The sequence below is a fragment of the Streptomyces coffeae genome, assembly GCF_016741875.1.
GTDB lineage: Bacteria > Actinomycetota > Actinomycetes > Streptomycetales > Streptomycetaceae > Streptomyces > Streptomyces coffeae.
In genome coordinates this window covers 228,938-286,608 of sequence record NZ_JAERRF010000008.1, presented here as the reverse complement: position 1 = coordinate 286,608, position 57,671 = coordinate 228,938, and the positions used below count along the sequence as shown (strand labels likewise).

The following is a 57,671-nucleotide window of genomic DNA, read 5'->3' as shown; positions in this document are numbered from 1 at the left end:
GATCCGCGAGCGCCGCCGCCCGCTCCCCCGCCGCCAGATGCTGCACCGCGATGTCCACGGAGCTCTGTCCGGCCCGCTCCACCACCAGCTCCTCCAGCCGGGCGATGGCCTTCGAGGCGGTGCGCACCTTCTCCCGGAGTGAGATCCGCCCGTCGTCGAGCTGGAGCAGCGGTTTGACCGCCAGCGCGGAGCCGAGGAGGGCCTGCGCCGTGCCGATGCGGCCGCCGCGCCGCAGATAGTCGAGGGTGTCCACGTAGAAGTAGGCCGCGGTGCCGTCGGCCCGCTTCTGGGCCGCCGCCACGATCTCGTCCAGCGTGCCCCCGCCGTCCGCCGTCTCGGCCGCGGCCAGCGCGCAGAAGCCCAGCGCCATCGCGACCATGCCGCTGTCCATCACCCGCACCGGCACCGGGGCGTCCTGGGCGGCGAGCACCGCCGCGTCGTAGGTACCGGAGATCTCGGCGGACAGATGGAGGGAGACGATGCCCGTAGCCCCCTCCGCGGCGGCGGCGCGGTAGGCCGCGGCGAACATCTCGGGGCTGGGCCGGGAAGTTGTCACCGGCCTGCGCTTCTGGAGGGCCTGTGCGAGGGAACGCGCCGAGATCTCGGTGCCCTCCTCCAGGGCCCGGTCTCCGAGCACCACCGTCAGCGGAACGGCGGTGATGCGGTGCCGCTCCATCGCCTCCTGCGGCAGGTACGCCGTTGAATCGGTCACGATCGCGACATGGCGGGACATGACAGGGAGGTTATCGGGGGACGCGCCGGGCCGACAGCTCGACCCCGCCAGATGATCACTGACCGTACCGGTCAGGCCCGTTCCGGCCCGCATCGGCGCCTGTGCGATCCGCGTCAGGCCGTGTTCTCCGGACGGGCGGATTTCTGCCACGGCTTCTGCCAGGAGAAACCCTCCGTCCGGGGCGCCGTACCGATCGAAGGCGGCTCCGGCGGCCGCGTCCGCCCGGAACGCTCAGAACGCTCAGATCGCCCGGAATCCTCGGAACGCTCGGAAGCACCTTGAGAGACCCCCTGCGCCCCCTGCGGCTGCCCCGGCTCCTCCGACGTCCAGTGCCGCAGCGCGCCCGCCTCCATGTCGATCTCGCGGCCCAGTGTCTCCAGATCGTCCCGGGCGAACCGCTGGGCCCGGTCCCGCGCCGCCCATCGCAGCGAGTCCGCGGAGTGGGTGATCCGCTGGGTGCGCTCCCGCAGCTCGGGCAGCAGGGCGGTGACCCTGGCCTTGTCGGGTTCCCGCTCCAGCCGCTTGAGGTCCTCCTCCAGTTCCTGCCCGTGCTCGGTGAGCCGCCGGAACAGCCCCAACGACTCCGACAGCGAGCGGTCTTGCTCCGCCGAGGCGTTCAGCGCCTGCTCGGTGGCCTGCATCGAGGAGCGCAGGGACAGCCGCAGCTCGGCCAGCTCACCGGCGGTGCCCGGCTGGGCGAACTGGCGGGCCCGCAGCCGGGTGTCCTCCACCGTGCGCCGGGCTTGGTGCACGGTGCGGTCGATGCCCCGCTTGGCCGCCTTGACCGCCCGCGCGGTCGCGTAGACCCCCATTCCGGCACAGACCAGGAACAGCACCAACAGGATCCAAACGGCTTCCATGCGCGCTCCTTCGGGCGTCGGTCACGGCGGCGGCACGCGTCAACGGCACTCGTTCCTCCAGCCTAAACGGACCGGGCGGGCCGGGGGTTCCTGAGGAACCCCCGGCCCGCCCGTACGGGGAACCGCCACGCGGGGAACCGCCACGCGGGGAACCGCCACGCGGGGAAACCGCCACGCGGCGACCGTCACCCCGGAACGACAACGATCACGCCGGACCGACAGCGATCACGCCGGGACGATGTTGACCAGCTTCGGCGCCCGCACGATCACCTTGCGGATGCCCGCGCCGTCCAGCGCCGCCACCACCGCCGGGTCTCCCAGGGCCAGCTTCTCCAGCTCGTCCTCCGAGACCGACGGGGACACCTCCAGCCGCGCCTTGACCTTGCCCTTGATCTGCACCACGCACGTCACCGTCTCGTCCACCACATACGCCGGGTCGGCGACCGGCAGGGGCTCGTGGACGACCGAGGTGGTGTGGCCCAGCTTGCGCCACAGCTCCTCGGCGATGTGCGGGGCCAGCGGGGCGATCAGCAGCACCAGGCCCTCGGCCACCTGGCGCGGCACCTCACGCACCTTGGTGACGTGGTTGTTCAGCTCGGTGATCTTGGCGATGGCGGTGTTGAAGCGCAGGCCCACCATGTCCTGCCGGACCCCGTCGATCGCCTTGTGCAGGGCGCGCAGCGTCGCCTCGTCGGGCTCGGCGTCGACGACCACCGGCTCGCCGGTGTTCTCGTCCACGACATTGCGCCACAGCCGCTGCAACAGCCGGTACTGGCCGACGACCGCGCGGGTGTCCCAGGGGCGCGAAACGTCCAGCGGGCCCATGGCCAGCTCGTACAGCCGCAGCGTGTCGGCCCCGTACTCGGCGCAGATCTCGTCCGGCGTGACGGCGTTCTTCAGGGACTTGCCCATCTTGCCCAGCACCCGGGTGACCTTCTCGCCCTGGTACCAGTAGGCGCCGTCGCGCTCCTCGACCTCGGCGGCCGGAACGGCGATGCCCCGGCTGTCCCGGTAGACAAACGCCTGGATCATGCCCTGGTTGTACAGCTTGTGGAACGGCTCGGACGAGGAGACATGGCGCAGGTCGAACAGCACCTTGGACCAGAAGCGGGCGTACAGCAGATGCAGTACGGCGTGCTCGGCGCCGCCGATGTACAGGTCGACACCGCCGCCCGGCTGCCCCTCGCGCGGGCCCATCCAGTAGCGCTCGATGTCCGGGTCGACCAGCCGGTCGTCGTTGCGCGGGTCCAGGTAGCGCAGCTCGTACCAGCACGATCCGGCCCAGTTGGGCATGGTGTTGGTCTCGCGGCGGTACCGGCGGGGGCCGCGGCCGTCACCCAGGTCCAGCATCACGTTGACCCAGTCCTCGTTCCGGGACAGCGGGGTCTCCGGGGAGGTGTCGGCATCGTCCGGGTCGAAGGTGCGCGGTGCGTAGTCGTCGACCTCGGGCAGCTCCAGGGGCAGCATCGACTCGGGCAGCGGATGGGCGATGCCGTCCTCGTCGTAGACGATCGGGAAGGGCTCGCCCCAGTAGCGCTGGCGGCTGAACAGCCAGTCACGCAGCCGGAAGTTGACGGTGCCCTCGCCGATCCCGCGGGCCTCCAGCCACTCGGTGATACGCGCCTTGGCCTCGACGACGCCCAGCCCGTCCAGCGAGACGGACTCCCCAGTGGAGTTGACGATCTTCGCGTCATAGGAGGCGAAGGCGTCGTCCCAGGTGGAGGGGTCGGTGCCACGGTCGTCCGAGGGCTTCACCACACAGCGCATGGGCAGTTCGAAGGCGCGGGCGAAGGCGAAGTCACGGGTGTCATGCGCCGGAACGGCCATGATCGCGCCGGTGCCGTAGCCCATCAGCACATAGTCGGCGATGAAGACCGGCACCGGTTCGCCGCTGACCGGGTTGACCGCGAACGCGCCGGTGAAGACACCGGTCTTGTCCTTGGCCTCGGCCTGCCGCTCCACATCGGACTTGGCCGCGGCCTGCTTGCGGTACGCGGCGATGGCCGCGGCCGGGGTGGCGTGCCCGCCGGTCCACACCTCGTGGGTGCCCTCGGGCCAGGCGGCCGGGACGATCTCGTCCACCAGGCCGTGCTCGGGGGCCAGCACCATATAGGTGGCGCCGAACAGGGTGTCCTGGCGGGTGGTGAAGACGGTGATCTTCGCCTCGGGGTGGTCGGCCACCGGGAAGTCCACCCGGGCACCCTCGCTGCGCCCGATCCAGTTGCGCTGTTGCAGCTTGATGGCCTCGGGCCAGTCCAGCGCGTCCAGGTCCGACAGCAGCCGGTCGGCGTAGGCGGTGATGCGCATGTTCCACTGGCGCAGCTTGGCCTTGAAGACGGGGAAGTTGCCGCGCTCGGAGCGGCCCTCCGCGGTGACCTCCTCGTTGGCCAGCACGGTGCCCAGCCCGGGGCACCAGTTGACGGGCGCGTCCGAGGCGTACGCCAGGCGGTAGCCGCCCAGGACGTCCGCGCGCTCGGCCTCGGTCAGCTCGGCCCAGGGGCGGCCGTCGGGGGTCGGGCGCTCACCGGAGGTGAACTGCTCGACCAGGGTGGCGATCGGGCGGGCCTTCCGCGCCTCCGGGTCGTACCAGGAATTGAAGATCTGGAGGAAGATCCACTGGGTCCACCGGTAGTAGTCCGGGTCGATCGTCGCGAAGGAGCGGCGCGGATCGTGGCCCAGGCCCAACCGGCGCAGCTGGCGCCGCATGTTCTCGATGTTGGCCTCGGTGCTCACCCTGGGGTGGGTGCCGGTCTGCACCGCGTACTGCTCGGCGGGCAGGCCGAAGGCGTCGAAGCCCAGGGTGTGCAGGACGTTGTGGCCCGTCATGCGGTGGTAGCGGGCGTAGGCGTCGGTGGCGATGTAGCCCAGCGGATGGCCGACGTGCAGACCCGCACCCGAGGGGTACGGGAACATGTCCATGACGAACTTCTTGGGCCGGGCGACGGCCTCGGCGTCACCGGCCAGGTCACCGCTGGGGTTGGCCGCGTCATACGTGCCGTTCGCGGCCCAGAAGTCCTGCCAGCGGGCTTCGATGTCAGCGGCCAGGGCGGCCGTGTAGCGGTGCGGCGCGGCCACCTCGGCCGCGGCATTGGTCTCGCTCATGATCCTCAAAGCTCCATCGGTCGTCTCTGCCTGCGGTAGGGAACGGCTCCCTCTTGCCTCCGAAACAAAAAGACCCCTCGCACAGGAGGGGACGCCGCGCCGATGCCGACCGGAACTGTTCTCGGTCGGTACGTGATCAGCGCGGCCCGCTAAGCAGAAGGCGTACGGCACGCATGGAGCCAGGTTACCGCAGGGCACCAATGGCCCGCATCGAGGGAGCCGCGGTGGCGGGAAGAAGAAACGACGGGCGGAACGAACCCGTAAAACCCCGAGTGATAAAAGAGACGGACCGCCCATATCGGACAGTCCGTCTCCTGGTAACTGTGGAGCTAAGGAGAATTGAACTCCTGACCTCCTGCATGCCATGCAGGCGCTCTACCAACTGAGCTATAGCCCCAGGTCTTGCTCCGCCCGGCTCGCCGCGGCGGCATCGCCTACATTACACGGACGCCCCGGGCTTCCGCCAAATCGATTGCCGCGAGGCCGGAGCAGGGCCGGGTTACGCCGTCGCGAACGAGTAGAAACGCTTGAGCGTGCAGTGCTCGTCGAGGAGCCGACCGTAGATCGGCTCCCCTTCCAGCTCCCGGTAGGTCTCGATGGGATCGCCCTTGATGATCAGCGCCCGTGCGCACTCCGCGCACCAGTACTGGTAGTCGGAGTTGAGCGGCTCCATGTCGCGGACGATCGGTGTGCCGCTGCCGCACCAGTCACATTTCCGGCTGTGTGCTCCCATGTCACTCAGCTCCAGCTGTGGCCGCAGGCCGTACACACGTAGGAAACACCGCCGTTGTCGCCGAGGACCTGAGCCACTTTGCCGGAGCCGCAGGACGGGCATGCGATGCCCGGCCGATCCGCGTCGGAAAGGTCCTCGATCGCATCGAGGATGCTGGTCGGCATCCCACCTGCCCTCCCCATCGGACTGTCGGCCCCTGCCCCTCCGGCCGTCCGATTCTGCCATGGGACGACGCCCCAGGTCAGCGGAGATGCCTCACCCGCCTCACGAGACTCAGCAGCGTTCCGCATGCTGCCGCCACGGCCAGTGCGACGCAGGTCACCCACAGGGCGTCCGCCGAGGCATGCGCTCCGGGCGCGGCACTGTCCGCCGCGTTCAGGAACACCGTGCCGAAGACCGCGACTCCGCTCAGCAGACCGAGTTGAGCCGCCGTCACCAGAACGCCGCTGGCGTCCGCCGCGTCCTGCGGCCGTACAGTCGCCAACGTCCGCGTCAGGACGGGGCTGTAGGCGAGCGAGAGGCCCGCTCCGGCGCCCACCAGGACGACGTAGAGCCACGGGCCGCCGTCGCCGCCGTGCCGCAGCGCCAGACCGAGCCCGAGGAACGACACGGCCGCCAGCGTGAATCCGGCCGGTACCGCGACCGCCTGCCAACGCACCGGCAGCCGCTGCCAGTTGAGTCCCAGCACGCCGAACGCCGCCGCCGTGGGCACGAAGGTCAGTCCGGCCCGCATCGCGCTGTAGCCCAGCCCGCCCTGCACATGCAGGGTGGTGACGAACAGGAAACCCGCGTTCGTCGCCATCGCCAGCACGATACGGAGCACCGCCACCGCCATTCCGGGCGCCCGCACCACGCGCGGGGAGATCAGCGGCCTGCCGCCGCGCCGGGCCAGCCGCGCCTCGTACGCCGCGAACAGCCCCGCCACGACCACGCTCAGCCCCAGCATGATCCAGCCCCACAGCGGCCAGTCCCACTCCTGGCCGAGCACCATCGGCACCGTGAACAGCAGGACCGCCGCGGCCAGCAGCACCAGACCGGGCAGATCCAGGCCGTCCCGGAGCGCGGTGGCCGGGCCGCGCGGCGCCTCCTCCGGGGAGTGCATCAGCCGCGGTCCGAGAACGAGCAGCAGCAGCCCGATCGGCACGTTGACCAGGAAGACCGGACGCCAGCCCGTGCCCATCAGGTCGGCCTCGACCAGCACCCCGCCCACGATCAGCCCGGCGGCGGCGCCGGAGGCGAGCACCGCGGAGTACGCGCCGAGCGCCCGCGCCCGCGAACTGCCCGTGTACGTCCGCTGGATGAGGCTGAGCACCTGCGGCAGCATCATCGCCGACGCCGCGCCCTGGACGAACCGGAAGGCGATCAGCTGCCCGGTGCTGCCGGCCAGCCCGCAGGCGAGCGAGGCGGCGGTGAAGGCCGCGAGCCCGGACAGGAACATCCGCCGGTGGCCGAGCAGGGCGCCCAGCCGCGCCCCGGTGATCAGCAGGACGGCATAGGAAATCGTGTAACCGGCGATGACGAGCTGGAGTCCGGCGCCGGAAGCGTGCAGATCGGCGCGCATGGTCGGCGCCGCGACATTGACGATGAAGACGTCGAGCACGGCCATGAGCTGGCCGGTGAGGACGATGGCGAGCAGCCAGCCGGGGCGCGCGGTCCGCCGCGCGGCCGGGGCGGCGCCGGCCGGGATGTCAGTGGGGTGGCCTTTACTGGTCGCGGAGTCCTCTGCGGGGAGAGGGGTGGTCGGGGTGGTGTGGGTCATGAACCGAGCCTGCGGGCGCGCCGATACCGGTAACGAGAGCCCGCCGATGCTGGTAGTGGCAGCACCTGGCAGCCTCCGGCCGCCACCGGGAGCATGGAGGACCGGCCCCCCGCGCGGAGGCCGTCACGGGAGTCGCCGTCACGGGGGACGGCGCCGCCACGGGGGACATGGGGAGCGACGATGGCCGTGAACACCGCACAGCACCGGCAGGCCGCCCAACGACGGCGGCCCGAGCTGGCCGCCTTCCTGCGCAGCCGCCGCGCCCGGGTGACCCCCGCGGACGTGGGGATGGCGCCCGGGCTGCGCCGCCGCACCCCCGGGCTGCGCCGGGAGGAGGTCGCCCAGCTCTCCGGCGTCGGCGTCACCTGGTACACCTGGCTGGAGCAGGGCCGCCCGATCAACGCGAGTGTGCAGGTGCTGGACGCGATCGCGCGCACCCTGCGGCTCGACCGCGCCGAGCGCGAGCATCTGTACCACCTGGCCGAGGTGCCGTACGTCCCGGACCGGACGCGGGACACGCATACGGTCAGCCCCGAGGTGCAGGGCATCATCGACGCGCTCGACCCGCTTCCGGCCGTGGTCTACAACGCCCGGTACGACATCCTGGCGTACAACGCCGGTTACCAGCACCTCTTTCCGTCGATGCTGCTCCCCACCGCCCCGTCCGAGAGGAACGTGCTGTGGCAGCTCTTCGTCAATCAGCGCTGCTGCGTCTCGCTGCTCAATCTCGACGAGGAGCTGCCGGTCATCGTGGCGACGCTGCGCGGCGGGTACGGACGGCATGTGGGCGAGCCCGAGTGGGAGGAGTTCCTCGCCCGGCTGCTGGCCGCCAGCGACCACTTCGCCCGGCTCTGGCGCACCGGGGACGTCGCCCCGCCCGGTGCGCGGATCAAGGTGGTGCAGCACGCCTCGGTCGGCGAGATACGGATGCTCTCGACGTCGATGCAGATCAGCGGCGCGCCCGAGACCCGGGTCGTGGTCTACACCCCGGACGACGAGGAGAGCCGGGGCTTCCTGGAGCGGCTGCGGGCCATTCACGACCCGCTGATCGGCTGCTCCGCCCATGCCCGCCCGCTCTCCGCGATGCGGGCCGAGCGTGCTCAGCGCGCCAAGCGGGCCTGACGGGCCGGGAAACGGGCCGGGAAAAGCAGCGATCCCGCCACCCTCGGAGAGGGGACGGGATCGGTGCGGTGCTGTGGAGCTAAGGAGAATTGAACTCCTGACCTCCTGCATGCCATGCAGGCGCTCTACCAACTGAGCTATAGCCCCGCTGTTCTTTGCGCCGGAGCGCTTCGAACGAGAAGGAGCATAGCCGGTGACCTGCCGGAAAAGGAAATCCGCTCAGTCGTCGTCGCCGAGCACCGGCTCGGGCAGCGATCCGGCGTTGTGCTCCAGCAGCCGCCAGCCGCGCACTCCCTCGCCCAGCACCGACCAGCAGCAGTTGGACAGACCGCCCAGCGCCTCCCAGGTCCGGGGCTCCAGACCGAGCAGCCGGCCGATGGTGGTGCGGATGGTGCCGCCGTGGCTGACCACCACCAGCGTGCCACCGTCGGGCAGCTTCTCGGTGCTCTCCAGCACCACCGGGGCGGCCCGGTCGGCGACCTCGGACTCCAGTTCGCCGCCACCGCGTCGCACGGGCTCACCGCGCTTCCACGCGGTGTACTCCTCGCCGAACTGCGCCATGATCTCGTCGTGGGTGAGCCCCTGCCACCGACCGGCGTAGGTCTCGCGGAGCGAGGCGTCGTGGGAGACCGTCAGCCCGGTGACGGCCGCCAGCTCGGCGGCGGTCGCCGCGGCCCGCTTGAGGTCGGAGGCGACGATCGCGTCCGGCTTCAGCGCGGCCAGCAGCCGGGCCGACCGGCGCGCCTGCGCCGTCCCGGTCTCGGTCAACTCGATGTCCAGGGAGCCCTGGAAGCGGCGCTCGATGTTCCAGGCCGTCTGGCCGTGCCGCCACAGGACAACGCGGCGGCCCCGGCCGCCCATGGTGCCGTTCAGCTGAGCTCACCGCCGACCGGGCCGCCGTCGGCCGCCCGCGCCTGCGCGTACTCCTCCGCCTTGCCCCGGGTGGCGACGGCGTCGGCCGGGAGCTCCAGCTGCGGGCAGTCCTTCCACAGCCGCTCCAGGGCGTAGAAGACCCGCTCCTCGCTGTGCTGGACGTGCACCACGACGTCCACGTAGTCCAGCAGCACCCAGCGGGCCTCACGGTCGCCCTCGCGGCGCACCGGCTTGGCGCCGAGCTCCTTGTTCAGCCGCTCCTCGATCTCGTCGACGATCGACTTCACCTGGCGGTCGTTGGGCGCCGAGGCCAGCAGGAAGGCGTCGGTGATCGAGAGCACATCGCTGACGTCGTACGCGATGATGTCGTGCGCGAGCTTGTCGGCGGCTGCCTGGGCGGCGGCGTTGATGAGCTCGATGGAGCGGTCCGTGGCGGTCACAGGCAAGCTTTCGGTCGTTGTCGTACCTCGAAGGTCTGGCACCCCAAGGGTCTCACGCCCCGCCGCCGCCCCGCCGGGCCGATATCCGGCGGTGGCCCGACAGCGCCGCGGCGGCCGCCCGGAGGCGGCCGCCGCAACGGTCCGGTGAAGGGGTCCGGGCGTTCAGCCCTTGCCCGTGTAGTCCTGGCCGAGGACGACCGTGATGTCCGCGTTGGCCGCGCCCTTGCCCTTGCGCACCGCGCTCGAGGGCAGGCCGAGCGTCTTGGCGACCTCCTTGGCCTGGGCCGCCTGGGCGGCCTCGGCGTAGGTGACCCGCGAAGCCGTCTGCGGGGTGCCCTTGCCCTCGGTCGCGGAGACGACCGTAAAGCCGCCGTTGACCAGCGTGACCCGGGCCGAACCGGCCGCGTCCGCGGTGCCGCCCGCGTTGGTCACGCTGACCCGCGGGGTGTCACCGCCGGTGTTCTTGACCGTTCCGCCGAGGATGTCCTTGACCACATGGTCGGTGGCCCGGGTGCTGAGCGTTCCGTCCTGCTGGACCGGCAGCATCGCGGTGTTGTAGTCGCCGCTCTTCGCCTGCCCGGCCAGCCGGGCCAGCGAGGCGCCGAGCTGCTGCTCCGACAGCGACGGATCGGGGATCTGGGCCAGCGACTCCACGGTGTTGGTGGCGCCCTTCTCATCGCTGGAGAGCTTCTTCAGCGCCGCGTGCATGACCTGTCCGAACCGGGCCAGCTGCTTGGTCTGGGGCTCGCCCGGCGCGCGATAGGTGGCGTACGCCACAGCCGCCTGCCCGCCCAGAGGCTGATCCTGGCCCTTCTTCACCAGCGGAGCGGCGTCCTTCTGCCGGTCCGGCACGGTCGCGTCGGTGGTCACGGTGATCCCGCCGACCAGCTCGACCAGGTTCTCCAGATACGGGGTGTCCAGCCGCCAGGTGCCCTGGATCTTCGAGCCCAGCAGGCTGCTCAGGGACTCCCGGGTGGAGTCCGAGCCCTCGTCGGTGACCGACTTGCCGAGCGTGGTGGAGCCGCCCTCCTCGGTGGAGACGGACAGCGCGTTGGGCAGCAGGACGGTGGTGCCCTTCTTGGTGGTCTCGTTGTCCACCAGCAGGGCGGTGGAGCTGCGGCCGCCCTTGGTCTCGCGCAGATGGACCACGATCACATCGCGCTGCTGCGGACCGCCCGCCGCCTGGTCGGCGTTGCCGGCGGACAGACCGGGCAGCTTGCCCACGGCCCAGAGGTAGCCGACCCCGCCGGCGGCCACCAGGACCAGCACCACGATCAGCGCGACCGTGCGGTTGCGGCCCTTGCGCTTGCGCTCGTCGCGCCGCTCGGTGCGGGTCTCGGCGAACTTCAGCCAGTCGATGACATCGTCGGTGTCCTCGTCCTCCTCCTCGATGAAGGAGAACTGCTCGGTGCGGTAGTCCTCGTCGTGCTTCTTCGCCTTCGCCGCCCCCGGCCCGCGGCCGGGCTCCGGTTCGGCGGGGGGCTCGGGGCGCGACTCCCGCAGCGCCTCGGGGCTCAGCTCCTCATAGGGGTTCGACTCGCGCTGCGGCGGCACGGTCGGCGTGTAGCCGTAGCCGTAGCCCTGCTGCTGGGGGTCGTACGCGTACTGCTGCTGCCCCGCGTACGGGTCGTACGGCTGGGCCTGGGGGTGCTGGGCCTGCGGGTGCTGGGACGCCTGGGGATGCCGCGGCTGCTGCGCCTGCGCGTAGGGGTCGTAGCCATAGCCGCCCTGCCCCTGCTGCCCGCCCTGGGGCTGCCCCTGCCCGTACGGGTCGTAACCCGGCTGCGGGTCATAGGTCTGCTGCGGGTCATAGGTCTGCTGCCCCGCCTGCGGCTGGTAGACCGGACGCCCATAGGCGTCATAGCCGTGGATCCGCGGCTCCTGGGCGTACGGATCCTGTGCGTACGGGTCGTACGGGTCCTGTCCGTCATTCACCGGGCATGCCCCTTCAGCAGTCGTGCCGGTACAGCTCGCGCTTGTCGATGTAGCGCACCACACCGTCCGGCACCAGATACCAGACGGGTTCGCCATGGGCGACACGCGAGCGGCAATCCGAGGACGAGATCGCCAGCGCGGGCACCTCGACCAGGGATACCCCGCCCTCCGGCAGACCCGGGTCGGCCAGTATGTGCCCCGGCCGGGTCACGCCGATGAAGTGGGCGAGCGAGAACAGCTCTTCGGCGTCGCGCCAGGTGAGGATCTGGGCGAGCGCGTCCGCGCCGGTGATGAAGAACAGATCCGCGTCACCGTTGGACGCCCTCAGGTCCCGGAGGGTGTCGGTGGTGTACGTCGGTCCGCCGCGGTCGATGTCGATGCGGCTGACCGAGAACTGCGGATTGGAGGCGGTCGCGATGACCGTCATCAGATAGCGGTCCTCGGCCGGGGAAACCTTCTTGTGGCTCTTCTGCCACGGCTGCCCGGTCGGCACGAACACCACCTCGTCGAGATGGAACTGCGACGCCACCTCGCTCGCCGCGACCAGGTGTCCGTGGTGGATCGGGTCGAACGTCCCGCCCATCACACCGAGCCGCCGCTTGCCGGGCACCTTCTGCTCTTCCATGCGTGCAGACCCTACTGGGCCCGGTCCGCCACCGGAGCCCACAGGGTCCACGGCCCCGGTCAGCGGTCCCGGTTGAAGCGGGTGGTGATCCACAGCAGCAGCAGGAGGAGGACGAGCGCGCCGCCACCGGTCATGTACGGGCTGATGCTCGCATGGGTGTCGGTGTGGTGCTCGCCGCCTTCGGAGGCGAGGGTGGCCAGGGCGTGTGCGGTGCTGTTCATCGCAGGCACTACCTATCGGGGTCTAGGCGTCGAGTCACGTCGGCCACATCGTATGCGAGCCGGATTTACGCGCTGCTCTCCGTCCTGCGTTCAGCCACGGCGCCCGGTCCGGTGGCATCAGTCCTGCTTGCCGTATCCGCGCAGCAGGAACCAGGCGAGCAGGACCGCGCCCACCACACCGACGACGATGACCGTGCGCAACAGCGCTCCCGGTCCGGCGTCCTTCGAGGTGGCGGCGAGCACTTCGGTGAGGCCAGTCATATCGGGCATGTCTCCACGCTAACGCCCCGCCGGTCAGGGCCTAGGCTGGGGTCGGCCGGGGGACGCGGCAGTACCGAGACAGTCCGGCGGAACATCGGCAACGAGGGGGCCACATGGGCGACAACGGCAGCTTTGGACAGGGCGGGCAGGAACGGATGCCGAGCCGCAACCGGCGGCGGTTCCCGGGCATCTCCTCACGCGCGTACGAACATCCCGCGGACCGCTCGGCCCTGGTCGCCCTGCGCAAGCTGACCGGTTTCGACACCGCCTTCAAGGCGATGAGCGGACTGCTGCCCGAGCGCAGTCTGCGGCTGCTGTACCTGTCCGATTCGGTACGGGTGAGCGACCGGCAGTTCGCACACCTCAACGACATGCTACGGGACGCCTGTTACATCCTGGACCTCGAGAAGGTCCCGGCCATGTACATCACTCAGAACCCGCAGCCGCAGGCGATGTGCATCGGCATGGACGAGCCGATCATCGTGCTGTCCACCGGGCTGGTGGAGCTGCTCGACGAGGAGGAGATGCGGGCGGTCATCGGCCACGAGGTGGGCCATGCGCTGTCCGGCCACTCCGTCTACCGGACGATACTGCTCTTCCTCACCAGCCTGGCGCTGCGGGTGGCCTGGATCCCGCTGGGCAATGTGGCGGTGCTGGCCCTGGTGACGGCGCTGCGCGAGTGGTTCCGCAAGTCGGAGCTGTCGGCGGACCGGGCGGGGCTGCTGGTGGGCCAGGACCTCCAGGCGTCGATGCGCGGTCTGATGAAGCTCGCGGGCGGCCACCATCTGCATGAGATGAACGTGGACGCGTTTCTGGAGCAGGCGGAGGAGTACGAGTCGAGCGGGGACCTGCGCGACTCCGTGCTCAAGATCCTCAACATGCTGCCGCGTAGCCACCCGTTCACCACGGTCCGCGCGGCCGAGCTGAAGAAGTGGGCCGCCACCCGTGACTACCAGCGGCTCATGGACGGTCACTACCCGCGACGCGACGAGGACAAGGACACCTCGGTCAGCGACTCCCTCCGCGAGTCAGCGAACCACTACGCGGAGTCGGTGCGCTCCAGTAAGGACCCGCTGATGACGTTCGTACGGGACGTGGCGGGCGGGGCCGGGGACCTGGGCAGCAAGCTGCGCGACCGGTTCACCGGCGGCGGCCGGACGGGCGGGGAGACGTCCGAGGGCTCGGGCCCGGAGGACGCCCGGCCCGAGGAGAGGCGCGAGGACGGACCTGAGGGCGGACCTGAGGGCGGCACCGACACCCCGCGCCGGGACTGAGCGCGCCGGAGGCGCCCCGCAGAAGGCCCCGCGCGGCCCTCGCACGGCCCTCGCACGGCCCTCGCACGGCCCTCGCACGGCCCTCGCACGGCCCTCGCACGGCCCTCGCACGGCCCTCGCACGGCCCTCGCACGGCCCTCGCACGGCCCTCACGCGGCCTTACGAGCCGCCACCCATACGGGGCTGGGAGCCGGGCGTCAGGGCGCCGCAGAGCGAAACGGTGGTCCGGCCCGGCGCGTAGGGGTCGGTGCCGCCCGGGGCGTCGCCCTTGGCGCTCTGCCCGGCGAGCAGCGGCCGCAGATAGCCGGAGGCGTTCGCCGCACAGGTCTGCGGACCCGCCAGCACGGCGCTCTGCACCAGCTCCAGATGGTGGTCGCGCAGATCCTCGCGGTCGAATTGGAACCGCGTCTCGCGACGCACGGTGAACAGCGAGGCGTGGTCCGGGCCGCGCTCATGGGCCCGCTGTACCGCGTAGACGAAGATGTGGTCGGCGGTGACCTCCAGGCTGGCCGGGCTGCGCTCGGCGAGGGTGAGCGTGCCCTGCACCCGCACCGGGGTGTCCGCCAGGGCGACCTCGGCCGGGTTGAAGCGGGTGAGCCAGCCGGTGGCGGCATGGCGTCCGTCGTCCACCGGGTGTTCGAAACTCTGATCGAACTGATCCTGCTGGGCCGGGTCCAGCAGCAGCCGCACCGACCGCACCGGGCCACCGGTGAGCACGCCCGGATCGAGGGCCGAGGTGACCACGTACTCCTTGGCGATGGTGAGCGCCGACATCACCTGGCTCTCGGAGAAGCTCTGGGTGCGCCGCGCCCCGGGCAGGGTGACCCCCTCGGCGCCGGTGCGGAACTCGGCGGCCGGGCTGTTGCGGAACAGCTCCGCCGGTGCCCCGCCGGGCACCTCACCGCGCGGCGCCAGCGGCACCACACTGCTGTGCAGCGGCTCGACGGTCTGCGGCGGCGGGGCCTGGTAGGGGTGGCGCACACCCATGTAGACGGCCGCGGCGAAGGCGAGGGCGATCAACAGGATGAGGATGACGGCCTGCCGCGACGCCCCGGCCCGGGCCCAGGCATGGCGGCTGCGCACCGCCTGCGCATGCTCGCCCATGCGCTCCTTGGCGGAGAACTCCTGGAGCCGGGCAGCGCGAACGAACGACTCGTCGAACACGACGGAGCGATACTCGTCCTCACCACCTCCCGGGACGCCGTCGGGTGTCCCCTCGGGAGGGTCTCCACGCCCGGTCATACCTCAAGAGTAGGTCGCGGCGGGCAGCGGTAAACGCGGTGGTACTCCACAACTTCGGACGGCTCCGGGAGGAAACGCCGCATACCGCGCGGCATGCTAGGCCCTGTCCGGTGGGTCTTTGAGGAGTAGCCCGCGGCGTCTGGTGAGGGGGCACCTCCCAGCGTTAGCTGGGGGAGGATCGCAAGGCGGAGGATCGCCCTCGTACTGGGCGTACTCGGGCGACTCCGACAACGCAGCCGGGGGCACCTCCCAGCGTTAGCTGGGGGCGCGGTGCCAGGCGTCGCGGGCCCGATGAGATCCACCGGACAGGGCCTGGGGCCTGTCTGCGCTTGTGTGCAGAAGGGGCCGCCTGCTCCCGACGCCTGGCACGGCACCGCACCAAGGAGCGCTCAGGGCGACCGGGGCGCGGTGGAGGCGGGCGGCGCCTCGGACTCGGCCGTGGAGGACGCCGAGGGCTCCAGGCGCGGCGGCCCGGTGGGGCTGCCGTCGACACCGCTGGTGGCGGGTGGCGGGGCCGGGTCCTGGCGGTTGCTCGAGGCGCCCCGGTAGACGGCGGTGAAGGCCAGCGCGACCACGCCGACGCCCATGAGGACGGCCAGCAGCCAGGCCACCGGGCGCTGCCAGCGGGCATGGCCGCGATAGGGGCGCCCGGCGCTGCCGTACCGCCCGTAGGGGCCATACGGGCCGTAGAGGCCGTCCATGTCCCGGCCGTGGCCGAAGCGGCCGTCAGGGTCGGTGCCCTCGGGGTCATAGCCGAACTCGGCCTCGCCGTCCGCGCCGTAGCCGTCCTCGAACAGCTCGTCCTCGGAGGGCACCCCGGCGGGGCGCCGCCGGGACGCTTCCGCTTCGGCGCGGGCCTCGGCCGCGGCCAGTATCCGTTCCACCGCGGTCGGTTCATGAATCAGGGCCGACCGTACGAAGTCCTCGTCGAAGACCACGGCGGCGAACTCGTCGTTCGCCTCTCCGTGGCTGCGGTCGTCGGGCTCGTCGCCGTTCGGGAACGGCGTGCCCCCCACGTCGTCCGGCACCCATTCAGAGTAGACCGGACGGGTCAATTTGGGCAGGGCAAAATGGTATTCGGGGGAAGATCCACCCCAGCGGGGCATGGAATCGGGTATCCCCCGAACGGGTGAGTCAGCGGGTGTGTCCGTCTCCGGTGACGATGTATTTGGTCGAGGTCAGCTCGGGAAGTCCCATGGGACCGCGGGCGTGCAGCTTCTGGGTGGAGATGCCGATCTCGGCACCGAAGCCGAACTGCCCGCCGTCGGTGAACCGGGTGGAGGCGTTGACGGCGACCGTGGTGGAGTCCACCAGCTGTGTGAAGCGGCGGGCGGCCGCCTGGGAGGTCGTCACGATGGCCTCGGTGTGACCGGAGGACCACAGCCGGATGTGGGACACCGCGGCCTCCAGGGAGTCCACCACCGCCGCCGCGATGTCGTACGACAGGTACTCGGTCTCCCAGTCGTCCATCACCGCCGGGACGACGGTGGCCTTGGCGCCCTCCGCCAGCGCCACCACGCGCTCGTCGCCGTGCACGGTGACCCCGGCCTCGGCCAGCGCGTCCAGGGCGCGCGGCAGGAACTCCCGCGCGATGTCCCGGTGCACCAGCAGCGTCTCGGCCGCGTTGCACACACTCGGCCGCTGGGCCTTGGAGTTCACCAGGATGTCGACCGCCATGTCGAGATCCGCCTGCGCGTCCACGTACACATGGCAGTTGCCGGTGCCGGTCTCGATGACCGGGACGGTGGATTCCTCGACGGTGGTGCGGATCAGGGACGCGCCACCGCGCGGGATCAGCACATCGACCAGACCGCGGGCGCGCATCAGCTCGCGCACCGACTCCCGGCTCTCACCCGGCACCAACTGCACGGCGTCCGCGGGCAGTCCGGCGCCGCCGACGGCATCCCGCAGGACCTTCACCAGCGCGCTGTTGGAGTGGTACGCGGACGAAGAGCCGCGCAGCAGTACGGCGTTGCCCGACTTCAGGCACAACGCGGCCGCGTCCACCGTCACATTGGGCCGGGCCTCGTAGATGATGCCGACGACGCCGAGGGGCACCCGCACCTGGCGCAGGTCGATCCCGTTGGGGAGCGTCGAACCGCGCACCACCTCGCCGACCGGGTCGGGCAGCGCGACCACGTCCCGGACGTCCGAGGCGATGGCCCGCACCCGCTCGGGGGTAAGGGTCAGCCGGTCGACGATGGCGTCGCTGATGCCCGCCGCACGGGCCCGCTCCACATCGACCGCGTTCGCCTCGACGATCTCCTTGGTGCGCACCTCGAGGGCGTCGGCCATGGCGAGCAGCGCGTCGTCCTTGAGGGCGCGCGGCAGCGGGGCGAGATCGGCGGCCGCGGCACGGGCCCGGTAGGCGGCCTGGAGGACCGGTGACTTCGGCCAGGGGTCGGTGAGCGGCGACGTGGGTGCGCTGGTCATGGGGGCAGCCTACTGAGCCGGTGGGCCCGATCTCGCCGCTATTCCGCTCTTCGAGACGGAGTTCTCGTATTCCGGGAGGGCACAGACGTCCTCAGAACGGATGCACACCCACCGGGGAGGCGGGCGGCGGACCGTAGCCCTCCGCGATCCGCTGGTGATACGTATCACGGTCGATGACCTCGAGCCCCACGATCTCCCATGGCGGGAGGTTGGCCGTCGAGCGGTGCTCGCCCCACAGCCGCAGCGCGACCGCCGCCGCGTCGTGCAGATCACGGGCCTCCTCCCAGTAGCGGATCTCGGCATGATCGTTGGCGTAGCGGCTGGTCAGCAGGAAGGGGTGATCATGGGCGAGCTGCTCCAGGGCCCGCCGGACCTCCCGCAGGGGCGCCTCGACGCCCGAGACGCTGAGGGTGATGTGCCACAGCCGGGAGGTCTCGACGCGCCCGGCGGCCCGCTCCGTGGCGGCCCCGGGCCCGGCCTCCGCGGCCGCCGTCCCGGTGTTGCCTGTTCCGACACTGGTCAGGGTGCGCTCCGCCGCCCCTCTGGGCGACGCCCCCGGGCGCCCTCGTCTCACCGGCGGCCTCCTGTAGCTCGCTGCTCCGCTCGTCCGCGGGCGGAGCACTAGTGGCGGTGTGGTTGACGGTCCGCGGCTTCCGCTTCCGCTCCGGGGCCGCCGCGGCCCGCCACGGGCCCGCTGCCCTCGCGGCCCCGTGGAACAAAGTTGACCAGCCCCGGCGGTGCCGCGGGGGCTTTTTGCACAAGGTCTTCAAGGAATGACTCGGACTTGTCGCGAATCCTCCCCCTCGCCCACGCCGCGCGCGGCCCTGGGGAGCCGGTGCGCGGGCGCCGGAAGCCCGGGCGCGCGCCCGCCGGCGCCCCCGGGGGCGCGGCCTCAGCGGCCTCAGCGGTCCAGCACCACCAGGTCGTCGCGGTGCACGACCTCGCGCTCGTAGGCGGGACCGAGCTCGCGGGCCAGCTCGCGGGTGGACCGCCCGAGCAGCCGGGGGATCTCCTTTGCGTCGAAGTTGACCAGCCCGCGGGCGACCGCCCGCCCCTCGGAGTCCCGCAGCTCCACCGGGTCACCGGCGGTGAACTCGCCCTCCACGGACGCGATCCCGGCCGGGAGCAGCGAGGTGCGGCGCTCCACCACGGCACGCACCGCCCCGTCGTCGAGGGTGAGGGCGCCGCGCGGCGTGGAGGCGTGCGCGAGCCACAGCAGCCGGTTGGCGGAGCGGCGGCCGGTGCGGTGGAAGTACGTGCCGGTACGGCGGCCCAGCAGGGCGTCACCGGCCCGGCTGGCGGAGGTGAGCACCACCGGCACCCCGGCCGCCGCCGCGATCCGCGCCGCATCGACCTTGGTGACCATGCCGCCGGTGCCGACCCCGGAGCGCCCCGCGCTGCCGATCGACACCCCGTCCAGGTCCTTCGGGCCCCTGACCTCCTCGATCCGGGAGGTGCCGGGGCTCCTGGGGTCTCCGTCGTAGAGGCCGTCCACATCGGAGAGCAGCACCAGCAGATCGGCCCGCACCAGATGGGCGACCAGGGCCGCCAGCCGGTCGTTGTCGCCGAACCGGATCTCGTCGGTGGCCACCGTGTCGTTCTCGTTGACGATCGGCAGCGCGCCCATGGCCAGCAGCTGGTCCAGGGTGCGGGTGGCATTGCGGTAGTGGGCGCGGCGGCTGGTGTCGTCCGTGGTGAGCAGCACCTGGCCGACCCGCCGCCCGTAGCGGGCGAAGGACGCCGTGTAGCGGGCCACCAGCAGCCCCTGTCCGACGCTGGCGGCCGCCTGCTGGCGGGCCAGGTCACGGGGGCGCCGGTCCAGGCCCAGCGGGGCCAGACCGGCCGCGATGGCGCCCGAGGAGACCAGGACTATCTCCTTGCCGCCCGCGGCCGCCTCCTGGTCCCCCGCCTCGCCCTCGAGAACCTTCGCGAGTACATCGACCAGCGCGTCGACCCGGTCCGCGTCCAGACCCCCCGCCGCGGTGGTGAGGGAGGACGAGCCGACCTTGACCACGATCCTCCGGGCGGCGGCCACCTCGTCCCGTGCCGCCGACCCGCCCTGCTCAGTCACTCCGCTCCCCTGCTCCGTCCCCGGCCTCGTCACGCGCCCGGACGCGGTCGTCACGCACCGTACGCCCCACAGAACGCATGCCTTGCACACTCATCATGACAAGGGGGCAATCTACGCCAGGCGCGCCCTCGCCCGCCTGCGCATTCCGCACCCCGGACGAGCCGCGAAAGCCCTCTCCGGTGATCGTTTGGACCCGGTTCGAGGCGGTTGGCACCCGCGCGGATTGCTACCGGGCCGGGCGGCGGCATACGGTCAGGGGTCCCCCTTTTCGTCCGTGCCCTCCTGCCAGGAGCCCTCCCAGTGCCCTCTGCCGGATTCGCCCCACGCCGGGTCGTACAGCTGACGGCGTTGCTCGCGATGGTGGTGTTCTTCACCACACAGCTCGTCGGCGCCGTGCTTCCGAACGTACCTCTCCTCATCGTCGCTTCGGCGTGCGGTCTCGCGCTCGATCTTTTCCTCCAGCACAAGCAGCCAGGGCTGCTGTCGCTCCTGGGCAAGGTCCGTTTCGACGTCACGGTGCGCCAGCTGTTCCGCGACATGCTCATCATGGTCGGGCTGCTGCGGATCGAGGGCATCAATCCGCTGCACGAGCAGGCGCCGCTCACGGTGGCCCTGCTCGCCTTCTACGTGGTGCACTTCGCGTGCCAGGCGGTGGCCATAATGGTCCGCCGCTCCCGGCAGCTGCCCTTCGTGACCCGCAACATCGACGCGTCCGCGCTGCGGCTGTCCGAGGCCCCGCCGCGGCTGTTCGCCCGCCAGCACGGCCGTCGGCTGCTGCGTCTGGCCACCCCGGTCACCGCCGGTCTGCTGGTCACCGCGGCCACCAAGAACGGCTGGTGGGGCGGTGCCGGTCTGGCGGTCGCGCTGCTGATCGCCCTCAGTGGCACCGTTCACCTCGGCACCTGGCTGCTGCCGCGCAAGCGGGTGGCCAACGAGGCCAAGGCTCTGGAGTGGCTGGACACCTGGCTGGCCGAGTACCGGCCGACCGTGGGCATGTACTTCTCCGGCGGCAACTCCTCCGCCTACCAGGCCAACATGTGGCTCTCCACGCTCGCCGCGCTCGACGGCAACCCGATCATCGTGCTCCGTGAGCGGTTCATGGTGCAGAAGATCGACGCCACCGATGTGCCGATCGTCTGCCTCCCGAAGGTCGCGCATCTGATGCGGCTGGAGCACTCCACGCTCAAGCTGCTGCTGCACCCGGCGAACTCCGGCAAGACCTCGCAGGTGCTGCGCATCCCCTCGATCAAGCACGCGTTCACCAACCACGGCGAGAGCGACAAGCTCTCCAGCTGCAACCCGTACGCCAAGGCGTACGACGAGGTGTGGGTCGCGGGCCCGGCCGCGCGCGATCGCTACCAGCTCGCCGACATCGGCGTCGAGGACAAGGACGTGGTCGAGGTCGGCCGTCCGCAGCTCGCGCCCATCCGCCCCCACGCGGGCGTGCCCACGGGCGAGTTCACCACCGTGCTCTACGCGCCGACCTGGGAGGGCTGGGACGGCAACCCCGGCAACACCTCGGTGGTGCTCGCGGGCGAGAACATCGTCCGCGCGCTGCTCGCCGACCCCAAGGTCCGGCTGCTGTACAAGCCGCACCCGATGACCGGCTCCGTCGACCCCCGCGCGGGAAGCGCCAACGAGCGCATCAAGGCGATGATCGCCGAGGCGAACACCCGGCGCGACGGGACCCGGCCCGGCCCGGAGGCCGCCGCCGAGCTGGCTCAGCGGGCGGATGAGCTCAACCAGCTCACCAGTACTTCCTTCCGCCCCAGCGCGGACGAGATCGAGCGGATGAAGATCCAGGGCGCCCCGGATGACAACCGCGCGGCGGGCGTCGCCGCGGCCACCGCCGCCTGGGAGAGCGCCTACTGGTCCTCGCTGCCGGACTGGGAGCACCAGATCATCACCGGCCCGCGTCCGGCGATCTTCACCTGCTTCAACCAGGCCGATGTGCTGATCAGCGATGTCTCCAGCGTGGTCTCCGACTACCTGACGAGCGAGAAGCCCTACGCCGTGGCGAACACCAGCGGGCTGTCGGAGGAGGAGTTCCGGGCGGGCTTCCCGACGGTGCGCGCCGCCACCATCCTCACCCCCGAAGCCTCGGGTGTCGGGGAGCTGCTGGAGGCCGTCCGGAACCCGGAGAAGGACACCCTCACGGCGGCCCGCGCCGAGCTGAAGGTGCACCTCCTCGGCCCGTCCGACCCGCCCTCGCTGGTGCGCTTCAACCAGGCATCGCTGGATCTGTGCGCCAAGGCCGACGAGCGCCGCGCCCGGATGGCCACCCGGCTGTCGGACGAGATCCCCGCGCAGCGGGAGGCCCGTGACGCGGCCGAGGAGATGGAGCTGGAGCCCGGCTCCCCGGAGCCGGAGGAGACGGCGACGGTCTGATCCCCGCAACGGATGCGCGAAGGGCCCGGGAGATTCCTCCCGGGCCCTTTGTCATGGGCTGCCGTCCCAGGCCCGCACAGCGCCGCACAGCGGCCGTACGGGCCCGGCTGCCAGGCCGCCAGGGTCCGTCTTCGAAGGGGGCGTCCGGCCGCGAGCGGCGTCTGGTGCGGTAACTCGCAAGGCGGAGGATCGCCCTCGTACTGGGCGTACTCGGGCGACTCCGACAACGCAGCCGGGGGCACCTCCCAGCGGTAGCTGGGGGCGCCGTGCCAGGCGTCGGGAGCAGGGCGGCCCCTTTGACGACGGGCCCTAGAACGGCTTGAAGGAGTCGAACTCCTCCTGGGCTTCGTCCCGCTCCGCCTCGCGCTCCCGGCGCCGCTGCGCGGCCGGGCGCGGGGCCTCGAAGCGGTGGTCCTCGCCGCGGCGGCCCAGCATCTCCGCGCCCGCGCTCATGGTCGGCTCCCAGTCGAAGACGACCGCGTTGTCCTCCGGGCCGATGACGACCTCGTCGCCCGCGCGGGCGCCCGCCTTCACCAGCTCCTCCTCGACGCCGAGGCGGTTCAGCCGGTCGGCGAGATAGCCGACGGCCTCGTCGTTGTTGAAGTCGGTCTGACGGACCCAGCGTTCGGGCTTCTCGCCCAGCACCCGGTAGAAGCCGTCCTCGGCCACCACCGTGAAACCCGCGTCGTCCACGGCCTTGGGCCGGATGACGATCCGGGTCGCCTCCTCCTTCGGCTTGGCCGCGCGCGCGTCGGCGACGATCTTCGCCAGGGCGAACGACAGCTCCTTGAGGCCGAGATGGGCCACCGCCGAGATGTCGAAGACCTGGTAGCCGCGGGCCTGAAGATCAGGGCGGATGATGTCGGCGAGGTCCTTGCCGTCGGGCACGTCGACCTTGTTGAGCACCACAATGCGTGGCCGGTTCTCCAGACCGCCGTACTGGGCGAGCTCCGCCTCGATGACGTCGAGGTCGGTCACCGGGTCGCGCTCGGACTCCAGGGCGGCGGTGTCCAGGACGTGCACCAGCACCGAGCAGCGCTCGACATGGCGCAGGAACTCCAGGCCCAGGCCCTTGCCCTGGCTGGCGCCGGGGATCAGCCCGGGGACGTCCGCGATGGTGTAGACGGTCGAACCGGCCGTGACCACACCGAGGTTGGGCACCAGCGTGGTGAAGGGATAGTCGGCGATCTTCGGCTTGGCGGCCGAGAGCACCGAGATCAGCGACGACTTGCCCGCGCTGGGGTAGCCGACCAGGGCCACGTCCGCGACGGTCTTGAGCTCCAGGACGATGTCCTCGGCCTTGCCGGGCTCGCCCAGCAGCGCGAAGCCGGGGGCCTTGCGGCGGGCCGAAGCGAGGGCGGCGTTGCCGAGGCCCCCGCGGCCGCCCTGGGCGGCGACATAGGTGGTGCCCTGGCCGATGAGGTCGGCGAGGACGTTGCCCTGCTTGTCGAGGACGACGGTGCCGTCCGGGACCGGCAGGACCAGATCCGTGCCGTCCTTGCCGGAGCGGTTGCCGCCCTCGCCGGGCTTGCCGTTGGTGGCCTTGCGGTGGGGGCTGTGGTGGTAGTCGAGCAGCGTGGTGACCGACTGGTCGACGACCAGGATCACATCGCCGCCACGGCCGCCGTTGCCGCCGTCCGGGCCGCCCAGCGGCTTGAACTTCTCGCGGTGCACGGAGGCGCAGCCGTGGCCTCCGTTACCCGCGGCGACATGCAGCTCGACGCGGTCCACGAAGGTGGTCATGACGGGTGCCTCCAGGGGTGTACGGAACGGGGTGGGTGGTGGTCAGGGTCGCGGCGGGGCCGGTCCGGCGCCCCATGGGCCGCCCATGGGGCCCGTCGGCGCTCCCCCGCACCCGTCAACGCACCAAGGGCGGACCCGCTTCCCCGTCACGGGAAAGAGCGGTCCGCCCTCGGAAAGGTGTGTGGTGTCGCGCCGGGGCTGATTACTCAGCGACCGGAACGATGTTCACGACCTTGCGGCCACGGTGGGTGCCGAACTGCACCGCACCGGCGGCCAGCGCGAACAGCGTGTCGTCGCCGCCGCGGCCGACGCCCGTGCCCGGGTGGAAGTGCGTGCCGCGCTGGCGGACCAGGATCTCACCCGCGTTGACGGTCTGGCCGCCGAAGCGCTTGACCCCGAGCCGCTGGGCGTTGGAGTCGCGACCGTTCCGAGTGGACGATGCGCCCTTCTTGTGTGCCATGTCTCCTCAGTCCCTTACTTCGCAGCCGAGTCGATGCCGGTGATCTTCAGCGCGGTGTGCAGCTGGCGGTGGCCGATGCGCTTGCGGTAACCGGTCTTGTTCTTGTACTTGAGGATGTCGATCTTGGCACCCTTGTGGTGGTCAACGACCTCGGCGTGGACCTTCACGCCGGCCAGCACCCACGGGTCGCTGGTGACGGCGTCGCCGTCGACGACGAGCAGAGTCGAGAGCTCGACGGCGTCGCCGACCTTGCTGTCGGACATCCGGTCGACCTCGATGACATCGCCCACGGCCACCTTCTGCTGGCGGCCGCCGGTGCGCACGATTGCGTACACGCGGTTCTCTCTCTCGTTCGTAGACGGGACCTCTGATGCCAGCCGCTCCACATGACCCTCCGCGGGTCATGACAACCGAGTGATTCCTTGCGACGGACCGTCGCTTGCGATTCATCTGCGGCCGAGCGGCCTCTCCCGACGGAGCGGGAGGGATCTGCTCAGGGGTTTGGCGTACAGACGCCGAGGGTCAAGGCTACCAGAGCCCGCCAGGGGCACCTGCTCGGGTGAGGAGGCGCCCCTCGCGGGCCGGTGACGTGGCCGTTAGTCGTCGGCGGCGGCCGAAACCGACTGCGGCATCTGCTGCTCCGCCGCCGCGGTCTTCTTCGACGCCGACTTCTTGGCCGTGGTCTTCTTCGCGGTCGTCTTCTTGGCCGTCGTCTTCTTGGCCGCGGTCTTCTTCGCCGCGGTCTTCTTGGCGGCCGTCTTCTTCGCCGGTGTCTTCTTGGCGGCCGTCTTGCGCGCGGTCTTCTTCGCCGGCGCCTCGGTCACCGCCTCACCGTCGGCCGGTGCGGCCTCGGCGGCCACGCTCCCGGTCCCGGACGCGGGGGCCGCCTCCGGCTCCGCCGCGGACCCGGCGACGACCACCACGGCCGCGTCCTCGGCGCCCGTCGGCGAGCCCGCGGGGGCGGACACCTTCCGGGTCACCCGGCGGCGCGTACGCGGCGCGGGAGCCTCGGCGGCCTCCGGGGCGGCAGCGGGTGCGGGCACCTCGGCCGTGGCCGCGGCGGGCTGCTCCGGCTCCACCGCCTTCGCGGCCTTCCCAGGCCTCTCGGGGGCTTCCTTCTGCTCGTCCGAGCCGACGACCACCACGGCCTCGCGCTGTGCGGCGGCCTTCGGGGCACCCGCCGGGGCGGACGCCTTCCGGGTCGCCCGGCGGCGGGTACGGCCACGGGTGGCGGCCGCCTCGGCCTCGGCGGCGCTGCTGTACAGCTCCTCGTCGGCCGCGAAGACCGGCTCCGGCAGCGCCGTGGGCGCCGCGGCCTCGGCGGCGGCCTCCTCGGCCGCCTCGACGAACGTCTCGCCCTCGGCCTCGGCTTCGGCCTCCGCCTCGGCGGCGGCCCGCTCCTGCTCGGGCACTTGCTGCCCGCCGCCCCCGGCCTTCTTCTTCTTGCGCTTGCCGCCACCGCCGCCGACCGACGTGGGCTGATCCATGTGGACGATCACGCCACGGCCGTTGCAGTGCACACAGCCCTCGGAGAAGGACTCCAGCAGCCCCTGGCCGACCCGCTTACGGGTCATCTGCACCAGACCCAGCGAAGTGACCTCCGCCACCTGGTGCTTGGTGCGGTCCCGGCCCAGGCACTCCAGCAGCCTGCGCAGCACCAGATCGCGGTTGGACTCCAGCACCATGTCGATGAAGTCGATCACGATGATGCCGCCGAGGTCGCGCAGCCGCAGCTGGCGCACGATCTCCTCGGCCGCCTCCAGGTTGTTCCTGGTGACCGTCTCCTCCAGGTTGCCGCCCTGGCCGGTGAACTTCCCGGTGTTGACGTCGACCACGACCATCGCCTCGGTCCGGTCGATCACCAGCGAACCGCCGCTGGGCAGCCAGACCTTGCGGTCCAGCGCCTTCATCAGCTGTTCGTCGATCCGGTAGGTGGCGAAGACATCGACGTCCGAGGTCCACTTCTGGAGCCGGTCGGCGAGGTCGGGCGCGACATGCGCGACATAGCCGTGGATGGTCTCCCAGGCGTCGTCACCGCTCACGATGACCTTGGAGAAGTCCTCGTTGAAGATGTCGCGGACGACCCGGACGGTCATGTCCGGCTCGCCGTAGAGCAGCGACGGGGCGTTGCCGCTCTTCGCCTTCTTCTGGATCTCCTCCCACTGCGCCTGGAGGCGCCGGACGTCGCGGGCGAGCTCCTCCTCGCTGGCGCCCTCGGCGGCGGTGCGCACGATCACGCCCGCGTCCTCGGGAACGATCTTCTTCAGGATCTGCTTCAGCCGGGCCCGCTCGGTGTCGGGCAGCTTGCGGCTGATACCGGTCATCGAGCCCTCGGGCACGTACACCAGATAGCGGCCGGGGAGGGAGACCTGGCTGGTCAGCCGGGCGCCCTTGTGCCCGATCGGGTCCTTGGTGACCTGGACCAGCACCGACTGCCCGGACTTCAGGGCGGTCTCGATCCGGCGCGGCCCGTTGGACAGGCCCAGCGCCTCGAAATTCACCTCGCCCGCGTACAGCACGGCGTTGCGGCCCTTGCCGATGTCGACGAAGGCGGCCTCCATCGACGGCAGCACGTTCTGGACCTTGCCCAGGTAGACATTGCCGACGTAGCTGCTGGCCTGCTCCTTGTTGACGAAGTGCTCGACGAGGACGTTGTCCTCCAGCACCCCGATCTGGGTCCGCTCACCGCTCTGCCGGACCACCATGACCCGCTCGACCGCCTCGCGGCGGGCCAGGAACTCGGCCTCGGTGATGATCGGCACCCGGCGGCGGCCCTGCTCGCGGCCTTCGCGGCGGCGCTGCTTCTTGGCCTCCAGGCGGGTCGAGCCCTTGATGGACTGCACCTCGTCGGCGCCCGTACCGGACTCGGCTTCCTGTTTGCGGGGCTCACGGACCTTGACGACGGTGCGCTCCGGGTCGTCACCGCCCGCCTCGACATCGACGTCCCCGCTGCGACGGCGGCGACGGCGGCGACGGCGGCTGCTGCTGGAGCCCCCGGCGCCCTCCTCGGCCCCGGCGTCCTCCTCGGCCCGGCCGGTGCCGGACTCCTCGGCGCCCTCGCCCTCGGCGGCGGTCTCGTCCTCGTACCGCTCCTCGCCCTCGCCGCCCTCGGCACGCCCCTCGGCGCCCTCGGTGTCGGCGGCCTCGCCACGGCGGCGGCGACGGCCACCACGGCGACGGCGGCGGGCCGGGCGGTCACCCGTCTCCTCGTCGCCCCGCTCGTCCTCGGCCGGCTGCTCCTCGGCCTCGGCCGGCTCGGCGGACTCGGTGGGCTCCTCGGCCTCCGTGCGCTCCTCGACGGGCTCGCCACGGCGGCGGCGACGGCGGCGGGTGGGGGCCGCGGCCTCGGCGGCGGGCTGCTCCTCCTCGGCCTCGGTCGCGGTGTCCTCGTCCTGGACGGCCGCGGCCGCGGCGGCGGCGGCGCTCTCCGGGGTCTGGAACACCGGCTCGGTGAAGACCGGCGCCTGGAACACGGCCGTCGGCGGACGTGCGGCCCGGCGGCGGCGCGGCGCGGGCTCCTGCTCGGGCTCCGCCTCGGCAGCCTCGGTCTCGGCGGGCGTGGCCTCGGTCTCGGCGGCGGCCGCCGCGCGGGTCGCCCGGCGGCGGGTACGGCCGCGCGGCGCCTCCGCGGACACCGCGGCGGTCTCCTCGGCGCTCTCGCCCTCCTGCTCCTGCGCGGCGGAGGTCTCGGCGGCCTCCGGCGCACCGGACGGAGCCGTGGCCTTGCGGGTGGCCCGACGGCGGGTCCGCGCGGGCGCGGTCTCGGCCTCGGCGGTCTCCTCCGCGGGGGCCGCCGCCTCGGGCTCCGGCTCCGGCGCGACCGCGGACGTCTCCGGCTCGGCCGTCCGCGGCCCACCGGCCGGGGCGGTCGCATGACGGGTGGCGCGGCGGCGGGTACGGCCGCGCGGTACCTCCTCGGCCGGTTCGGCCGGGGCGTCGGCTGCGACTGCGGCTGGGGCAGTGGCCTCCTCACCACTGCCACCAGCGGCCGCCGTAGCCGACGCGTCCTCGTCGGCCGACCGCGGAGCGCCCGCCGGAGCGGTCGCCTTACGGGTCGCACGGCGACGCGTCCGGGCGGGCGGCGCGGGCTCGGAAGCGGGCTCGGAGGCAGACTCGGCAGCGGCCTCGGCGGGCTGCTCCTCCGCCGCCACGACCGTCTCGGCGGCCTCCGGCGCACCGGACGGAGCCGTGGCCTTGCGGGTGGCCCGACGGCGGGTCCGCGCGGGCGGCGTGGCCTCGGTGACCGGCTCGGAAGCGGGCTCGGCGGCGTCAGTGGTCTCCGCGCCCGGTCCGGCATCGGCGGCTACGACCGTTTCGGCGGCCGCGGGCGATCCGGCCGGAGCCGTGGCCTTGCGGGTCGCACGGCGGCGGGGCCGGGCGGGGGCGACGGCGGAATCGGCCTCCGAGCCGGACGCGGCGGCCAGGGCGGCCCCGGCGGCGACCGGCTCGGAGGCGGTCGCCTCGGCGATCTCCTCGGCCGGTATGGCCGGCACGGCGGGGGTGACGGTCTCTGCGTCGCTCACCGCGCCCACCGGCGGACCGGCGGGCCGGGAGGCCGCCCTGCGGCGGCGCGGCGGCAGGGTGTCGCTGGGGGTGCTGTCCTGGATGTCCCCGGGCGCGCCGATAGGGGGCGCGCTCTGTCCCAGGGGCTGGACAGGCTGGACAGGTTCAATCGGCTCAATCGGCTCGAGCATGCGGGCGGTTCTCCCGTCACGCTCCCGGGCGCCGCGCCTGCTTCCGGCCGCAGCCGCGCGGTGCGCGGGTGCCGCCGTCCGGGGCGCGGGCGCCGCACGGGAGCTGTCGTCTCGCTCGCCGGGACCGGACATGGCCGGGACCGGCGAAAGTCTCCTGGTCAGTGCGCCAGCCGGACCCGGGTGGCTCCCAAGTGCATCGGCGGCGCATCGACGGCGGTCCTTACGCGGAACCTTCCGGCGCCATCGCGGCGGTCAGCTCGGCGGCCGTGGGTGGGGCGGCCGTGACTGCCTCGCGATCGGGCGCGAGCGGGTCGGTCACCGTGCCGGACTCCTCATCGAGCAGCCCCTGCGCCAGCCTGGTCACCGCTGCGGGGACCGGCGGCGCCAGGTCGGCCGTAGCGCGGAGACCGGACAGGACGTCGTCGGGTCGTACGGCAGGTGTCAGATGCCGTACCACCAGCCGCAGTATCGCACAGCCACCGTCCACCGGCCTATCGGCCGGGGCATCGACCGCCTCCAGCCGGACCACCGCGCCACGCGCGTCGAAGGTTCGCAACCCGTTTTTGGTCCGGCGCTCCACCTCGACCGTGTCGGCCTCGCGGAACGCGGCGACGGCCCGCTCGGCCTCCGCATGGGGGACCCGGTCCAGCCGCAGTTCCCATACGGACGCCTCGAGCCGGTCCGCCAGACCGGAGGTTCTGGCCTCGACGGCGTCGATGACGTCCAGGCCGGGGGGCAGCGACTCGTCGAGAAGGGCGCGCAGCGTGTCGGGGTCACGCGCCTCGGTGAGCTGGATCTCCAGATACTCGGCCTCACTGCCGGTGCCGGTGGGTGCGGCATTGGCGTACGACACCTTGGGGTGCGGGGTGAAGCCCGCCGAGTAGGCCATGGGCACCTCGGCGCGGCGCAGCGCCCGCTCGAAGGCGCGCTGGAAGTCGCGGTGGCTGGTGAACCGGAGGCGGCCGCGCTTGGTGTAGCGCAAACGGATGCGCTGCACCGCCGGTGCGGGCGGCGGGCCTTCGGGCTGTCGCTTGCCCAGGGGAGTGTCTCCTTGTGTTCCTTGGCTGTTCCGTGCCGGGCCCGCTCGGCCCGGCATGTTCCAGCCTACTTTGTGGGCTGCCGGTTACCGGTCGGCTACTTCACGACGGACAGCGGCAGCAGCTTGCGGCCCGTGGGGCCGATCTGGATCTCGGTCTGCATCTGCGGGCAGACGCCGCAGTCGAAACAGGGGGTCCAGCGGCAGTCCTCGACCTCGGTCTCGTCGAGCGAGTCCTGCCAGTCCTCCCAGAGCCAGTCCTTGTCCAGGCCGGAGTCCAGGTGGTCCCAGGGCAGGACCTCCTCGTAGGTGCGCTCACGGGTGGTGTACCAGGCGACGTCCAGCCCGAAGTCGGGCAGCGTCCGCTCGGCGCACTCCATCCAGCGGTCGTACGAGAAGTGCTCGCGCCAGCCGTCGAAGCGGCCGCCGTCCTCGTAGACCGCGCGGATGACGGCGCCCACCCGGCGGTCGCCGCGGGAGAGCAGGCCCTCGACGATGCCCGGCTTGCCGTCGTGGTAGCGGAAGCCGATGGAGCGGCCGTACTTCTTGTCGCCGCGGATCCTGTCGCGCAGCTTCTCCAGGCGCGCGTCCGTCTCCTCGGCGCTGAGCTGCGGCGCCCACTGGAACGGGGTGTGCGGCTTGGGGACGAACCCACCGATCGAGACGGTGCAGCGGATGTCGTTCTTGCCGGACACCTCGCGGCCCTTGGCGATGACCTTCGTGGCCATGTCGGCGATCTGGAGGACGTCGTCGTCGGTCTCGGTCGGCAGACCGCACATGAAGTACAGCTTCACCTGCCGCCAACCGTTGCCGTAGGCGGTGGCGACGGTCCGGATGAGGTCTTCTTCGGAGACCATCTTGTTGATGACCTTGCGGATGCGCTCCGAGCCGCCCTCGGGGGCGAAGGTCAGGCCCGACCGGCGGCCGTTGCGGGTCAGCTCATTGGCCAGATCGATGTTGAACGCGTCCACCCGGGTCGAGGGCAGGGACAGACCGATCTTGTCCTCTTCGTACCGGTCGGCCAGCCCCTTGGCGATGTCGCCGATCTCGGTGTGGTCGGCGGAGGACAGCGACAGCAGGCCGACCTCCTCGAAGCCGGTGTTCTTCAGCCCCTTCTCGACCATCTCGCCGATCCCGGTGATGGAGCGCTCGCGCACCGGGCGGGTGATCATGCCCGCCTGGCAGAAGCGGCAGCCGCGGGTGCAGCCGCGGAAGATCTCCACCGACATCCGCTCGTGCACGGTCTCGGCGAGCGGCACCAGCGGCTGCTTGGGGTACGGCCACTCGTCGAGGTCCATGACGGTGTGCTTGGACACCCGCCACGGCACGCCCGAGCGGTTGGGCACCACACGGGAGATCCGGCCGTCGGCCAGGTACTCCACGTCGTAGAACCGCGGTACGTAGACCCCGCCGGTGCGGGCGAGCCGGAACAGCAGCTCCTCGCGGCCGCCGGGGCGGCCCTCGGCCTTCCAGGCCCGGGTGATCTCGGTGATCTCCAGCACGGCCTGCTCACCGTCGCCGATCACCGCGCAGTCGATGAAGTCCGCGATCGGCTCGGGGTTGAACGCGGCGTGACCGCCCGCGACCACCACGGGGTGGTCCTCGGTGCGGTCGGCGGCCTCCAGCGGGATACCGGCCAGGTCGAGCGCGGTGAGCAGATTGGTGTAGCCGAGCTCGGTGGAGAACGAGACGCCGAACAGGTCGAAGGCGGCGACCGGGCGGTGGGAGTCCACGGTGAACTGCGGCACCTCGTGCTTGCGCATCAGCTCCTCGAGGTCCGGCCAGACGCTGTACGTACGCTCGGCGAGCACGCCCTCACGCTCGTTGAGCACCTCGTAGAGGATCATGACGCCCTGGTTGGGCAGACCGACTTCGTAGGCGTCGGGGTACATGAGCGCCCAGCGGACGTCACAGCAGTCCCAGTCCTTGACCGTGGAGTTGAGCTCCCCGCCTACGTACTGGATCGGCTTCTGCACATGCGGGAGCAGGGCCTCGAGCTGTGGGAAGACCGACTCGACAGACATCGTGTGGGAGTTACCTTCGTGAGCTGACAGGGGTGACCCTCAAGCGTACCGGTCCGCGCGGCGGCCTTTCGCCACACCGCGGCCGGGGCCTCCCGGGCGGGCAGCTCAGCGCCGCAGGGCCGCCCGGTGCCCCGGGCTGGAGACCTCGGCCCACAGCCCCGGCAGCTCCCGCTCCCGGGCGGCGGCCAGCGCCTCCTCCCGCCCGTGGAGCAGCCCGTAGGTGAAGGCGCTCTCCCCCGCTGCGTGCGACTGGACGGCCAGCTCGCGCAGCGCGTCCCGCGCCACCACGCTGTCCTGGTGGTCGCCGAGCAGCTCCTGCACCCCGGTCATCAGCTTGGCGAACCGCTTGGCGGGCTTGCCCAGCGCCGGACGGGCCGCCTCGGCGGCGTAGCGGGCCCGCTTGGCGTCCTTGCGCGCCTCGTGGAGGATGGTGTCGCGGTCGGGGCTCGCGGGGGCGTGCAGGCCCGTCTCGACGCGGTCGGCGAGCCGCTGATAGTCGCGCAGTACGGCCTTGAGGATCACTTCCCCGGCGGGGCTGGCGGCGGCCGGGCGCAGCGGCGGGTCCGCGAGCAGCGCGTCGAGGCGGTCGAGGAGCGCGAGATAGCGCTCGCCGTCCAGGACCTCGATCAGCCGGCCGCGCGAGCCCTTGCGGCGCGCCTCGGACCAGATACGCAGCCGGGCGGCCACCGGCCCGAGCCGCAGTTCGACCGGGACCTCCGCGAGCCGTTCCTCGATCCGCGCGGTGAGCACTTCGCGGTCGCGGTCGATGCCCAGTTCCGCGGCGAGCCACTTCAGTTCGGCGCCGATGGGGTCGGTGACGGTCCGGTCCAGGACCTTGCGGTAGGAGCGGAAGGCGGAGCGCAGCCGTCGGGTGGCGACCCGCATGCGGTGGACGGAGTCGAAGGTGTCCAGGCGTACGGCGGGGTCGAGGGTGACGATGGCGGTGATCTGACGGCGTACGTAGCCGAGGACCACATCGCCCGCGGTGGCCTTCGCGCCCTTCGTGTCCTCGGCCGGCTTCTTCGCGGGCTTCTTGCCCTGGGCGGGCTTCTTCGCGGACCGCGCCGGATCGGTCTCGGCCAGCGCCCGGGCCAGCTTGGAGGGGGCGGCCGAGCGGCGCAGCCCGGCCGAGGCCAGCCGCGGCTCCAGCGCGTCCAGCAGCGCGGGGTCGCCACCCTCGGCCAGCTCCACCTCGTACTCGGTCCACCGGACCGGCTCACCGGTCTCCGGTGCCAGCCGCCGGGCCGTGACGCGGTCGGCGGAGACCTCGGCGAGCAGCGCACCGTCCGCGTCCACCAGGTGCTTGACGTCCCGTTCGGAGAGCAGATGGACGAGGGGGACGAGCTCGGTGGAGCGGACGCGGGAACGGACCAGCGCGGCGAGTTTGCCGGGCAGGGTGTCCGAGAGCGGGGCGCGGATCTCGTCCCGGGTGTCCGCGCCGACGGGCAGTTTGAGGTGCCAGCCCTCGTCGCCGCCGCCGGTGCGGCGGCGCAGGGTGATCCCGTCGGCCGCGAGGCGCCGGCAGGGGGTGTCGTAGTAGGTGGCGTCCAGCGTGACCATGCCGCGGTCCGTCATGCCCGCGACCGCGCCGATTCCGGTCAGGTCCGGCACTCCGCCGTCCTTGGTGGCCTCGCTCGCCTCGTACTTGCGTTCGATCTCCCGCATCATGTCCACCATGAACCGAATTTAGTCGCCCCGGGGCCGGTGCGGGAGTCCCCGGAGCGACATCCGCTGACGTCAGGCGGACACCGGACGCTGCACCCTGATGGACTGGAGCAGGCCGATTGCGATCCAGACGGCGAACATCGAGGAGCCGCCGTAGGAGACGAACGGCAGCGGCAGCCCGGCCACCGGCATGATGCCGAGCGTCATCCCGATGTTCTCGAACGACTGGAAGGCGAACCAGGCGATGATCCCGGCGGCGACCACCGTCCCGTAGAGCTCGGTGGTGTCCCGGGCGATGCGGCAGGCCCGCCAGAGCACGATGCCCAGCAGCACGATGATCAGGCCCGCACCGAGGAAGCCCAGCTCCTCCCCCGCCACCGTGAAGACGAAGTCGGTCTGCTGCTCGGGCACGAACTGGCCGGTGGTCTGGGTGCCGTGGAACAGCCCCTTGCCGGTGAGCCCGCCCGAGCCGATGGCGATCCGCGCCTGGTTGGTGTTGTAGCCGACACCGGCCGGGTCCAGGGCGGGGTTGGCGAACGCCGCGAAACGGTCGATCTGGTACTGGTCCAGCACTCCGAGCTGCCAGATGAGCACCGCGCCGATCACCGCGGTGAGGATCAGCCCGGCGACCCAGCGGTTGGAGGCGCCGGAGGCGAGCAGTACGGCGAGCACGATCACCGCCATGACCATCACCGAGCCGAGATCCGGCATCAGCAACACGATGACGATGGGCAGCGCGGCCAGGCCGAGCGCCTGCACCACGGTGCGGTGGTCGGGGTGCACCCGGTCACCCGCGTCCACCCGGGTCGCCAGCAGTATCGCCATCCCCAGGATGATCGTGATCTTGGCGAACTCGGAGGGCTGGAGGGAGAATCCGCCGCCGATCTGGATCCAGGCGTGGGCACCGTTGATGGTCGAGCCCAGCGGGGTGAGCACGGCCAGGACCAGCACCACGGAGAGCCCGTACAGGATCGGGACCGCGCCGCGCAGGGTGCGGTGGCCCAGCCAGATGGTGCCGATGGCCAGCAGCAGCCCGATACCGGTGTTGAGGGCGTGCCGGACCAGGAAGTAGTACGGGTCGCCCTGGTTGAGCTCGGTGCGGTTGCGGGTCGCGGAGTACACCAGCACCGCGCCGATGGCGGACAGGGCGAGCGCGCAGAGCAGCAGCACCCAGTCCAGGCGGCGCACCAGCGAGTCGCGGGCGGTGAGCTTGCTCCAGGTGCCGCGCTCGGGGGTGAAGCGGCGGACGGAGTAGGTGCGGGTGGACGCGCTCATCGCTGTGCTCCCCGGCGCCGTTCGTTCGCCGCGAGGGCGAACTGCTTGCCCAGGGGCTGGGCTTCGATGGAGCCATCGGACTCGATCGTGGGAAGGTCGGCCTGCGGCTTCGGCAGCAGCGCCTTCTTCTTGTCGATGCCGCCCTTCTTGTCGATGCCGTACAGGGCGTTGTAGATCTTGCGCACGGCCGGGCCGGAAGCCCCGGAGCCGGTACCACCCTGGGAGATCGTCATGACGACCGAGTACTCCTTGGTGTACGTCGCGAACCACGAGGTGGTCTGCTTGCCGTAGACCTCGGCGGTACCGGTCTTGGCGTGCATCGGGATCTTGTTCTGCGGCCAGCCGCCGAACCGCCAGGCGGCGGTGCCCCGGGTGGCCACACCGGCGAGCGCGCTGTCGATCTTCTGGCGGGTCGCGGCGTTCATCGGCAGCTTGCCGTGCGGGGTGGGCTTGATCTTCGTGATCTTCTTGCCGTCGGGGCTGACGACCGCCTTGCCGATGCTGGGGTCGTACAGCGTGCCGCCGTTGCTGATCGCCGCGTAGATGGTGGCCATCTGGATCGGCGTGACGAGGGTGTCGCCCTGGCCGATGGAGAAGTTCACCGAGTCACCGGCGCGCATCTTCATGCCCTCGAGGCAGTTCTCGTAGGAGAGCCGCTGGCCGTAGTTGCCGTCCTTCTTGCCGCCCTTGCACCAGGCGCCCTTGTTGGCCTTCCAGTAGTCCTTCTTCCACTTGCGGTCCGGGACCCGGCCGGTGACCTCGTTGGGGAGGTCGATACCGGTCTCCTTGCCCAGGCCGAACTGGTGGGCGGTCTTGTAGAACCAGTCCGCGGGCTTCTTCTTGGGCTTGTTGCCGCCGTCCTTTTTCCACTGCTCGTAGGCGAGGTGGTAGAAGACGGTGTCGCACGAGACCTCAAGGGCGCGGCCGAGGTTGATGGAGCCGTGGTTTTGCGACTCGAAGTTCTTGAAGACCTGGCTGCCGATGTTGAAGGAGCTGGTGCAGGGGTAGTTGCCGTCGAAGTCGTAACCGGCATTGACGGCGGCGGTCGTCGGGATCACCTTGAAGATCGAGCCGGGGGCCGCCTGGCCCTGGATGGCCCGGTTCAGCAGCGGGTAGTTGGAGTCCTTGCCGGTGAGCCTCTTGTAGTCCTTGCCGGAGATGCCGCCGACCCAGGCGTTGGGGTCGTAGGTCGGGTTGGAGGCCATGGCCACCACCCGGCCCGTCTTCGCCTCCATGACCACGACCGCGCCGGAGTCCGCCTTGTAGTTGGTGCCGGTGTTCCGGTCGTGCGTCTTACGGGCGTCCTTCATCGCCTGCGCCAGCTCCTTCTCCGCGACCGCCTGGACACGGGAGTCGATGCTGGTGACGACGTTGTCGCCGGGCCGGGCCCGCTGACTCTCCCGCTGGCCGATCACCCGGCCGAGGTTGTCGACCTCGTAGCGCGTGACCCCGGCCGTGCCGCGCAGCCGGCTGTCGTACTCGTGCTCGAGGCCGTTGCTGCCCACCTGGTCGGAGCGGAGCAGCGGGGACTTGGAGTGTTCGGCCTTCTTGATCTGCTCATCGGTGACCGGGGAGAGATAGCCCAGCACCTGGGCGGCGTTGGACCCGGCGGGCGCGGCGTACCGGCGCACCGCGGTGGGCTCCGCGCTGATGCCGGGGAAGTCCTCCTCGCGCTCCCGGATCTGGAGGGCCTGCTGGGGGCTGGCCTCATCGGTGATCGGGATGGGCTGGTACGGGGAGCCGTTCCAGCACGGCTGCGGGGTCTTGGCGTCGCACAGCCGGACCTTGTCCATCACGTCCTTGGGCTGCATCTTCAGCACGCCCGCCAGACGGGTCAGGACGGCCTTTCCGTCGTCCGGCTCCTTCATCAGGGCGGTCCGGCTGGCGGAGACCACGAGCCGGGTCTCGTTGTCGGCCAGCGGCACACCGCGGGCGTCCAGTATCGAGCCGCGCACCGCGGGGTGGACGACCTGCTGGACGTGGTTGTTGGCGGCCTTCTTGGTGTACTCGTCGCCGTTGCGGATCTGGAGGTACCACAGCCGCCCGCCGAGGGTCAGCAGCAGCGAGAAGACGAGGATCTGGATGGCGACGAGCCGGACGGTGACCCGCGTGGTCCGCCCGGTCTCGGGGATGTTGCTCATGGCGCTCCCATGAGGGTGGCGGTGGGCGACGGGAGGGCGGGCGACGGGTGGGCAGTGCTCACAGGCGCTTGACCCCCTTGATGCGTCCCGACCGGCCCTTGCCCACCTTGGTCAGCAGACCGCCTCGCTGGCCGCCGATCCGGGCGGTGCGGCCGGTGCGCTTCAGACGGCTCAGCCGGCCCGCCCGCGCGGTGCGGACCCCGCCCGCCGCGCTGATCCAGCGGGACGCGCTGTCGCCGCCGGGGCCGCCGCCCGCGCTGTCGGCCATCGGGTCGTTCTCGGCCTTCCGGGCCAGCGCCATGATCAGCGGCACCGCGAAGGGGGCCAGCAGCAGGTCGTAGAGCGCGGCGGTGAACAGCAGCTTGCCCAGCCCCACATGGCGGGCTCCGTCGTCGCCGACGAGCTCGCCGACGCCCGCGTACAGCAGGGTGGCGCCCATGGCGGCCGCGACGACCACCAGCATCGGGCCGGTGGCCGACCGGAGCTGGCCGCTCTCCGGCTTGGCCAGCCCGGCCAGATAGCCGATGACGCACAGCACCAGGGCATAGCGCCCGACCGCATGGTCGGCGGGCGGGGCGAGGTCGACCAGCAGTCCGGCGCCGAAGCCGATGAGCGCACCGCCGGTATGGCCGTAGACCAGCGCAAGACCGAGGACGACGAGCAGCAGCAGATCGGGGACGGCGCCGGGCAGTTGCAGCCGGGCCAGGACGCAGATCTGGGTCAGCAGGGCGAAGAGGACGAGGAGGGTCGACAGGAGGATCCGGTTGAGGTGCAGCATCGGTCAGTCCCTGTAGTCCCTGTTGGCGGCGTTGCTCGAGGGCGAGGAGGTGGGGGTCGCCGTCACGGTGACCGTCGGTGTCGGCTTGGGCTTCGCCGGCTTGGGCGGCAGCACGGTGTCCCGCGGGTTGGAGGGCGGCGGCTCGACCACCACACCGACGATGTCCAGCTTGCTGAACGACACGTAGGGGCGCACCTGGAGGGTGCGGGTGAGGTCGCCGCCGGTGGGGTCGACCCGGACCACCTTGCCGACCGGAACGCCGGGTACGAACGGTTTGTCCGCCTGGGAGCCGAAAGTGACCAGCCGGTCACCCTTCTTGATCTTCGCCTTGCCGTTGAGGAGCTGGACGTGGAGCGAACGGTCGCCGCGCCCGCCCGCGAAGCCGAGCTCACCGGACTTCTCCATCCGGGTGCCGACGGTGAAGTCGGGGTCGATGGCGAGCAGCACGGTGGAGGTGGAGGGGCCGACAGTGGTGATCCGGCCGACCAGTCCGTCGCCGTTGAGGACGGTCATGTCGCGGCGGATGCCGTCGTCGCTGCCGATGTCGATGGTGACGGTCCAGGAGAAGCCCTGAGCGGCGCCGATCCCGATGACCTCGGCGCCCTTGATGCCGTACTGGCCGCGGCTGGCGACCTTCCGCAGCTTGTCGAGTTCGACCACCCGGGCGCGGTTGCGGTCGTTGCTGCCGAGCCGCGCCTTCAGCTTGGCGTTCTCCTGCTCCAGGGCCTTGATGCGGTCGTGCCGTTCGTCGGAGTCACGAACGGCCGCCACCGCGTTGCCGACCGGGTCGACGGCGGACGCGACGCCGTCCTCCACGGGGCCGAAGACCGAAGCGGCGGCCTGGCGCGCGCCGTCGAGGGGTGAGTCCTCGCCGCCGCGGATGTCCACCGTGATCAGCGCGAACGCGATGGCGACCAGCAGCACAAGAAGCAGCCGGCTCTCTCGTGTGTCCCTCACGTGCGGCGACGTGCCTTCCTCGTCGGAGTCGGACCGGTCGCCGGCGATACGTGGTCTACGGCCGGTCCTGGGGAGCCTTATGCCTGTATATCAGCGTTCTGCCGTACGGGCAGCCATCCACCCGTACGGCCGATACACCGGATTGTCATCTGCGGGGCTGGGCGTCCAGCACCTGCTGGAGCGCCTCGAACTCCTCGACGCACTTGCCGGAGCCGAGCGCGACGGAGTCCAGCGGGTCCTCGGCGATATGGATCGGCATGCCGGTCTCCCGGCGCAGCCGCTCGTCCAGGCCGCGCAGCAGCGCGCCGCCGCCGGTGAGCACGATGCCGCGGTCCATCACATCGCCGGAGAGCTCCGGGGGGCACTTGTCGAGGGTCGTCTTGACCGCGTCGACGATCGAGTTGACCGGTTCCTCCATCGCCTTGCGGACCTCGGCGGCGGAGATGACAACGGTCTTGGGGAGCCCGCTGACCAGGTCGCGGCCGCGGATCTCGGTGTGCTCCTCCTGGTCGCTCTCGAATGCGGAGCCGATGGTGATCTTGATGTTCTCGGCGGTGCGCTCGCCGAGCAGAAGGCTGTACTCCTTCTTGATGTGCTGGATGATCGCGTTGTCCAGCTCATCGCCCGCGACCCGGATGGACTGGGCGGTGACGATGCCGCCGAGCGAGATGACGGCGACCTCGGTCGTGCCGCCGCCGATGTCCACCACCATGTTGCCGGTGGCCTCGTGGACCGGGAGGCCGGAGCCGATGGCGGCGGCCATGGGCTCCTCGATGATGTGCACTTGACGGGCACCCGCCTGGGTGGACGCCTCGATGACGGCACGGCGCTCCACACCGGTGATGCCGGACGGCACACAGACCACAACACGGGGCCGGGCGAGATAGCGGCGCTTGTGGATCTTCAGGATGAAGTACCGCAGCATCCGCTCGGTGATCTCGAAGTCGGCGATAACGCCGTCCTTGAGCGGACGCACGGCGACGATGTTGCCAGGGGTGCGGCCGATCATCTTCTTCGCCTCGGCGCCAACAGCAAGAATTCCACCGGTGTTGGTGTTGATGGCGACGACGGACGGCTCGTTGAGGACGATCCCGCGGCCCCTGACGTACACCAGCGTGTTGGCGGTGCCGAGGTCGACAGCCATGTCACGGCCGATGAACGACATGTTGTTCCCCATGAGGATACGTCAGGCCTTCCCTACTGGAGCGATTGCATGCTTGAGGTTCGGCAGGATGGGTGCGCTGCGAGCGCGGAAGCTCTCATCGTAGTCACGCCCGCTCGAACACGCTGCGGGGGTCCTCCGCCATTGTCAGCAGAACACGAGCCCGCCCCCTCTAATGGTGACGTCGTGTCGCGGAGATGCGTTCCCCCGATCGGCCCGCATATGCAGAGGGGCGGCCGAGAAATTCGACCGCCCCCAGGTCAGCAGGGGTGTGACGAGTTGATGATCGTTTAGCCCAAGCCGGGTGGGAACCGGCGGGAATCAGGCGAGACCGGGAAAGAAAATCTTGATTTCCCGCAGGGCGGACTCCTCCGAGTCCGAGGCGTGGATGAGATTCTCCCGAACGATGGTGCCGAAATCGCCGCGGATGGAACCCGGGGCGGCGGCGATCGGGTCGGTCGGTCCGGCCAGCGCGCGGACGCCCTCGATCACCCGCTCGCCCTCGACGACCAGCGCCACGACCGGGCCGGAGGACATGAACTCCACCAGCGGCTCGTAGAACGGCTTGCCCACATGCTCGGCGTAGTGCTGCTCCAGGAGGTCACGGCCCAGCTCACGCAGTTCCAGGGCGCTGATGGTCCAACCCGCCTTCTTCTCGATCCGCCCCAGGATCTCGCCCACCAGACCACGGCGTACGGCGTCGGGCTTGAGAAGGACGAGAGTGCGCTGGGTCACGGTGCGGGCTCCTTTGGGAAGTGGCATGCGGGTGAAGCTGTGCCGCAGAGGCTACATGGGTGAACAGTGGTCACGTTACGCAGCGTCAGCGGACGGGGTGGCCCCGGTACCGGCGAACCGGGCCTTGGCCGCGTCGACCTTCCGGCCGAAGTGGACCGAGGCCCACCACAGCCCGGCGAAGACCGCGCCCAGGAAGAACATCACGGGGACGACCATGCCGCTCAGCACCAGGCCCAGCTGGAGCGCCCAGCCGATCTGCACCGCCCCGGGACGGCTGAGCATGCCGCACAGCAGCACACACAGCGCCATGGCGATACCGCAGACCGTCCAGACCGCGCCGGTCGACAGACCGGCCGTCTTCATCGCGACCAGCCCCGCGAAGCCGATGACGAAGAACTCACCGATCAGGGTGGAGGCGCACAGCGTTCGCATATCAGCCCTTTCCCAGAAGCAGCCGGGCCTCGCCGACCGTGATCACTGATCCGGTGACCAGGACCCCGGCGCCGGAGTATTCGCCCTCTTCCTCCGCCAGGGTGACAGCCTGCTCCAGCGCGTCGTCCAGCCGGGGCTCGACCTGGACCCGGTCCGCGCCGAAGACCTCGACGGCGATGGCCGCCAGCTCGTCCGCGTCCATCGCGCGATGGGTGGAGTTACGGGTCACCACGACCTCGGCGAAGACCGGCTCGAACGCCTCCAGCAGGCCACGTACGTCCTTGTCGTCGCTGACCCCGACCACACCGATCAGCCGGCTGAAGCCGAACGCCTCGGTGACCGCCTCGGCCGCGGCGTGCGCGCCCGCCGGGTTGTGGGCGGCGTCCAGCACCACGGTGGGACTGCGGCGCACCACCTCCATCCGGCCGGGCGAGCTGACCGAGGCGAAGGCGGCGCGGACGGCGTCGATGTCGAGCGTGCGGGCGTGCTGGGTGCCGATGCCGAAGAACGCCTCGACGGCGGCCAGGGCCACCGCCGCGTTGTGCGCCTGGTGGGCGCCGTACAGCGGGAGGAAGACATCCGGGTACTCGCCGCCGAGGCCGCGCAGGGTCAGCAGCTGGCCGCCGACCGCCACCTCACGGGAGAGCACTCCGAACTCCATGCCCTCGCGGGCGACCGTGGCGTCCGCCTCGACCGCGCGCTTGAGGATCACGGACGCGGCCTCCACCGGCTGCTGGGCCAGCACCACGGTGGCGTCCTGCTTCACTATCCCGGCCTTCTCCCGGGCGATCTGCTCCGGAGTGGTGCCGAGCCGGTCGGTGTGGTCCAGGGAGATCGGCATGATCACCGCGACCCCCGCGTCGATCACATTGGTCGCGTCCCAGGTGCCGCCCATGCCGACCTCGACGACCGCGATGTCCACCGGCGCGTCCGCGAAGGCCGCGTAGGCCATACCGGTGAGCACCTCGAAGAAGGACAGCCGGTGCTCCTGCTGAGCGTCGACCATGTCCACATAGGGCTGGATGTCCTGGTATGTCTCGATGAACCGCTCGGCGGAGATGGGTGCGCCGTCCAGGCTGATCCGCTCGGTGATGGACTGCACATGCGGGCTGGTGTAGCGGCCGGTACGCAACTCGAAGGCGCCCAGCAGCGACTCGATCATGCGCGCGGCGCTGGTCTTGCCGTTGGTCCCGGTGATGTGGATCGAGGGATAGGCCCGCTGCGGCGAACCGAGGATGTCCATCAGCGCCTCGAGGCGCACGAGCGAGGGGTCCAGCTTGGTCTCCGGCCAGCGCTTGGCCAGCTCCGCCTCCACCTCGCGCAGCGCGCGGTCCACCTCGGGGTCGGCGGGCCGGGCCGGGATGCCATCACCCTGCGGCGGCCCGGACTGGGTACGCAGCGTCCGACTACCGGCCTCGATCACCGCCAGATCGGGGTCACGGTCGGTCTCCGCTTCGACGATCTCGTCAAATTCGTCCGGTTCGCCGGTTTCGTTCTGGGGGCGCTCGCTCACGCGGTCCAGTCTACGAGGGAGGACTCGCACGCCCGGGCCCGCCTCGTGCTCTCACGCCAGCGTGGCCCGCATCACCGCCCGGGCGATCGGGCCCGCCAGACCACCGCCGGAGACATCGGCGCGCGCCGCGTCGCTGTCCTCGACGACCACCGCGACCGCGACCTTGTGGCCCTCGCCGTCATCCGCGTAACTCACGAACCACGCGTACGGCGTACCGCTGTTGTTCTCGCCGTGCTGCGCGGTGCCGGTCTTGCCGCCCACCTCCGTCCCGGGGATCTTGGCATTGGTGCCGGTGCCCCGGTCCACGACGGTCCGCATCGCCGAGCGCAGTTGGTCCGCGGTGTCCTCGGACATCGCCCGGCCGTAGCTCTTGGCCTCGGTGCGGTCCAGGGCGGAGGCGCCGCCGTCCGTCGTACGGTCCACCAGGTACGGGGTCATCAGCTTGCCGCCGTCGGCGATGGCCGATGTCACCATGGCCATCTGGAGCGGGGTCGCGGTGACGTCGAACTGGCCGATTCCGGTCAGTCCGGTCTGCGAGTCGTTCATCCCGCTCGGATAGACGCTCTTCGCGGCGCGCACCGGGATGTCCAGCTCGGAGTCGTCGAACCCGAACTTCTCCGCCTGTGCGGCCACCTTCTTCTGCCCCAGGTCCACGGCCATCTTCGCGAAAACCGTGTTGCACGAGTACTGGAGGGCGGTGCGGATCGTCGCGTCCTTGCAGGGCGCCGACGGGTTCTCGTTGCGCATCTTGGTGACCGTGCCCGGCAGCAGATACGGGTCGGGGCTCTCGGTCCGCTCGTCCACCGAGCCGTACAGCCCGTCCTCGAGCGCGGCGGCGGCCACCACCAGCTTGAAGGCCGAGCCCGGCGGATACGTCTGGCGCAGCGCCCGGTTCAGCATCGGCTGCTTCTTGTCCTTCTGGAGCGCCTGCCATGCCTTCTGGTCGTCGGTGGAGGAGCCCGCGAAGCTGCCGGGGTCGTAGGAGGGCGTGCTGACCAGGGCGAGGATCCGGCCGGTCTCCGGGTCGATCGCCACGGCCGCGCCGGTCTTGTTCCCCAGCCCCTCGAAGGCGGCCTTCTGGGCGGCCGGGTCGATCGTGGTGATCACATCGCCGGGCTCGGAGGGCTCACGGGTGACCGCCTGGAGGGGGTTCTTCAGCCTGCTGTCGGAGCCGTCGAGGACCGAGCGCTCCAGGGCCTCCAGCTGATTGCTGCCGTACGCCTGGGAGGCGTAGCCGGTCACCGGCGCGTACAGCTTCCCGTCGGTGTAGGTGCGCTTGTAGCGCAGAGAGCCCTCGGTGGCCCGGGAGCCGGTGATCGGCTTGCCGTCCACGACGATGTCGCCGAGGGGGTTCGCATACCGGGCGATGGCGTTGCGGGTGTTGTGCTGGTTGTCCCGGAGTTCACTGCCCCGCGCCATCTGGACATAGGTGGCCCAGACGATGAGGGACAGCACCAGCAGCAGGGTGAACACGGAGGCCTTCCGCAGCGGCTTGTTCATTCAGCCAGAGCTCCTTCCGGGACGTACATGGGGAAGACTCCCGGAAGGTCCGTTGTGGTTCCCGATGGGGCATACCTGTGCATCGACTGTGAAATCGGTGTGTCACAACGCGTCAGCGCCCCCGCCGGCGGACGGCGGGGGCGCTGCGGTTGCGAACGCGGCGGATCAGCCCTGGGGCAGGGCCGCCAACTGGGCGGTGATCCGGGCGATATCGGCCTCGGCGGTCGCCTGCCGGGTGCGGATCTTCTCCACCACATGGTCCGGCGCCTTGGCGAGGAAGCCCTCGTTGGCCAGCTTCGCCGTGGTCTGCGCCTTGTCCTTCTCGGCCGCGGCCAGGTCCTTGGCCAGCCGCTTGCGCTCGGCCTCGACGTCGATCGCACCGGACAGGTCGAGCGCCACCGTGGCGCCCGCGACCGGCAGCGAGGCGGTGGCGGTGAAGTCCTCACCGGCCGGCTGGAGGCGCAGCAGTGAACGCATGGCGTCCTCGTGGGCGGCCAGCTGGGTGCCGGACAGCTCGAGCCGCGCGGGAACCCGCTGGCCGGGCTGGAGCCCCTGGTCGGCGCGGAACCGGCGAACCTCGGTGACCACCTGCTGGAGGTTCTCGATCTCCCGCTCGGCCGCCTCGTCCCGGAAGCTGCTGTCCTTGGGCCAGTCGGCGATGACCACCGACTCCTGGCCGGTCAGCGAGGTCCACAGCTTCTCGGTGACGAAGGGGACGACCGGGTGCAGCAGCCGCAGCGTGACGTCCAGGACCTCACCGAGGACCCGGCGCGAGGCGTCGGCCTCCGCACCGCCCTTGGCGAAGGTGGTCTTGGACAGCTCGACGTACCAGTCGAAGACCTCGTCCCACGCGAAGTGGTAGAGGACGTCGGAGAGCTTGGCGAACTGGTAGTCCTCGTAGAACGCGTCGACCTCGGCGACGACCTTGTTCAGCCGGGACAGGATCCAGCGGTCGGTGGCCGAAAGTCGCTCGGCGGCGGGGAGTTCGCCCTCGACCGTGGCGCCGTTCATCAGCGCGAAGCGGGTCGCGTTCCAGATCTTGTTGGCGAAGTTGCGGGACGCCTGGACCCAGTCCTCGCCGATCGGGACGTCCACACCGGGGTTGGCGCCGCGGGCCAGGGTGAAGCGGACCGCGTCGGAGCCGTACAGGTCCATCCAGTCCAGCGGATTGACCGCGTTTCCGAAAGACTTGGACATCTTCTTGCCGAACTGATCACGGACCATGCCGTGCAGGGCGATGGTGTGGAACGGCGGGGTGCCGTCCATCGCGTAGAGGCCGAACATCATCATCCGGGCGACCCAGAAGAAGAGGATGTCGTAGCCGGTGACCAGGACCGAGTTCGGATAGAACTTCTCCAGGCTCTCGGTCCGCTCCGGCCAGCCCATCGTGGAGAACGGCCACAGCCCCGAGGAGAACCAGGTGTCCAGGACGTCGTTGTCCTGCGTCCAGCCCTCGCCGCTCGGCGGCTCCTCGTCCGGGCCGACGCACACGACCTCGCCGTTCGGCCCGTACCAGACCGGGATCCGGTGGCCCCACCACAGCTGGCGCGAAATGCACCAGTCGTGGAGGTTGTCGACCCAGTCGAAGTAGCGCTTGGACATGTCCTCCGGGTGGATCTTCACCCGGCCGTCGCGGACCGCGTCGCCCGCGGCCTTCGCCAGCGGACCGACCTTGACCCACCACTGCATGGACAGCCGCGGCTCGATGGTGGTCTTGCACCGCGAGCAGTGGCCCACGGCGTGGGTGTACGGCCGCTTCTCGGCGACGATACGGCCCTCGGCGCGCAGGGCACCGACGATGGCGCTGCGCGCCTCCAGCCGGTCCAGGCCCTGGAAGAGGCCGTGGGCGGTGATCACCGCGTGCTCGTCCATGACGGAGAGGTTCGGCAGGCCGTGGCGCTGGCCGATCTCGAAGTCGTTCGGGTCGTGGGCCGGGGTGACCTTGACCGCGCCGGTGCCGAACTCCGGGTCGACATGGGCGTCGGCGACGACCGGGATACGGCGGCCGGTGAGCGGCAGCTCGATCTCGGTGCCGATCAGGTGGCGGTAGCGCTCGTCGTCCGGGTGGACCGCGACGGCGGTGTCGCCGAGCATCGTCTCCGCGCGGGTGGTGGCGACAACGATCGACGTCTCCCCGTCGCCGTAGCGGATCGAGACGAGCTCGCCGTCCTCGTCGTCGTACTCGACCTCGATGTCGGAGATGGCCGTGAGACAGCGTGGGCACCAGTTGATGATGCGCTCGGCGCGGTAGATCAGCTCATCGTCGTAGAGCTTCTTGAAGATGGTCTGGACGGCCTTGGACAGCCCCTCGTCCATCGTGAAGCGCTCGCGGTTCCAGGCGACGCCGTCGCCCAGGCGCCGCATCTGGCCGGAGATCTGCCCGCCGGACTCGCCCTTCCAGCGCCACACCCGCTCGACGAACGCCTCACGGCCCAGGTCGTGGCGGGAGGCCCCCTCCTTGGCCAGCTCGCGCTCGACCACGTTCTGCGTGGCGATACCGGCGTGGTCCATCCCGGGCTGCCACAGCGTCTCGTAGCCCTGCATCCGCTTGCGCCGGGTGAGCGCATCGATGAGGGTGTGTTCGAAGGCATGACCGAGGTGCAGCGATCCGGTCACGTTCGGGGGCGGGATGACGATGGTGTAGGGCTCTTTGTCGCTCTTCGCGCTGGCCTCGAAATAACCACGCTCTACCCAGCGCTCGTACAACTGCCCCTCTACATCGGCCGGCGCGTACTGGGTCGGCAGTTCGGGGTGGCTGTTCGGCCCGCTGTCGGGGCGCTGCGAAGAGTTCTCGGTCACGACCGCAGTCTAAAGGGCGGGGGCACTCCGTTACGAACCCGTTGTGGCCCCGGCGCCGAGCCATGGCAACGCGTCGGGAAGGATGTTCCGCACCTGTCATGCGCATCATGGAGAGAGGCACGATGAGCTATCAGCAACCGCCGCCGCAGCCCGGCCCCTACGGGGGTCAGCCAGGGCCGTACGGCGCCGGTCAGCCGCCTGTGCCCAATCCCTATGCCCAGCAGCCCGGCTACAGCCAGTCCCCGCAGGGAGGCTACGGACAGCCGAGCCCCTACAGCGCGCCGGGGCCGTACACACCGCCCCAGGCGCCCTACGGCCAGCCTCCGCAGCAGGGGGCGGGCTACTACGGCGGGCCGCCGCCCGCACCCGGCGGCCGCGGCAAGGGGCGGACGATCGGGCTCACGGTGGGGGCCCTGGTGGTCGTGGGCGGCCTGGCGGCGGGGGCCTTCGTGCTGTTCGGCGGGGACAGCGGTCCGTACAAGCTGACGACGCCCAAGACGGTCGCCGCGGAGTACCAGCGCCAGGGAGCCGGCACCGACGACAAGGATCTGTCGGCGGCGGGCAAAAAGGACCTCCAGAGCATTCCGGTCGTCAAGGATCCGCATCTGGTGGCCGCCGACTACCAGACGTCCGGCAAGAAGATGATGAAGTTCACCGGCGTCTGGGGCGAGGTGAGCGATCCCAAGCGGGGCGCGGACCTCGTACTCGCGGTCATCGTCAAAACCCTGCGGGACAACGGCACCGCCAAGGCCAACGGCTCGGCCCAGGAGTTCACTCCGGACGGCTTCGACGGGGACGTCCTGAAGTGCCAGTCGATGAAGTTCACATCCCAACAGGGATCCATGGAGGCGCCCGCGTGCGTCTGGGGCGATAAGAACACCCTGGGCGTCACGGTGATGGCGGACCCGGCTGCCGCGGTTCTGGGCGACAGCATGTCCCTGAAGGACGCCGCCGATGTGACGGCCAAGGTGCGCGAAGACGCACGCGTCGCGCGAGACAGCTAGCAACACCCAAGTTCAAACGAAGGACTGACATGAGCTACAACCAGCCGGGCCCCTACGGTCAGCAGCCGCAGACGCCGGGACCCTACGGGCAGGGCGGTGCCGCCGGCCAGCCCGGCTACGGCTACCCCCAGCAGGGCGGCTACGGGCAGCAGCCCCCGCAGCCGAACCCCTACGGGCAGCCCCAGGGCCAGCCGCAGGGCCAGCCGCAGCCGGGCTACGGCTACCCGCAGGCGCCGCAGCAGCCCGCCCCGCCGTACGGCCAGCCCCAGCAGCCGCCCTACGGGCAGCCGGGCATGCCGGGCCCGTACCAGCCCGGCCAGGACCCGAACAGCAAGAAGAAGAAGGGCATAGCCCTCGCCATCGGCGCGGTGGTCGTGGTGGCCGCGGTGATCGGCGGTGTGGTGCTGATGGGCGGCGGTGACGACGACAAGGGCGGCAACAACGCCAAGGGCGGCAACAAGGGCGGCAGCTCGAAGGTCGCCGACGACGGCAAGCGCTACAAGCTCACCACGCCCCAGACGGTGGCCACGGACTACACCAAGGAGCCCGGCTCCGAAGGGTCCGAGAAGCTGAGCGAGAGCGACAAGCAGGACTTCGCCACCTTTGGGGTCACCAACCCGGAGGGCACCGGCGCCAGTTACAAGTCGGGCTCCGGCATGGACCTCAAGGCCCTGGAGTTCAAGGGCGTCTGGGGCGAGGTGAAGGACCCCGCGGCGGTGGTCGACGGCGCGTTCGCCAAGATCGCCAAGGAGGCCACGGACGACCCGTCGGCCGGTGCCAGCGGCGCCAAGGCCGAACTGGTCGGCAGCCCCGAGGAGAAGTCCCCCAGCGGGCTCGACGACGCCGTGATGAAGTGCCAGAACGCCAAGTTCACGCCGGGTTCGGCCGGGACCAGCGGCGCCAAGCCGTTCACCATCCCGATCTGCATGTGGGGCGACCACAGCACCGTCGGCTACGTGGTCGTCTCCGACACGGCGTCCGCGGTGTCCGGCAGGGGCCTGTCGCTGGACGAGGCCGCCGAGATCGCAGCCAACGTCCGCAAGGACGTGCGTGTCGAGGTCAGTTAGCGAACCGGAAAGGGGAATTCCCAGCACCCATGAGCCACAACCAGCCACCGCCACCGCCCGGTCCTCCGCCCGGACCGTTCGGTGGCGGTCAGCCCAATCCGTACGGCGGGGGCCAGCAGCCGTCCGCGGAGCCCAATCCGTACGCCCAGTCCCCGTCCTACGGCTACCCCCAGCAGCCGCAGGCACCCCAGCAGGGGTACGGCTACCCCCAGCAGCCGGGACCCTATGGACAGCCGCCCTACCCGGGGCAACCCGCGCCCGGCGGAGGGCGCAACAAGACCAAGATCATCGCCATTACGGCCGCCGCGCTGGTGGTGACGGGCGCGATCGTCGCCGGAGCCCTGGTGCTCACCGGTGGCGAGGACAAGCCCAAGGCGATGAAGCTGGTCACCCCCAAGGAGCTCGACGACGGCGATTACAAGCTGGACAAGGGCACGACGGACCTCAAGAACGAGGGCACCAGCGTGCAGGACAGCATGCCCGACGGCGCGACCTCCGTCATGGCCCGCTACACGCAGGCCTCCGACGAGAACTCGGGGCTGGTCTTCTCCGGTATGTACGGCGAGATCAGCGATCCCAAGAAGGTCCAGGACTCGATGTTCAAGAGCTTCAAGGGCGGCGACAGCTCCCCGAGCGTCGAGCAGAAGCGGAAGAAGTTCCAGCCCAACGGCGCGGACGGCCCCGCCATCGAGTGCGAGGTGGTCAAGCTCTACGACCGTCTCTACGCCCCGGCCTGTGCCTGGGCGGAGAAGACCGACGCGGCGATGGTGCTGGACGTCGACGGCGAGCGCGAGAGCGCGTCCGACGTCGATGTGGAGGACTTCGCCAAGGTGACCGCCGGTATCTACAAGGACACCCGCAAGCCCGCCTGACGCGTCGCGGGGGCGCCCTCAGGCGCACACAAGAACAGGAAGAGGGCCCCGGGAAACCGGGGCCCTCTTCCTGCGTTCAGCGTTCAGCAGGCGGTCAGGCGCTCTTCTCGTGGCGCTCGCCCGGCTCGCTGCCGCGGGTGCGCGGGACCAGGGTCGGGTTGACGTTGGAGTGCACGACCTCTTCGGTGATGACGACCCGGGCGACGTCCTTGCGGGACGGCACCTCGTACATCGCCGACATCAGCACCTCTTCGATGATGGCGCGCAGTCCGCGCGCGCCGGTGCCGCGCAGGATCGCCTGGTCGGCGATGGCCTCCAGGGCGGGGCGGTCGAAGTCCAGCTCCACACCGTCGAGTTCGAACAGCCGCTGGTACTGCTTGACCAGTGCGTTCCGCGGCTCGACCAGGATCTGGAGCAGCGCCTCGCGGTCGAGGTTGTGGACGGAGGTGATGACCGGGAGACGGCCGATGAACTCCGGGATCATCCCGAACTTCACCAGGTCCTCCGGCATGACCTCCTGGAACTGGTCGCTGGCCTCGATCTCGCGCTTGGAGCGGATGGTGGCGCCGAAGCCGATGCCCTTGGCGCCCGCCCGCGACTCGATGATCTTCTCCAGACCGGCGAAGGCGCCGCCCACGATGAACAGCACGTTCGTGGTGTCGATCTGGATGAACTCCTGATGCGGATGTTTGCGGCCGCCCTGCGGCGGAACGGAGGCGGTGGTGCCCTCGAGGATCTTCAGCAGCGCCTGCTGGACGCCCTCACCGGAGACATCACGGGTGATCGAGGGGTTCTCGCTCTTACGGGCCACCTTGTCGATCTCGTCGATGTAGATGATGCCCGTCTCGGCCTTCTTGACGTCGTAGTCAGCGGCCTGGATCAGCTTCAGGAGGATGTTCTCCACGTCCTCGCCGACATAGCCCGCCTCGGTGAGCGCGGTGGCGTCGGCGATGGCGAAGGGGACGTTGAGCATCCGGGCGAGGGTCTGGGCCAGCAGCGTCTTGCCGGAGCCGGTGGGGCCGAGCAGCAGGATGTTGGACTTCGCCAACTCGATGCCGTCGTCGCGGTTGTGGCCGCCGTTCTCCCCCGCCTGCACCCGCTTGTAGTGGTTGTAGACGGCGACGGAGAGCGCCTTCTTGGCGGCCTCCTGGCCGACCACATAGCCCTCGAGGAACTCGTAGATCTCGCGCGGCTTGGGGAGTTCCTCCCAGCGCACCTCGGAGGTCTCGGCGAGCTCCTCCTCGATGATCTCGTTGCAGAGATCGATGCACTCATCGCAGATGTACACACCCGGGCCCGCGATGAGCTTCTTCACCTGCTTCTGGCTCTTCCCGCAGAACGAGCACTTGAGCAGGTCGCCGCCGTCACCGATGCGTGCCACGAGGTGCTTCCCCTTCGCCTTGGATCCGCTTTGCCCGGCGGACCCGGGTGCTTGCGCTGCGCTTTCTGCTTCTGTTACCGGGGACCGGCCCCAGCCCTCTATGACGGTACCTTGCCGAGCCCCCGGTTCGGGCCCCCCTTGGACCTACTCGGTCCAAGGGGGGCAATGTCACCGTTGCTTCACCCGAGGCCGACGGAGGTCTTGCGGGTCGAGACGATCTGGTCGATCAGACCGTACGACAGCGACTCCTCGGCGGTCAGGATCTTGTCCCGCTCGATGTCGTCGCGGATCTTCTCGATCGGCGTGGTGGAGTGCTTGGCCAGCATCTCCTCCAGCTGCGAGCGCATCCGCAGGATCTCGTTGGCCGCGATCTCCAGGTCGGAGACCTGGCCGCGGCCGGTCTCGCTGTAGGGCTGGTGGATCAGGATCCGGGCGTTGGGCAGCGCCATCCGCTTACCGGGGGTACCAGCGGCGAGCAGCACGGCGGCGGCGGACGCCGCCTGGCCCATGCAGACCGTCTGGATGTCGGGCTTGACGAACTGCATCGTGTCGTAGATGGCGGTCAGCGCGGTGAACGAGCCGCCGGGCGAGTTGATGTAGACCGAAATGTCGCGGTCCGGGTCCATCGACTCCAGGCACAGCAGCTGCGCCATGACGTCGTTGGCCGAGGCGTCGTCGATCTGCACGCCCAGGAAGATCACCCGCTCCTCGAAGAGCTTGGCGTACGGGTCGTACTCGCGGATGCCCTGGGAGGTGCGCTCGACGAAGCGCGGCACGACATAGCGGGATTCGGCCATCGGGCGGTCGTAGATGCCGCTGCCGGGAAAGTTGTTCATCTGGGTCTTCACCATCCTGTGGCGATCTGAGGGCTGGAGGTCGGCTACGGGACGGCGGGACTCAGGCCCCAGTGCCGCCCCCGCCCGGAACGCTGGAGGCGGACAGCATGACGTCGTCGACCAGGCCGTACTCCTTGGCCTCCTCGGCGGAGAACCAGCGGTCACGGTCCGAGTCGCGGGTGATCTGCTCCACGGTCTGGCCGGTGTGGAAGGCGGTCAGCTCCGCCATGCGCTTCTTGGTGTGCAGCAGCCGCTCTGCGTGGATCTTGATGTCCGAGGCCGAACCCGCCAGACCCGCGGAGGGCTGGTGGATCAGGATCTCGGCGTTCGGCAGCGCGAACCGCTTGCCCGGGGTCCCGGCACTCAGCAGGAACTGGCCCATCGAGGCGGCGAGGCCCATGGCGATGGTGACCACGTCGTTCTGGATGTACTGCATGGTGTCGTAGATCGCCATGCCGGCCGAGATCGAGCCGCCCGGAGAGTTGATGTAGAGGTAGATGTCCTTGTCCGGGTCGGCTGCCAGCAGAAGCAGCTGCGCCGTGATCTTGTTCGCGATGTCGTCGTCGACCGGCTGGCCGAGGAAGATGATCCGCTCGCCGAGCAGCCGGTTGTAGACCTGGTCGCCGAGGCCACCGATGGTCGGCTCGCCGGCGGCGGAAGGCATCGTATTCGTCACGTATCCACCTGCTCGTCTCTGACGGCGACTGGCCGTCTCAGCGTCTTCTTCTGGGCGCGGGGGACATGGCCGCCGGTGCGCCCCGGCGGGCTTGTGAGACTCCCCTGCCCTCGTATCTACGGACCCTAACGCGCTGGTCGGCGGCGGCCATCCCGCATCAGGAACTGTTCGCTCTGAGCGCATGTCCCACCGCGGCACCGGGCCGCGGGGGTACCGCTTCGCGGAACACGAACGGGCCCGGACGTGTGCATACGTTCGGGCCCGTTCGTACGGGCTGCGGAGCGGGCGAGGGTCAGCTCTCGGCCTTGTCCTGCTGGTCGCCCTCCGCCTGCGTGTCGTCGGCGGACGCCTCAGCGGCCTCGGCGGCCTCCTCGGAGCCCTCCTCGCCGGTGACCTCGACGGTCTCGCCGGTCTCGTCCTCGTCGTCCAGGTCGACGGTCTCGCCCTTGTCGTCGACGACCTTGGCGGCCTCGACCACTACGGCCAGCGCCTTGCCGCGGGCGACCTCACCCACGAGCATCGGCACCTGGCCGCCCTCGACCACGGCCTGGGCGAACTGGTCGGGGCTCATCCCGGAGGACTGCGCACGGCGCATCAGGTGCTCGGTGAGCTCCTCCTGGCCGACCGAGAGCTGCTCCTTGTTGACCAGCTCGTCCAGGACGAACTGGGTGCGGATGCCCTTCTCGGCCTGCTCCTTGAGCTCGGCGTCGAACTCCTCGGCGGTCTTGCCCTGCATCTGGAGGTAGGCGTCCAGGTTCAGGCCCATCTGGCCGAGCTGGTGGTGCTCCAGGTTGTGCTTGCGGGTGTTGATCTCGTCCTCGAGCAGCTTCTCGGGGATCGGGACCTCGGCCAGCTCCAGCAGGGCGTCCAGCACCTTCTCCTGGGCCTGGGTGGCCTGCTCGAACTTCTTGGTCCGCTCCAGGCGCTTGCGGCTGTCCGCGCGCAGCTCCTCGAGGGTGTCGAACTCGCTGGCCAGCTGAGCGAAGTCATCGTCCAGCTCGGGCAGCTCACGGGCCTTGACCTCGGAGACCTCGACCGTGACCTCGGCCTCCTTGCCCTGGGCGGAGCCGCCCTTGAGCTCGGAGGTGAAGGTGGCGGAGCCGCCGGCCTCCAGGCCGGTCACGGCCTCGTCGATGCCGTCCAGCAGCTCACCGGAGCCGATCGTGTAGCTGACGCCCTTGGCGACGCCGTCCTCCAGGACCTCGCCGTCGACCTTGGCCTCGAGGTCGATGACGACGACGTCGCCCTCGGCCGCGGCACGCTCGACGGCGGCGGTGGTGGCGAAGCGGTCGCGCAGCTGCTCGACCGACGTGTCGATGTCCTCGTCGGACACCTCGACGGAGTCGACGGTGACCTCGATGCCCGAGTAGTCCGGGATCTCGATCGTCGGCCGGATGTCGACCTCGGCGGTGAACGCCAGCAGCTCGTTGTCCTTGAGCTCGGTGATGTCCACCTCGGGCTGGCCGAGCGGGTTGAGCTCACCCTCGTTGACCGCTTCGGTGTAGAACTTCGGGAGCGCGTCGTTGACGGCCTCCTCCAGCACCGCGCCGCGGCCGAACCGCTGGTCGATAACGCGGGCCGGGATCTTGCCCTTACGGAACCCAGGCACCGTGACCTGCTGGTTGATCTTCTTGTACGCCGCGTCGAGGCTGGGCTTGAGCTCCTCGAAGGGCACCTCGACAGTGAGCCGAACCCGGGTCGGGTTCAGGTTCTCCACGGCGCTCTTCACGGTTCGGTCTCCTTGGGGCTGACGTGTGGTGTTCTGCTGCTTGCGCTGATGCGTCCGCAGCGGATCGCGCCCGGTAGAGATAAAGACACAGACGCGCAGCTTGCATAGTAACCGCACGGCTGACGCGCCCCACAATGCGATCTTGTCGCCTGTGCTGGTCGGGGTGGCCGGATTCGAACCGACGACCTTCCGCTCCCAAAGCGGACGCGCTACCAAGCTGCGCCACACCCCGTCGGTGCGACACGTAGGGTACATGGCCGCGGACGCCCTGGCCGCCGGTTATTCGACTGGTGGGCAAGGGTGTGCGGGAGAGCACCGGAACCCGCTACGATGCATGCCGTGCCGCGCTCCGGGCGATGATTCCCGGACGGCTGCCGTCCCGGCGTACCGGGCGGACGCGGCGCGCGCGGGCGTAGCTCAATGGTAGAGCCCCAGTCTTCCAAACTGGCTACGCGGGTTCGATTCCCGTCGCCCGCTCCACGGCCCTCGGCCCGGTTCCGGACATCTGTTCCGGACCGGGCCGTTGTGCGTTCCCACGGGTTTCCGGCGCCTGGTCCGGCGCTGGTTTCGCGCCGGTTTCACGCCAGGTTCACGCCGGTTTCGCGCGCCCCCGCGGGCGGGGTCAGAGGTCTATGTCACTGATGGCGTTCGCGACCGAGTCCAGGAAGTCCTGGATGTCCGGTGCGAGATCCGAGGAGGCGAGCAGGAAGCCGAAGAGGATCGCGACGAGGCCCGGCCCCCACTTGATCGAGCCATTGCGGATCATCAGCACCAGGACGATGCCGACCAGCAGCACCAATGACAGAGAAATGACCACAGCTGATCACGCATCCTCGGTCGCACATGTCTCTCCGGCCCCGGAAGCACGCGACCCCGCACACCCCCGCGGCCACCATCGTGCCACCAACTCCCGCCCCACAGCAGCGGGGTGAAGCGGCCAATGGCGGACGCCCCGCAGCTCACCCACCCCTCCGGTACCCGTCCGGTAATCCATCACACAAGTGGACACGGGTGATGCTGCCCACAATTCGAGGAGCCATCCGAACATCAATTTCAGACCCCATCGGATAGCCAACTCGATGACCCGGGCAATCAATTCGGAATTCTTTTGGCGGTCGCTCGGGAGGGTGACAAAGCATCAATGAATCAGACATTCCGCCAGAGCCTCCTGAGGGGCATATGCCCCATTTAAGAGGTATGAAGCATGACAGAACGGACACCAAGAGTGGCGAAATCGCCTACCTGGATCACTTTGTCGACTTGATCGCGGAAGGCCATCGACCGAGGTACGGAAGGTATTAGCCACAAAGAAGTGAACGAGGTTTTACGCAATACAGGTTTCGGCGCTATCGTGCCTCAGATGTTCCACGCTGCCATGACTCCCCCGCGCGCAGTGAGGTCCCGGACGGTTTCTCCCAGTTCCTGGTGGGAGGGCCTGTGACCAACTCCCTGCGCCCGCACGGCTATCAGCGGGCTCCCCTCCCTCCGGCCCAGGAGGCGGCGCCCACTTCCCCCGCCCCGCGGGACAACGAAGCAGGACACCGGGCGGCCCCGCCCGCCCCGAGCGCCTCGGCCGGACAGCAGCCGAAGCAGCGCGACGCGTTCTTCGACAACGCGAAGTACCTGGCGATCGTGTTCGTCGCGATGGCCCACTCCTGGGAACCGCTCACCGATCACAGCCGCATCGCGGAAGCGCTGTACATGACGGTGTACACCTTCCATATGCCGGCCTTCATCGTGATCTCCGGCTACTTCTCACGCAGCTTCGACATGCGGCCGGACCGGCTCAAGCGGCTGATCACCGGGATCGCCGTGCCGTACCTGATCTTCGAGGTGGCGTACACCTTCTTCAAGCGCTGGGCCGATGACGACCCCACCTACGACTTCAGCCTGCTGGACCCCTGGTACCTCACCTGGTTCCTGGTCGCGCTCTTCGTCTGGCGGCTGTCGACTCCCATCTGGAAGCTGGTGCGCTGGCCGATCCCGCTCTCGCTGGCGATCGCCACGCTCGCGTCGGTCTCCCCCGACATCGGTGACGACCTCGACCTCCAGCGGGTGCTCCAGTTCCTGCCGTTCTTCGTGCTGGGCCTGTGCATGAAGCCCGAGCACTTCCAGATGGTGCGGCGGAACTCGGTGCGCTGGCTGTCGCTGCCGATCGGTCTGTGCGCCCTGCTGTTCGCCTACTGGGCGGCCCCGCGGATGAGCTCGGCCTGGTTCTACCACCGCGACAGCGTCCAGGAGCTCGGCGCTCCGCCGTGGACCGGTCCGGTGATGACGCTCGCCCTCTTCGGCTGCTCGATCGTGCTGGTCAGCTGCTTCTTCGCCTGGGTGCCGCGGCGCCATATGTGGTTCACCGCACTGGGCGCCGGAACGCTCTACGGCTATCTGCTGCACGGCTTCCTCGCCAAGGGCTCCCGGTTCTGGGGCTGGTTCGACGAGTACGAGTGGCTGCACAAGCCGCTCGGCGAGATCACGGTCACGATCATCGCGGCGAGCGTGGTCACCGTGCTCTGCACACCGCCGGTACAGCGTGCCTTCCGCTTCGCGATGGAGCCGAAGATGGCGTGGGCCTTCAAGAAGGACCCCGCCGAGCTGGCCCGCAAGCGCACCACGACGGCGGCCTGAGGACCCCCACCCGGGAACGCGCGACGGGAACGATGAGGGCCGGAGCCACATGGCTCCGGCCCTCATCGTGTCCCTACAGGCCCCGGCGCTTCCGGCGCAGCGCCGCCCGCGCGGGCAGCCCCGTCGCCACCAGGCCGAGCGCCACGGCCGTGCCCGCGAAGGCGCCGTAGGTGAGCGGCGGGATGTACGGGCCCTCCCCGGTCAGCCCGCGGGTCATCGGGGTGAGCGTCGCCAGGGCGATGGCCGTGCCCAGGACGATGCCCGCGGTGGCCACCAGCAGGGCCTCCCAGCGCACCATCCCGAGGATCTGCCGACGGGTGGATCCGATCAGCCGCAGGGTGCTCAGCTCGCGGCGGCGGTCGAGCACCGTCATCACCAGGGTGTTGGCGGCGCCGACGGCGGCGAAGCCGCCGAGGACCGCGGCCATGGTGGTGTTGGCCCAGGCGTTGAGCTCGCGCTCCTCGTCCTGGGCGGCCGCGTAGCCGTCCCGGTCGG

General features: G+C 70.5%; 47 protein-coding genes and 4 tRNA genes (2 of these 51 running past the window's edge). 8 read left to right on the top strand and 43 right to left on the bottom strand.

Going from position 1 to position 57,671, the window contains the following annotated elements; all coding sequences use genetic code 11:
- The 7 genes from JK363_RS16205 to JK363_RS16175 form a co-directional block, all read right to left on the bottom strand.
- Window positions 1–733: the 5' portion of a DegV family protein gene (locus JK363_RS16205; RefSeq protein WP_201875596.1), read on the bottom strand. The gene continues 113 nt to the left of window position 1, outside the view; 733 of the gene's 846 nt are visible here — the first part of the coding sequence; the start codon lies at window positions 731–733; its stop codon lies off the left edge, out of view.
- Between the two features lie 113 nt (window positions 734–846).
- Window positions 847–1,593: a hypothetical protein gene (locus tag JK363_RS16200; RefSeq protein ID WP_201875595.1), complete on the bottom strand. Its 747-nt coding sequence runs from the start codon at window positions 1,591–1,593 to the stop codon at window positions 847–849.
- Window positions 1,594–1,818: 225 nt separating this feature from the next.
- Window positions 1,819–4,695: a leucine--tRNA ligase gene (gene leuS / locus JK363_RS16195; protein WP_201875594.1), complete on the bottom strand. Its 2,877-nt coding sequence runs from the start codon at window positions 4,693–4,695 to the stop codon at window positions 1,819–1,821.
- Window positions 4,696–5,019: 324 nt separating this feature from the next.
- A tRNA-Ala gene (locus tag JK363_RS16190) sits at window positions 5,020–5,092 on the bottom strand.
- A gap of 102 nt (window positions 5,093–5,194) precedes the next feature.
- Window positions 5,195–5,428, bottom strand: a complete 234-nt coding sequence (locus JK363_RS16185; RefSeq protein WP_176183008.1) for a hypothetical protein — start codon at window positions 5,426–5,428, stop codon at window positions 5,195–5,197.
- 5 nt (window positions 5,429–5,433) lie between these two features.
- Window positions 5,434–5,592: a hypothetical protein gene (locus JK363_RS16180; RefSeq protein WP_201875593.1), complete on the bottom strand. Its 159-nt coding sequence runs from the start codon at window positions 5,590–5,592 to the stop codon at window positions 5,434–5,436.
- A gap of 77 nt (window positions 5,593–5,669) precedes the next feature.
- Window positions 5,670–7,187 carry an MFS transporter gene (locus JK363_RS16175; protein ID WP_201875592.1) on the bottom strand — a complete coding sequence of 506 codons (1,518 nt, stop codon included), beginning with the start codon at window positions 7,185–7,187 and terminating at the stop codon, window positions 5,670–5,672.
- A 180-nt stretch (window positions 7,188–7,367) separates the two neighbouring features.
- Here JK363_RS16175 and JK363_RS16170 point away from each other — a divergent pair, with 180 nt between their 5' ends.
- A complete protein-coding gene (locus tag JK363_RS16170; protein ID WP_201875591.1) occupies window positions 7,368–8,309 on the top strand; it encodes a helix-turn-helix transcriptional regulator in 942 nt (313 codons plus the stop codon).
- Window positions 8,310–8,383: 74 nt separating this feature from the next.
- Here JK363_RS16170 and JK363_RS16165 read toward each other — a convergent pair.
- The 7 genes from JK363_RS16165 to JK363_RS16135 all read right to left on the bottom strand — a co-directional run bounded on the left by JK363_RS16165 (window position 8,384) and on the right by JK363_RS16135 (window position 12,673).
- Window positions 8,384–8,456, bottom strand: a tRNA-Ala gene (locus JK363_RS16165).
- A 72-nt stretch (window positions 8,457–8,528) separates the two neighbouring features.
- Window positions 8,529–9,170: a histidine phosphatase family protein gene (locus JK363_RS16160; RefSeq protein ID WP_201875590.1), complete on the bottom strand. Its 642-nt coding sequence runs from the start codon at window positions 9,168–9,170 to the stop codon at window positions 8,529–8,531.
- A gap of 8 nt (window positions 9,171–9,178) precedes the next feature.
- Entirely contained in the window at window positions 9,179–9,622 is a 444-nt protein-coding gene (gene rsfS, locus JK363_RS16155) for a ribosome silencing factor (RefSeq protein ID WP_201875589.1), read from the bottom strand.
- Window positions 9,623–9,784: 162 nt separating this feature from the next.
- Window positions 9,785–11,557 carry an LCP family protein gene (locus JK363_RS16150; RefSeq protein ID WP_201875588.1) on the bottom strand — a complete coding sequence of 591 codons (1,773 nt, stop codon included), beginning with the start codon at window positions 11,555–11,557 and terminating at the stop codon, window positions 9,785–9,787.
- A 13-nt stretch (window positions 11,558–11,570) separates the two neighbouring features.
- Complete coding sequence (gene nadD, locus JK363_RS16145; protein ID WP_176183002.1) at window positions 11,571–12,182, bottom strand: nicotinate-nucleotide adenylyltransferase; 612 nt, start codon at window positions 12,180–12,182, stop codon at window positions 11,571–11,573.
- Between the two features lie 59 nt (window positions 12,183–12,241).
- Window positions 12,242–12,403, bottom strand: a complete 162-nt coding sequence (locus JK363_RS16140; protein WP_201875587.1) for a hypothetical protein — start codon at window positions 12,401–12,403, stop codon at window positions 12,242–12,244.
- A gap of 117 nt (window positions 12,404–12,520) precedes the next feature.
- Window positions 12,521–12,673: a hypothetical protein gene (locus tag JK363_RS16135; RefSeq protein WP_201875586.1), complete on the bottom strand. Its 153-nt coding sequence runs from the start codon at window positions 12,671–12,673 to the stop codon at window positions 12,521–12,523.
- A 104-nt stretch (window positions 12,674–12,777) separates the two neighbouring features.
- Between JK363_RS16135 and JK363_RS16130 the strand changes: the two genes are divergently transcribed.
- On the top strand, window positions 12,778–13,938 hold the full coding sequence (locus JK363_RS16130) for a M48 family metallopeptidase (RefSeq protein ID WP_236075822.1): 1,161 nt from the start codon (window positions 12,778–12,780) through the stop codon (window positions 13,936–13,938).
- Between the two features lie 159 nt (window positions 13,939–14,097).
- Here the strand turns inward: JK363_RS16130 and JK363_RS16125 are convergent, their stop codons facing one another.
- From JK363_RS16125 to proB, 5 genes are all read right to left on the bottom strand, one after another.
- Window positions 14,098–15,180 (bottom strand): SCO2583 family membrane protein, encoded by a 1,083-nt coding sequence (locus tag JK363_RS16125; protein WP_201875585.1) that lies wholly within the window; start codon window positions 15,178–15,180, stop codon window positions 14,098–14,100.
- A 389-nt stretch (window positions 15,181–15,569) separates the two neighbouring features.
- The gene (locus JK363_RS16120; RefSeq protein WP_307821741.1) at window positions 15,570–16,208 is read right to left on the bottom strand and encodes an SCO2584 family spore wall biosynthesis protein; all 639 of its coding nucleotides are present in this window, start codon (window positions 16,206–16,208) and stop codon (window positions 15,570–15,572) included.
- 106 nt (window positions 16,209–16,314) lie between these two features.
- The gene (locus tag JK363_RS16115) at window positions 16,315–17,613 is read right to left on the bottom strand and encodes a glutamate-5-semialdehyde dehydrogenase (protein WP_201875583.1); all 1,299 of its coding nucleotides are present in this window, start codon (window positions 17,611–17,613) and stop codon (window positions 16,315–16,317) included.
- Between the two features lie 91 nt (window positions 17,614–17,704).
- Complete coding sequence (locus JK363_RS16110) at window positions 17,705–18,187, bottom strand: DUF8830 family protein (protein ID WP_201875582.1); 483 nt, start codon at window positions 18,185–18,187, stop codon at window positions 17,705–17,707.
- Window positions 18,188–18,514: 327 nt separating this feature from the next.
- Window positions 18,515–19,684, bottom strand: a complete 1,170-nt coding sequence (proB, locus tag JK363_RS16105) for a glutamate 5-kinase (protein ID WP_307821740.1) — start codon at window positions 19,682–19,684, stop codon at window positions 18,515–18,517.
- 300 nt (window positions 19,685–19,984) lie between these two features.
- Here proB and JK363_RS16100 point away from each other — a divergent pair, with 300 nt between their 5' ends.
- On the top strand, window positions 19,985–22,072 hold the full coding sequence (locus JK363_RS16100) for a CDP-glycerol glycerophosphotransferase family protein (RefSeq protein WP_201875581.1): 2,088 nt from the start codon (window positions 19,985–19,987) through the stop codon (window positions 22,070–22,072).
- Window positions 22,073–22,381: 309 nt separating this feature from the next.
- On the opposite strand, the gene obgE is transcribed toward JK363_RS16100, so the two are convergent.
- The 17 genes from obgE to JK363_RS16015 form a co-directional block, all read right to left on the bottom strand.
- The gene (obgE, locus tag JK363_RS16095; protein WP_201875580.1) at window positions 22,382–23,815 is read right to left on the bottom strand and encodes a GTPase ObgE; all 1,434 of its coding nucleotides are present in this window, start codon (window positions 23,813–23,815) and stop codon (window positions 22,382–22,384) included.
- Window positions 23,816–24,017: 202 nt separating this feature from the next.
- Window positions 24,018–24,275: a 50S ribosomal protein L27 gene (gene rpmA, locus JK363_RS16090; RefSeq protein WP_176182992.1), complete on the bottom strand. Its 258-nt coding sequence runs from the start codon at window positions 24,273–24,275 to the stop codon at window positions 24,018–24,020.
- A gap of 14 nt (window positions 24,276–24,289) precedes the next feature.
- Window positions 24,290–24,610, bottom strand: coding sequence for a 50S ribosomal protein L21 (gene rplU, locus JK363_RS16085; RefSeq protein ID WP_201875579.1), 321 nt, complete (start codon window positions 24,608–24,610; stop codon window positions 24,290–24,292).
- Window positions 24,611–24,871: 261 nt separating this feature from the next.
- Window positions 24,872–28,969, bottom strand: a complete 4,098-nt coding sequence (locus JK363_RS16080) for an Rne/Rng family ribonuclease (RefSeq protein ID WP_201875578.1) — start codon at window positions 28,967–28,969, stop codon at window positions 24,872–24,874.
- Window positions 28,970–29,189: 220 nt separating this feature from the next.
- Complete coding sequence (locus JK363_RS16075; RefSeq protein ID WP_201875577.1) at window positions 29,190–29,966, bottom strand: TIGR03936 family radical SAM-associated protein; 777 nt, start codon at window positions 29,964–29,966, stop codon at window positions 29,190–29,192.
- 137 nt (window positions 29,967–30,103) lie between these two features.
- The gene (locus JK363_RS16070; protein ID WP_201875576.1) at window positions 30,104–32,029 is read right to left on the bottom strand and encodes a TIGR03960 family B12-binding radical SAM protein; all 1,926 of its coding nucleotides are present in this window, start codon (window positions 32,027–32,029) and stop codon (window positions 30,104–30,106) included.
- 105 nt (window positions 32,030–32,134) lie between these two features.
- On the bottom strand, window positions 32,135–33,706 hold the full coding sequence (locus JK363_RS16065) for a CYTH and CHAD domain-containing protein (protein WP_201875575.1): 1,572 nt from the start codon (window positions 33,704–33,706) through the stop codon (window positions 32,135–32,137).
- A gap of 60 nt (window positions 33,707–33,766) precedes the next feature.
- The gene (rodA, locus tag JK363_RS16060) at window positions 33,767–34,969 is read right to left on the bottom strand and encodes a rod shape-determining protein RodA (RefSeq protein ID WP_201875574.1); all 1,203 of its coding nucleotides are present in this window, start codon (window positions 34,967–34,969) and stop codon (window positions 33,767–33,769) included.
- Entirely contained in the window at window positions 34,966–37,110 is a 2,145-nt protein-coding gene (mrdA, locus tag JK363_RS16055; protein ID WP_201875573.1) for a penicillin-binding protein 2, read from the bottom strand. The genes rodA and mrdA overlap by 4 nt, the downstream gene beginning before the upstream one ends.
- A 58-nt stretch (window positions 37,111–37,168) precedes the next feature.
- On the bottom strand, window positions 37,169–37,885 hold the full coding sequence (mreD, locus tag JK363_RS16050; protein WP_201875723.1) for a rod shape-determining protein MreD: 717 nt from the start codon (window positions 37,883–37,885) through the stop codon (window positions 37,169–37,171).
- Between the two features lie 6 nt (window positions 37,886–37,891).
- Window positions 37,892–38,845 (bottom strand): rod shape-determining protein MreC, encoded by a 954-nt coding sequence (mreC, locus tag JK363_RS16045; protein WP_201875572.1) that lies wholly within the window; start codon window positions 38,843–38,845, stop codon window positions 37,892–37,894.
- 145 nt (window positions 38,846–38,990) lie between these two features.
- A complete protein-coding gene (locus JK363_RS16040) occupies window positions 38,991–40,010 on the bottom strand; it encodes a rod shape-determining protein (protein ID WP_060944038.1) in 1,020 nt (339 codons plus the stop codon).
- A 318-nt stretch (window positions 40,011–40,328) separates the two neighbouring features.
- Complete coding sequence (ndk, locus tag JK363_RS16035) at window positions 40,329–40,742, bottom strand: nucleoside-diphosphate kinase (RefSeq protein ID WP_201875571.1); 414 nt, start codon at window positions 40,740–40,742, stop codon at window positions 40,329–40,331.
- A 75-nt stretch (window positions 40,743–40,817) separates the two neighbouring features.
- Window positions 40,818–41,174, bottom strand: coding sequence for a DUF4233 domain-containing protein (locus tag JK363_RS16030; protein WP_201875570.1), 357 nt, complete (start codon window positions 41,172–41,174; stop codon window positions 40,818–40,820).
- A 1-nt stretch (window position 41,175) separates the two neighbouring features.
- Window positions 41,176–42,687: a bifunctional tetrahydrofolate synthase/dihydrofolate synthase gene (gene folC, locus JK363_RS16025; protein ID WP_201875569.1), complete on the bottom strand. Its 1,512-nt coding sequence runs from the start codon at window positions 42,685–42,687 to the stop codon at window positions 41,176–41,178.
- 51 nt (window positions 42,688–42,738) lie between these two features.
- Window positions 42,739–44,187: a peptidoglycan D,D-transpeptidase FtsI family protein gene (locus JK363_RS16020; RefSeq protein ID WP_201875568.1), complete on the bottom strand. Its 1,449-nt coding sequence runs from the start codon at window positions 44,185–44,187 to the stop codon at window positions 42,739–42,741.
- 165 nt (window positions 44,188–44,352) lie between these two features.
- Complete coding sequence (locus JK363_RS16015; protein ID WP_201875567.1) at window positions 44,353–46,986, bottom strand: valine--tRNA ligase; 2,634 nt, start codon at window positions 46,984–46,986, stop codon at window positions 44,353–44,355.
- Window positions 46,987–47,108: 122 nt separating this feature from the next.
- Here JK363_RS16015 and JK363_RS16010 point away from each other — a divergent pair, with 122 nt between their 5' ends.
- Genes JK363_RS16010 through JK363_RS43805 form a run of 3 tightly spaced genes read left to right on the top strand, consistent with a single transcriptional unit; the run spans window position 47,109 to window position 49,929 of the window.
- On the top strand, window positions 47,109–47,990 hold the full coding sequence (locus tag JK363_RS16010; protein WP_201875566.1) for a hypothetical protein: 882 nt from the start codon (window positions 47,109–47,111) through the stop codon (window positions 47,988–47,990).
- Window positions 47,991–48,019: 29 nt separating this feature from the next.
- Window positions 48,020–49,057: a hypothetical protein gene (locus tag JK363_RS16005; RefSeq protein WP_201875565.1), complete on the top strand. Its 1,038-nt coding sequence runs from the start codon at window positions 48,020–48,022 to the stop codon at window positions 49,055–49,057.
- 29 nt (window positions 49,058–49,086) lie between these two features.
- Entirely contained in the window at window positions 49,087–49,929 is an 843-nt protein-coding gene (locus JK363_RS43805) for a hypothetical protein (protein WP_201875564.1), read from the top strand.
- Between the two features lie 94 nt (window positions 49,930–50,023).
- Here JK363_RS43805 and clpX read toward each other — a convergent pair whose 3' ends face one another.
- The 5 genes from clpX to JK363_RS15975 all read right to left on the bottom strand — a co-directional run bounded on the left by clpX (window position 50,024) and on the right by JK363_RS15975 (window position 54,783).
- A complete protein-coding gene (gene clpX / locus JK363_RS15995; RefSeq protein WP_201875563.1) occupies window positions 50,024–51,310 on the bottom strand; it encodes an ATP-dependent Clp protease ATP-binding subunit ClpX in 1,287 nt (428 codons plus the stop codon).
- Between the two features lie 179 nt (window positions 51,311–51,489).
- The gene (locus JK363_RS15990) at window positions 51,490–52,146 is read right to left on the bottom strand and encodes an ATP-dependent Clp protease proteolytic subunit (RefSeq protein WP_176182974.1); all 657 of its coding nucleotides are present in this window, start codon (window positions 52,144–52,146) and stop codon (window positions 51,490–51,492) included.
- A 61-nt stretch (window positions 52,147–52,207) separates the two neighbouring features.
- A complete protein-coding gene (locus JK363_RS15985) occupies window positions 52,208–52,810 on the bottom strand; it encodes an ATP-dependent Clp protease proteolytic subunit (protein ID WP_176187350.1) in 603 nt (200 codons plus the stop codon).
- 304 nt (window positions 52,811–53,114) lie between these two features.
- A complete protein-coding gene (gene tig, locus JK363_RS15980) occupies window positions 53,115–54,551 on the bottom strand; it encodes a trigger factor (protein ID WP_201875562.1) in 1,437 nt (478 codons plus the stop codon).
- Between the two features lie 155 nt (window positions 54,552–54,706).
- Window positions 54,707–54,783 (bottom strand) — tRNA-Pro (locus JK363_RS15975).
- Window positions 54,784–54,957: 174 nt separating this feature from the next.
- Between JK363_RS15975 and JK363_RS15970 the strand changes: the two genes are divergently transcribed.
- Window positions 54,958–55,031: transfer RNA gene (locus tag JK363_RS15970), tRNA-Gly, on the top strand.
- A 142-nt stretch (window positions 55,032–55,173) separates the two neighbouring features.
- Here the strand turns inward: JK363_RS15970 and JK363_RS15965 are convergent.
- On the bottom strand, window positions 55,174–55,368 hold the full coding sequence (locus tag JK363_RS15965) for a hypothetical protein (RefSeq protein WP_201875561.1): 195 nt from the start codon (window positions 55,366–55,368) through the stop codon (window positions 55,174–55,176).
- 620 nt (window positions 55,369–55,988) lie between these two features.
- Here JK363_RS15965 and JK363_RS15960 point away from each other — a divergent pair.
- Window positions 55,989–57,176 carry an acyltransferase family protein gene (locus tag JK363_RS15960; RefSeq protein ID WP_201875560.1) on the top strand — a complete coding sequence of 396 codons (1,188 nt, stop codon included), beginning with the start codon at window positions 55,989–55,991 and terminating at the stop codon, window positions 57,174–57,176.
- A gap of 73 nt (window positions 57,177–57,249) precedes the next feature.
- Here the strand turns inward: JK363_RS15960 and JK363_RS15955 are convergent, their stop codons facing one another.
- Window positions 57,250–57,671, bottom strand: partial view of an ABC transporter permease gene (locus JK363_RS15955; protein WP_201875559.1) — the final stretch only. The gene runs 2,104 nt beyond the window's last position; the window shows 422 of its 2,526 coding nt (coding positions 2,105–2,526); its start codon lies off the right edge, out of view; the stop codon is at window positions 57,250–57,252.

What these genes read in the sequence shown, in the direction of transcription:
- JK363_RS16175 (WP_201875592.1), bottom strand. Translation starts at nt 7,187, where the DNA reads ATGACCCACACCACCCCGACCACCCCTCTCCCCGCAGAGGACTCCGCG.
- JK363_RS16125 (WP_201875585.1), bottom strand. Translation starts at nt 15,180, where the DNA reads ATGACCGGGCGTGGAGACCCTCCCGAGGGGACACCCGACGGCGTCCCG.
- JK363_RS43805 (WP_201875564.1), top strand. Translation starts at nt 49,087, where the DNA reads ATGAGCCACAACCAGCCACCGCCACCGCCCGGTCCTCCGCCCGGACCG.
- rodA (WP_201875574.1), bottom strand. Translation starts at nt 34,969, where the DNA reads ATGAGCGCGTCCACCCGCACCTACTCCGTCCGCCGCTTCACCCCCGAG.
- JK363_RS16040 (WP_060944038.1), bottom strand. Translation starts at nt 40,010, where the DNA reads ATGTCGTTCATCGGCCGTGACATGGCTGTCGACCTCGGCACCGCCAAC.
- JK363_RS16185 (WP_176183008.1), bottom strand. Translation starts at nt 5,428, where the DNA reads ATGGGAGCACACAGCCGGAAATGTGACTGGTGCGGCAGCGGCACACCG.
- JK363_RS16130 (WP_236075822.1), top strand. Translation starts at nt 12,778, where the DNA reads ATGGGCGACAACGGCAGCTTTGGACAGGGCGGGCAGGAACGGATGCCG.
- JK363_RS16010 (WP_201875566.1), top strand. Translation starts at nt 47,109, where the DNA reads ATGAGCTATCAGCAACCGCCGCCGCAGCCCGGCCCCTACGGGGGTCAG.
- JK363_RS16020 (WP_201875568.1), bottom strand. Translation starts at nt 44,187, where the DNA reads ATGAACAAGCCGCTGCGGAAGGCCTCCGTGTTCACCCTGCTGCTGGTG.
- leuS (WP_201875594.1), bottom strand. Translation starts at nt 4,695, where the DNA reads ATGAGCGAGACCAATGCCGCGGCCGAGGTGGCCGCGCCGCACCGCTAC.
- mrdA (WP_201875573.1), bottom strand. Translation starts at nt 37,110, where the DNA reads ATGAGCAACATCCCCGAGACCGGGCGGACCACGCGGGTCACCGTCCGG.
- JK363_RS16070 (WP_201875576.1), bottom strand. Translation starts at nt 32,029, where the DNA reads ATGTCTGTCGAGTCGGTCTTCCCACAGCTCGAGGCCCTGCTCCCGCAT.
- JK363_RS16160 (WP_201875590.1), bottom strand. Translation starts at nt 9,170, where the DNA reads ATGGGCGGCCGGGGCCGCCGCGTTGTCCTGTGGCGGCACGGCCAGACG.
- rpmA (WP_176182992.1), bottom strand. Translation starts at nt 24,275, where the DNA reads ATGGCACACAAGAAGGGCGCATCGTCCACTCGGAACGGTCGCGACTCC.
- nadD (WP_176183002.1), bottom strand. Translation starts at nt 12,182, where the DNA reads ATGGAAGAGCAGAAGGTGCCCGGCAAGCGGCGGCTCGGTGTGATGGGC.
- JK363_RS15990 (WP_176182974.1), bottom strand. Translation starts at nt 52,146, where the DNA reads ATGAACAACTTTCCCGGCAGCGGCATCTACGACCGCCCGATGGCCGAA.
- JK363_RS16065 (WP_201875575.1), bottom strand. Translation starts at nt 33,706, where the DNA reads ATGGTGGACATGATGCGGGAGATCGAACGCAAGTACGAGGCGAGCGAG.
- JK363_RS16170 (WP_201875591.1), top strand. Translation starts at nt 7,368, where the DNA reads ATGGCCGTGAACACCGCACAGCACCGGCAGGCCGCCCAACGACGGCGG.
- JK363_RS16030 (WP_201875570.1), bottom strand. Translation starts at nt 41,174, where the DNA reads ATGCGAACGCTGTGCGCCTCCACCCTGATCGGTGAGTTCTTCGTCATC.
- JK363_RS16005 (WP_201875565.1), top strand. Translation starts at nt 48,020, where the DNA reads ATGAGCTACAACCAGCCGGGCCCCTACGGTCAGCAGCCGCAGACGCCG.
- JK363_RS16115 (WP_201875583.1), bottom strand. Translation starts at nt 17,613, where the DNA reads ATGACCAGCGCACCCACGTCGCCGCTCACCGACCCCTGGCCGAAGTCA.
- JK363_RS16080 (WP_201875578.1), bottom strand. Translation starts at nt 28,969, where the DNA reads ATGCTCGAGCCGATTGAGCCGATTGAACCTGTCCAGCCTGTCCAGCCC.
- JK363_RS15985 (WP_176187350.1), bottom strand. Translation starts at nt 52,810, where the DNA reads ATGCCTTCCGCCGCCGGCGAGCCGACCATCGGTGGCCTCGGCGACCAG.
- JK363_RS16180 (WP_201875593.1), bottom strand. Translation starts at nt 5,592, where the DNA reads ATGCCGACCAGCATCCTCGATGCGATCGAGGACCTTTCCGACGCGGAT.
- JK363_RS16200 (WP_201875595.1), bottom strand. Translation starts at nt 1,593, where the DNA reads ATGGAAGCCGTTTGGATCCTGTTGGTGCTGTTCCTGGTCTGTGCCGGA.
- JK363_RS16140 (WP_201875587.1), bottom strand. Translation starts at nt 12,403, where the DNA reads ATGAACAGCACCGCACACGCCCTGGCCACCCTCGCCTCCGAAGGCGGC.
- JK363_RS16135 (WP_201875586.1), bottom strand. Translation starts at nt 12,673, where the DNA reads ATGCCCGATATGACTGGCCTCACCGAAGTGCTCGCCGCCACCTCGAAG.
- obgE (WP_201875580.1), bottom strand. Translation starts at nt 23,815, where the DNA reads ATGACCACCTTCGTGGACCGCGTCGAGCTGCATGTCGCCGCGGGTAAC.